The organism is Blautia sp. MSK.18.38 (assembly GCF_024460535.1).
In the GTDB taxonomy this organism is placed as follows: Bacteria; Bacillota; Clostridia; order Lachnospirales; family Lachnospiraceae; genus Blautia_A; species Blautia_A fusiformis.
The window spans coordinates 115,343-168,775 of the sequence record NZ_JANFYP010000005.1; the positions used below are offsets into that span (position 1 = coordinate 115,343).

The 53,433-nt window shown below is 45.4% G+C and carries 41 protein-coding genes, 1 riboswitch and 1 other annotated feature (1 of these 43 running past the window's edge); of the genes, 13 read left to right on the forward strand and 28 right to left on the reverse strand.

Features of this window, described 5'->3' with window-relative positions:
- The 3 genes in view from NE638_RS05040 to NE638_RS05050 are tightly spaced (at most 42 nt apart) and all read left to right on the forward strand, a layout consistent with a single transcriptional unit that may run on beyond the window.
- A protein-coding gene (locus NE638_RS05040) for an N-acetylmuramoyl-L-alanine amidase family protein (RefSeq protein WP_244094800.1) crosses the window boundary here: on the forward strand, nt 1-448 show its 3' portion. The gene continues 575 nt to the left of window position 1, outside the view; 448 of the gene's 1,023 nt are visible here — the last part of the coding sequence; its start codon lies beyond the left edge, outside the window; its stop codon occupies nt 446-448.
- A 21-nt stretch (nt 449-469) separates the two neighbouring features.
- A complete protein-coding gene (locus NE638_RS05045; RefSeq protein ID WP_173745850.1) occupies nt 470-1,624 on the forward strand; it encodes a serine hydrolase in 1,155 nt (384 codons plus the stop codon).
- A gap of 42 nt (nt 1,625-1,666) precedes the next feature.
- Nucleotides 1,667-4,264, forward strand: coding sequence for a CAP domain-containing protein (locus tag NE638_RS05050; protein WP_173745851.1), 2,598 nt, complete (start codon nt 1,667-1,669; stop codon nt 4,262-4,264).
- A gap of 61 nt (nt 4,265-4,325) precedes the next feature.
- Here NE638_RS05050 and NE638_RS05055 read toward each other — a convergent pair whose 3' ends face one another.
- From NE638_RS05055 to NE638_RS05100, 10 genes are all read right to left on the reverse strand, one after another.
- Nucleotides 4,326-5,552, reverse strand: coding sequence for a hypothetical protein (locus tag NE638_RS05055; RefSeq protein WP_173745852.1), 1,227 nt, complete (start codon nt 5,550-5,552; stop codon nt 4,326-4,328).
- Nucleotides 5,553-5,594: 42 nt separating this feature from the next.
- Nucleotides 5,595-6,410, reverse strand: a complete 816-nt coding sequence (locus tag NE638_RS05060) for a PP2C family protein-serine/threonine phosphatase (protein ID WP_118752855.1) — start codon at nt 6,408-6,410, stop codon at nt 5,595-5,597.
- Nucleotides 6,411-6,440: 30 nt separating this feature from the next.
- The gene (locus NE638_RS05065; protein WP_173745853.1) at nt 6,441-8,390 is read right to left on the reverse strand and encodes a serine/threonine protein kinase; all 1,950 of its coding nucleotides are present in this window, start codon (nt 8,388-8,390) and stop codon (nt 6,441-6,443) included.
- Between the two features lie 98 nt (nt 8,391-8,488).
- Nucleotides 8,489-12,187 (reverse strand): DNA-directed RNA polymerase subunit beta', encoded by a 3,699-nt coding sequence (rpoC, locus tag NE638_RS05070; protein ID WP_173734164.1) that lies wholly within the window; start codon nt 12,185-12,187, stop codon nt 8,489-8,491.
- A 17-nt stretch (nt 12,188-12,204) separates the two neighbouring features.
- Nucleotides 12,205-16,062: a DNA-directed RNA polymerase subunit beta gene (gene rpoB, locus NE638_RS05075; protein ID WP_021652198.1), complete on the reverse strand. Its 3,858-nt coding sequence runs from the start codon at nt 16,060-16,062 to the stop codon at nt 12,205-12,207.
- Between the two features lie 226 nt (nt 16,063-16,288).
- Nucleotides 16,289-18,925, reverse strand: coding sequence for a right-handed parallel beta-helix repeat-containing protein (locus tag NE638_RS05080; RefSeq protein ID WP_173745854.1), 2,637 nt, complete (start codon nt 18,923-18,925; stop codon nt 16,289-16,291).
- A 148-nt stretch (nt 18,926-19,073) separates the two neighbouring features.
- Entirely contained in the window at nt 19,074-19,448 is a 375-nt protein-coding gene (gene rplL, locus NE638_RS05085) for a 50S ribosomal protein L7/L12 (protein WP_015526302.1), read from the reverse strand.
- Between the two features lie 75 nt (nt 19,449-19,523).
- Nucleotides 19,524-20,033 (reverse strand): 50S ribosomal protein L10, encoded by a 510-nt coding sequence (gene rplJ / locus NE638_RS05090; RefSeq protein ID WP_021652200.1) that lies wholly within the window; start codon nt 20,031-20,033, stop codon nt 19,524-19,526.
- A gap of 52 nt (nt 20,034-20,085) precedes the next feature.
- Nucleotides 20,086-20,222 (reverse strand) — a sequence feature (ribosomal protein L10 leader region).
- A 50-nt stretch (nt 20,223-20,272) separates the two neighbouring features.
- The gene (upp, locus tag NE638_RS05095; protein WP_044961929.1) at nt 20,273-20,902 is read right to left on the reverse strand and encodes a uracil phosphoribosyltransferase; all 630 of its coding nucleotides are present in this window, start codon (nt 20,900-20,902) and stop codon (nt 20,273-20,275) included.
- A 157-nt stretch (nt 20,903-21,059) separates the two neighbouring features.
- The gene (locus NE638_RS05100) at nt 21,060-21,938 is read right to left on the reverse strand and encodes a Cof-type HAD-IIB family hydrolase (RefSeq protein ID WP_173745855.1); all 879 of its coding nucleotides are present in this window, start codon (nt 21,936-21,938) and stop codon (nt 21,060-21,062) included.
- Nucleotides 21,939-22,260: 322 nt separating this feature from the next.
- Between NE638_RS05100 and NE638_RS05105 the strand changes: the two genes are divergently transcribed.
- The 4 genes from NE638_RS05105 to NE638_RS18200 all read left to right on the forward strand — a co-directional run bounded on the left by NE638_RS05105 (nt 22,261) and on the right by NE638_RS18200 (nt 24,288).
- A complete protein-coding gene (locus tag NE638_RS05105) occupies nt 22,261-23,397 on the forward strand; it encodes an FAD:protein FMN transferase (protein ID WP_173745856.1) in 1,137 nt (378 codons plus the stop codon).
- A 233-nt stretch (nt 23,398-23,630) separates the two neighbouring features.
- The gene (locus NE638_RS18390; protein WP_180211352.1) at nt 23,631-23,738 is read left to right on the forward strand and encodes a response regulator; all 108 of its coding nucleotides are present in this window, start codon (nt 23,631-23,633) and stop codon (nt 23,736-23,738) included.
- A gap of 39 nt (nt 23,739-23,777) precedes the next feature.
- Entirely contained in the window at nt 23,778-24,065 is a 288-nt protein-coding gene (locus NE638_RS05110) for a hypothetical protein (protein ID WP_129975543.1), read from the forward strand.
- A gap of 19 nt (nt 24,066-24,084) precedes the next feature.
- A complete protein-coding gene (locus NE638_RS18200) occupies nt 24,085-24,288 on the forward strand; it encodes a helix-turn-helix domain-containing protein (protein WP_227945655.1) in 204 nt (67 codons plus the stop codon).
- A gap of 87 nt (nt 24,289-24,375) precedes the next feature.
- On the opposite strand, the gene NE638_RS05120 is transcribed toward NE638_RS18200, so the two are convergent.
- The 5 genes from NE638_RS05120 to NE638_RS05140 form a co-directional block, all read right to left on the reverse strand.
- Complete coding sequence (locus tag NE638_RS05120; RefSeq protein ID WP_044961921.1) at nt 24,376-24,627, reverse strand: hypothetical protein; 252 nt, start codon at nt 24,625-24,627, stop codon at nt 24,376-24,378.
- A 108-nt stretch (nt 24,628-24,735) separates the two neighbouring features.
- Nucleotides 24,736-26,904, reverse strand: a complete 2,169-nt coding sequence (locus NE638_RS05125; protein WP_092069699.1) for a glycoside hydrolase family 2 protein — start codon at nt 26,902-26,904, stop codon at nt 24,736-24,738.
- A gap of 9 nt (nt 26,905-26,913) precedes the next feature.
- Nucleotides 26,914-27,756: a carbohydrate ABC transporter permease gene (locus NE638_RS05130; protein ID WP_021976595.1), complete on the reverse strand. Its 843-nt coding sequence runs from the start codon at nt 27,754-27,756 to the stop codon at nt 26,914-26,916.
- Nucleotides 27,753-28,625, reverse strand: coding sequence for a carbohydrate ABC transporter permease (locus tag NE638_RS05135; protein WP_015526310.1), 873 nt, complete (start codon nt 28,623-28,625; stop codon nt 27,753-27,755). The genes NE638_RS05130 and NE638_RS05135 overlap by 4 nt, the downstream gene beginning before the upstream one ends.
- A gap of 59 nt (nt 28,626-28,684) precedes the next feature.
- Entirely contained in the window at nt 28,685-29,992 is a 1,308-nt protein-coding gene (locus NE638_RS05140; protein ID WP_059086656.1) for an ABC transporter substrate-binding protein, read from the reverse strand.
- A 212-nt stretch (nt 29,993-30,204) separates the two neighbouring features.
- Here NE638_RS05140 and NE638_RS05145 point away from each other — a divergent pair, with 212 nt between their 5' ends.
- The 4 genes from NE638_RS05145 to NE638_RS05160 all read left to right on the forward strand — a co-directional run bounded on the left by NE638_RS05145 (nt 30,205) and on the right by NE638_RS05160 (nt 35,177).
- Nucleotides 30,205-30,750, forward strand: a complete 546-nt coding sequence (locus NE638_RS05145) for a hypothetical protein (RefSeq protein ID WP_173745857.1) — start codon at nt 30,205-30,207, stop codon at nt 30,748-30,750.
- 314 nt (nt 30,751-31,064) lie between these two features.
- Nucleotides 31,065-31,994: a sensor histidine kinase gene (locus tag NE638_RS05150; protein ID WP_173745858.1), complete on the forward strand. Its 930-nt coding sequence runs from the start codon at nt 31,065-31,067 to the stop codon at nt 31,992-31,994.
- A gap of 18 nt (nt 31,995-32,012) precedes the next feature.
- On the forward strand, nt 32,013-33,620 hold the full coding sequence (locus tag NE638_RS05155) for a response regulator (protein ID WP_021976598.1): 1,608 nt from the start codon (nt 32,013-32,015) through the stop codon (nt 33,618-33,620).
- Between the two features lie 183 nt (nt 33,621-33,803).
- Nucleotides 33,804-35,177, forward strand: coding sequence for a sodium-dependent transporter (locus NE638_RS05160; protein WP_110103604.1), 1,374 nt, complete (start codon nt 33,804-33,806; stop codon nt 35,175-35,177).
- A gap of 179 nt (nt 35,178-35,356) precedes the next feature.
- Here NE638_RS05160 and NE638_RS05165 read toward each other — a convergent pair whose 3' ends face one another.
- Both NE638_RS05165 and NE638_RS05170 read right to left on the reverse strand, forming a co-directional pair.
- Nucleotides 35,357-38,749, reverse strand: a complete 3,393-nt coding sequence (locus NE638_RS05165) for a DEAD/DEAH box helicase (protein WP_173745859.1) — start codon at nt 38,747-38,749, stop codon at nt 35,357-35,359.
- A gap of 202 nt (nt 38,750-38,951) precedes the next feature.
- On the reverse strand, nt 38,952-40,382 hold the full coding sequence (locus tag NE638_RS05170; protein WP_173745860.1) for an aspartate ammonia-lyase: 1,431 nt from the start codon (nt 40,380-40,382) through the stop codon (nt 38,952-38,954).
- A gap of 399 nt (nt 40,383-40,781) precedes the next feature.
- Between NE638_RS05170 and NE638_RS05175 the strand changes: the two genes are divergently transcribed.
- The gene (locus tag NE638_RS05175; protein ID WP_021652217.1) at nt 40,782-41,228 is read left to right on the forward strand and encodes an Lrp/AsnC family transcriptional regulator; all 447 of its coding nucleotides are present in this window, start codon (nt 40,782-40,784) and stop codon (nt 41,226-41,228) included.
- A 314-nt stretch (nt 41,229-41,542) separates the two neighbouring features.
- On the opposite strand, the gene thiE is transcribed toward NE638_RS05175, so the two are convergent.
- The 5 genes from thiE to arfA form a co-directional block, all read right to left on the reverse strand.
- Nucleotides 41,543-42,184: a thiamine phosphate synthase gene (thiE, locus tag NE638_RS05180; RefSeq protein ID WP_015526321.1), complete on the reverse strand. Its 642-nt coding sequence runs from the start codon at nt 42,182-42,184 to the stop codon at nt 41,543-41,545.
- 16 nt (nt 42,185-42,200) lie between these two features.
- Complete coding sequence (locus tag NE638_RS05185; protein ID WP_173745861.1) at nt 42,201-43,103, reverse strand: hydroxyethylthiazole kinase; 903 nt, start codon at nt 43,101-43,103, stop codon at nt 42,201-42,203.
- Complete coding sequence (gene thiW / locus NE638_RS05190) at nt 43,066-43,620, reverse strand: energy coupling factor transporter S component ThiW (protein ID WP_015526323.1); 555 nt, start codon at nt 43,618-43,620, stop codon at nt 43,066-43,068. The genes NE638_RS05185 and thiW overlap by 38 nt, the downstream gene beginning before the upstream one ends.
- A gap of 337 nt (nt 43,621-43,957) precedes the next feature.
- Nucleotides 43,958-44,060, reverse strand: a riboswitch (TPP riboswitch).
- 322 nt (nt 44,061-44,382) lie between these two features.
- Nucleotides 44,383-45,372 carry an aldo/keto reductase gene (locus tag NE638_RS05195; protein WP_059086650.1) on the reverse strand — a complete coding sequence of 330 codons (990 nt, stop codon included), beginning with the start codon at nt 45,370-45,372 and terminating at the stop codon, nt 44,383-44,385.
- Between the two features lie 70 nt (nt 45,373-45,442).
- Complete coding sequence (gene arfA, locus NE638_RS05200) at nt 45,443-46,948, reverse strand: arabinosylfuranosidase ArfA (RefSeq protein WP_118609115.1); 1,506 nt, start codon at nt 46,946-46,948, stop codon at nt 45,443-45,445.
- A 342-nt stretch (nt 46,949-47,290) separates the two neighbouring features.
- Here arfA and NE638_RS05205 point away from each other — a divergent pair, with 342 nt between their 5' ends.
- Entirely contained in the window at nt 47,291-48,067 is a 777-nt protein-coding gene (locus NE638_RS05205; RefSeq protein WP_110103609.1) for a helix-turn-helix domain-containing protein, read from the forward strand.
- 54 nt (nt 48,068-48,121) lie between these two features.
- Here the strand turns inward: NE638_RS05205 and NE638_RS05210 are convergent, their stop codons facing one another.
- The 6 genes from NE638_RS05210 to NE638_RS05235 all read right to left on the reverse strand — a co-directional run.
- Nucleotides 48,122-49,819: an acyl-CoA dehydratase activase gene (locus tag NE638_RS05210; protein ID WP_118609116.1), complete on the reverse strand. Its 1,698-nt coding sequence runs from the start codon at nt 49,817-49,819 to the stop codon at nt 48,122-48,124.
- Complete coding sequence (locus NE638_RS05215; RefSeq protein WP_118609117.1) at nt 49,816-51,096, reverse strand: 2-hydroxyacyl-CoA dehydratase subunit D; 1,281 nt, start codon at nt 51,094-51,096, stop codon at nt 49,816-49,818. Before NE638_RS05215 ends, NE638_RS05210 begins: the two co-directional genes overlap by 4 nt.
- 316 nt (nt 51,097-51,412) lie before the next feature.
- On the reverse strand, nt 51,413-51,592 hold the full coding sequence (locus NE638_RS05220) for a DUF6472 family protein (protein ID WP_015526328.1): 180 nt from the start codon (nt 51,590-51,592) through the stop codon (nt 51,413-51,415).
- Between the two features lie 108 nt (nt 51,593-51,700).
- Nucleotides 51,701-52,159 (reverse strand): ferritin-like domain-containing protein, encoded by a 459-nt coding sequence (locus NE638_RS05225; RefSeq protein ID WP_044961927.1) that lies wholly within the window; start codon nt 52,157-52,159, stop codon nt 51,701-51,703.
- 64 nt (nt 52,160-52,223) lie between these two features.
- Complete coding sequence (locus NE638_RS05230) at nt 52,224-52,886, reverse strand: DUF5110 domain-containing protein (RefSeq protein WP_118609266.1); 663 nt, start codon at nt 52,884-52,886, stop codon at nt 52,224-52,226.
- A gap of 174 nt (nt 52,887-53,060) precedes the next feature.
- Nucleotides 53,061-53,433, reverse strand: a 373-nt coding sequence (locus NE638_RS05235; protein ID WP_173737736.1) for an RNA-guided endonuclease TnpB family protein, incomplete at its 5' end; no start/stop codon positions are given.

Below are 53,433 nucleotides of genomic sequence, written 5' to 3' on the forward strand. Positions count from 1 at the left end.
CCTGGAACAACGTGGATACCAGGTAGTAATGACAAGAACAGACAATGATACCGCTATCAGCAACAAGGAGCGTGCAGAGCTGGTCGCTTCCCAGGGTGCGGAGATCTGTGTCCGTATCCATGCAAACGGAGATGATTCTGCAGATGTCTCCGGTGCTCTGACCATGTGTCCATCCCAGCAAAATCCTTATGTTTCCAGTCTCTATGACAGTTCCAACAAACTATCCAAATGCATTGTGGATTCCTACTGCGCAGCTACCGGCTTCCAGAACCGCGGGATCATCTACACAGATTCCATGACAGGTATTAACTGGAGCACGATCCCGGTGACGATTGTGGAAATGGGATTTATGACCAACCAGAGCGATGATCTGAAAATGGCGGATTCCTCCTTCCAGCAGACTATGGCAGAAGGGATCGCCAATGGAATCGATGCTTATTTCCAATAATAAAAAGGAGTTTGTTTATATATGAAAAAAAATACATTTCTATATATTGTGATCGCAGTGCTTGTCATCGCACTGGCAGGACTTGGGGCACTGAATGTCCGCTCCCTGGACAAGCTTGCATCTCTCCAGACAAAAGTTAACAAGCTGCAGAAAAGTGTGCAGGAGGTTTCTGATTCTGCCGCTGAGCTCAGCAGCAAAGCCGATCAGCTGGATGCTCTTTATCCTGATGATCCTACCGTTTCCAGCGCTGCTGCCGCAGCATCTTCAGCTGAGGTCCAGGGTCCTTCCGCACAGGAAGAATCCACAGATACATCTGCAGCCTCCGATTCTTCCGAAGCTTCTGGCAGCAAGGACAGTTCTTCTTCCACTCAGGAAGAAGGAACACTTTCCCCATCCAGCGGAAGCACTTTCACAGACAATTCGGATTCCAGCATGGACAACCTTCTGAATCAGGTACAGTCTCTTCTTCCTACCGATAACGGAACCTGGTCCGTATATGTATGCAATCTTGCAAAAAATACCGAAGGTACCATCAATGATCAGCAGATGCAGGCTGCCAGCCTGATCAAGCTCTATATCATGGGTGCTGTATATGAGGATTATGACAGTCTTTCCTCCAAATACAGCAAGGATCAGCTGGACAATGCACTGAACTCCATGATCACAGTCAGCGACAATGATGCTGCCAATACACTTGTCAATTATCTTGGCGGCGGGGATGACGCAGCCGGAATGGCCCGTGTGAATAAATTCTGTCAGGATCACGGATACACCAGCACTTCCATGGGACGTCTTCTTCTTGCAGATAATTCCAAAGGGGATAACTACACTTCCGCAAAGGATTGTGGAAAATTTCTGAAGACCATCTATCAGATCGACAAGGGTACTGCTACCGATAACAACGATACTCTGGCAGGAGCCGAATATATGTATCGTCTTCTGAAAATGCAGACCAGGAAAAACAAGATCCCGGCTCAGATGCCTTCCGAGGTAAAGGTTGCCAACAAAACCGGTGAACTGGATCACGTAGAAAACGATGCCGGCATCATCTATGACACAGCAAAGGGGATCGACCTGGTAGTCTGTTTTATGTCACAGGATCTTAACGATACCTCTGCTGCACAGAACACCATCGCACAGGACAGCCGTGCGATCTATGGATACTACAACGAATAACAAAAGAAAATATCTTTATATTATATTGGTAAGGAAAACATCATGAACCAGACAAAAGAGAAAAAAACAAGATACTTATTATGGCCTGCGCTGCTGCTTCTGCTTCTTCTGCTGGCGCCGGGCAACATTGTCCGTGTGCAGGCTGCCTCTGACCAGACTGCTGTCCAGCTGAAACTCAGTCAGGGTATCCGCCGCTATGATTATGCTTACCAGGTCCTTGATCTGGTAAATCAGGAACGTGCCAAAAAGAACCGGAATCCTGTCACTATGGATAAGAACCTTCTGGAATGCGCCATGACCAGAGCAGAAGAACTGACCGTTTGCGCCAGTCATACCCGTCCCAATGGTTCCATCTGTTTTTCAGCCTTTCCTTATTTTGAGGATCCAAGTGAAAATCTTGCGATCAACCAGGGAACTCCTGAAGAAGTTATGGAATCATGGATCGAATCTTCCGGACATTACACGAACATCATGAATTCCAAAAATGTTTCTGCCGGAATCGGCTGCTACTCACAGAACGGTCATCTCTACTGGATCCAGTGCTTTTCTTCTCACGCAACAGAAGCCTGCACACAGCCTGCCAATCAGACTGTGTCACCTGTTATTTCCGTGCTTCCAAAGCTGATAAATATCCATTTCAACGAAGCTTCTCCGATCACATTCACAGAAGAACAGAAAACACTGGCTATCTATATAACCTGTAATGGATTCAGCTATATGAGTTCCAGCCTTGACCCAGCTTCTTTCACATGGTCAACCGGAGATCCTTCCATTGCCACTGTGGATCAGAGCGGTGTTATCCGACTGAAAAGCAGAGGAACCACTACGGTTTCTGCCACACTGAAATCCTGCCCGGACAAAACACTGTCTGCAGATCTCAATGCATACTATGATCTGGAAAATTCCAGAGAGACTTCTCTGCGCTATACAAGTTCCTGGAACTATACCGGAAGTCCCATTACTTTTTCTCCTGAACTAAAATTCCATGGTCGTACGCTGACTGAGGGAAAAGATTATACGATTTCTTTCTCCAATAACCGTAACAGCGGTCTGGGAAGCTTCACGATCACAGGTCTTGGCCTTTATTCCGGAACTCTGACTGATGATTTCCTTATCCGGCAGATCAATCTCTCTCAGTCAGAAGTAACTTTTTCCCAGTCTTCCTATCTGTATACCGGAACCGCACTGACTCCGAAACCAACGGTTACCTGGAATGGTACGACGCTGACTGAAAATGTAGATTATACACTTTCCTGGCATAACAATGACTGTCAGGGCAATGCATACGTTACGCTTTCCGGTATGGGTAATTTCACCGGCGAAAAAAACAAATCTTTCTATATTGACCTTACACCGATAACAGATGCTGAGATCAGCGACATTCCGGATTATGAATATGCCCCGGGCAAAGAATTCAAGCCGGAGCCAACCGTCACACTGAATGGTGTTACCTTAAAGAAAGATGTTGATTATACCCTTTCTTATTATGATAACACCATGGCAAGTTCCAGAACCAACAGACCTCGTGTCCATATAACCGGTATCGGCATTTACAGAAGCGGTTTTTCCAAATACTTCACCATCAATCCACTGAAGCTCTCCGGTGAGACCATCCAACTGGCAGATCCAAACTGCAAAAGTGAAAGTGTAACCTCTTATCTGCGAAATAACCTGGTCATCACCTATAATGGCACACAACTGACCTCTGATGATTTTCGCATTACTTCTGTATACTATTCCTCCAGCAATGAGATCCTGGATTTTTCACTTTCCTATAAGCAGAATTATTCCGGTTCAAGGCATATGACATCTGTAAAGCTTTGCGATCTTTCGGATATTCCGGAACAGATCTTCAACGGCAATGCAGTAACTCCGAAGCCTACTGTAAAATACGGCTCGGACACGCTTCAGGAAGGCACGGATTATATCCTTACCTGGAAAGATAACGCCAAAACCGGCACTGGCTCCGTAACGGTTACAGGAATCAACAATTATTTTTCAAGTCAGTCCCTGACCTTTAAAATATCCGCTCCGGCACCAACGAGCACTCCAACTCCGAAGCCATCCACTACTCCGGCTCCTGTGATCACGAAATTAACTGCACCGTTAATTAAGGCCTCTGCCTCCTGGAACAACTGTACGCTCCGCTGGAACCGTATAAACAATGCCCGGAACTATATTCTCTACAGAAAAACAAATTCCGGAAAATACACAAAAATCAAAACTTTAAACGCAAATACTACTTCATACAAAGACACAAAGATCACTATCGGAAATAAATATTCTTACGTGATCCGTGCAAGCAAAAAAACATCCTCCGGTTATATCTACAGTCCAGCTTCCAAAGCAGTGACTGTGAAACCGAATCTGCTCCGTCCGTCCATAAAGCTTAAAACCCTCAAAGGAAAACAGACCCTTTCCTGGAAAAAGATTTCCGGAGCAACCGGCTATGTCATCTATCAGAAAAAAGGAAATGGTTCCTTCAAAAAAGTAAAAACTATTTCTTACAAAAATACCAGCTATACATTTAAGACAGCAAAAAATGTTACATATAGCTACAGACTGGTTCCATACCGCTCAGTAAACAAGAAGGTAAAGACCGGACCTGCAAGTGCGGTAAAAACCGGAAAAGCAAAATAACAGACTTACCGGATCGGACAAAAAAAAGGATGATGCGTCACCAAAACGCATCATCCTTTTTTCAGTTCTTTTCTTCTCCCTCTTCATAGGATTTTTCCCAAATCTCGGAGAATACTGCCAGCGGACAGTCTGTCAGCAGGCACATCAGAAGAAAGCACTCATATGGATTCACTATGTAGATCTCACTCATTTCGCAGCGGGCCAGGATCTCCTGGATCTCCTCCAGGAAATGGCGGTATCTCGTATACGGATCATCCTCTGCCATCTCCTGAGAGATTACAAAAAACTCCAGCGTGATCAGATCAAACCGCTCCACCGGAAATTTATGGTTCAGGATATTGTTGATCCTCTGGCGGCTGAAGCGCTTCTGGCTGAAATGCTTTGCCAGAATGGATGCAGACATCTTTTTGAGATTTCCCATTTTATTAATAGGGATCCCGCTGCAGATAACCTTTTCCAGATCCGAAGCACTGATATTCTCAGGCTTCCAGATTTTTTTGCCACCGTTTTCTTCCTCATCTTCCTGATACATGGCTGCAATGATCTTCCTTGCCCGCTCCAGAAGGATCATAAATTCCTGAAAAGCCTGGCTCTTCTCTGATTTCGGATCATCATGTCTTCCTTTCAGAAAAGCCAGATATTCCAGAAGCTTTTCCTCACTGTCCAGACAAAGCCCTGTGCCATACACGATCTCTCCGGTCTTTTTTTCCACCGGAGTCATCTGTTTGTAGGTTTCTTTATATTCCTCCGCTTTATAATAGCCAAGATGATTCCGGTAACAATACCAGTAGATCACTTCTTCCGAATTATGAAAATCAAAATCCTGCTCACGAAGCACCCGGGTCAGAAAATCTGAAACATCCTCTGTACTCATCCGAAGTCCGAAACCCAGAAGAAAAACTGTTTCACGCTTCACAGATGCCTGAGTCAGCCAGTTATTCACCAGAGAACTCAGCTTGGCTGATGTAGGTGACATGGATTTCGGTGTGTAGGTTTCCTTGAAGGATTCCACAACGATCTCTCTGTAGACTTCCTGCGGTACCTGGGAAAAAGGCTCCTCAAGCTCTGCACGCTCATACACATATCGTTTCAGATAGTCACCAAAGGAAACCAGTTCCATCTCCTTGTAAAGATAATGAAAAATAACATCTGCATCCTCATCCTCAAAGGAATCCAGACTGACAACCTGTCGGAACTTCTGTGCCGCCTTTCTTGTAAATTCAAAGTCCTTCACTGAATCGAAGGCAACTGTCTGTTCAAAATCAAGATCCTGCATTCGATTTCTCATCGCAAATTTTCTCCTTATCCCTTTTCTTACTCCCCGGGTTTATTACCGTCCGGTACTGTGGCGCTCTGCCCAGCGTTTGAGAATATTTTTTTCTTCATAGCCGCTGATCTGTGCAAGGACCAGTGTCACATTATCTCTGCCGCCTCTTTCCAATGCCTGTTCCAGGATCTTACCTACTTTTTCTTCTGCGGTTTCTGTCCCGTCAAGGATCTTCTGAAGCTCCTCATCAGAAAGCATGTCTGTCACTCCATCTGAACAGATCAGATATGAGCTTCCCGGCTGATAACCGATCTCCACGATAGAAGGCTCCAGTGCCATGTTTTCTTCCTGGAAGCCCAGATACTGCGTCAGCGGAGCTTTTCCCAGCATTTTTCCGCCGATCACATGGTCCGTGGAAATCTGCTGGAACTTCCCCTGAAAATGACGGTAGATACGGCTATCCCCAAGGTTGCAGGCATAGATTGCCTTTTCGCTGAAAGACAAAAGTGCCATGGTTGTTCCCATGCTTCTGATACGGTTTTCATTGCTGTAGCGACATACTGCCTCATTCATATTTTCGCAGGCTCCTGTCAGAAAAACCACAGGCTCTTTTTTCAGGGTCTTTTTGTTTTCTTCATAGAAGCCTCCCAGCGCTTCCACAGCTGCAGAAGCTGCCATTTCACCGCAGCTTTCTCCGCCCATGCCGTCAAAAACAGCCAGCATTGGAAGCTGCCAGTGCTGTGTATGACCTGCCAAGATTCCGTCAACCCCCTGGTTGTGCACCGGCAGGCGCACTCCGCAGCACCAGAAATTATCCTCATTATTTGTCCTCACCTTTCCGGTGTGACATGTATACGCATAATCAATCTGATAGGCCATTCTTTTTCCTTTCGTAAAAACCCTTCGACATTACTGCTGAAGCTCCACTACAGAATTACTCCAGTATTTGTCTCCCAGTTCTACATATTTGTCGTTATCGCTCTCTTTATCATGAACCTTACCATCTGCATCGATCCATCGGATCAGAAGGCCGTCCTGATAATAAAAATACTGCTTCTCATCTCCGTCCCATACATAAGTATAAAACATCTGCTCGCCCCAGTAAAAATATTCCTCATAAACGCCATCTGCGGAACTGCCGGGATATACAAGTACTTTGGCGATCTCTCCTGATCCGTTATAAAAGCGCAGGCGATCCCCCTCTGTACCTTCACGTCTATAGCTGTCCAGAGCATTTTCTATGGTTGTCGCATGGTCACGTATCGTTTCCATTGCCTGTGCGAAACTTTTATCCGAATTGTCTGCAGTACCGAAATTTCCTTTGTTCAGAGCATCAGAATCATCGGAATCTGTATACGAAGGTTCCCCGTTATCCACAGGTTTCCGTATCGTTCGTACCGCAAGGATCCCGCTGATCAACACAACAAGGATCCCGGCTGTTATAAGCATTCTGAAAATACCTTTCCGTTTCCTTCTGTCATCGTCATTTTCGTCATTCTCTGGCACGGATCCTTCCCACTCCTGGAGATTCTGGTCACGGTCGTCTTCCAGATCTGTGATAGAGGTAACTCTGGGCTTTACAGCTCCGGTTTTTCTTATACCGGGATCTGACTGACGGGAACGTCCTGACGGATAACCGGACAGGCTATCCTTTTCGGATGCTGTTTTTCCGGATGCAGATTTCTGAGGCTTCTGTATTGTGCTCTGAGCCTTTGGCGTATTCCGGGCTGCATTTTTTGCTATTTCTCCGGCTGTCGGTTTCTCCGGCTGTATGGATAACGGCACAGGATTTTTACGTGCCTGACGGATCGCATCCGTATTCAGCTGACTCGTTCTTGCCAGCTGTCTGGCTGCACCCTCCTGGAGAAACTTCGGCATGGACTCCGGAACAGGTCTTTCCTCCACTGGTTTCGGTTTCTCATGAACTCCCTGTTCTCTGTTTGCTGCTCCATACCGGATTTCTTCCAGTGCTTCCCGAAACTTCTCAGGAGTCTGATATCGTTCTTTTGCATCATAAGCACAGGCTTTTAAGATAACGGAGCCGAAAGCCTCTCCTGCATCCACAGGTGGTGGCGGTGTTTCGCCTGACATCCTCCTCGTGAGTGCGTTTTCCTTATCTCTGTATGTGATCAGCTGTTTTTCAAGATTCAGAAACGGAAGCCTGTTATGATTCATCAGTTTATATAACACCAGGCCAAGTGCATAAATGTCCACTCTGCTGTCGTACTGTTCTCCCCTGTACATCTCCGGCGCCATATAGGAATAAGTTCCCTTTTTGGAAAGGGTACTCATGGTTTTTTCCAGTTCTCTGGCGATTCCAAAGTCCCCCAGCTTGAAATCCCCGAACCTGGATACAAAAATATTCTCAGGTTTGATATCCCTGTGGATGATGTGAAGCTGCCCACAGTATTCCAGTGATCTGCAAAGATCGATACCCAGCTTCATCACTTCTTTTTCTGTGAGATTTTTTCCCGCATAATATTCCATGAAGCTTGTGAGATATTCCATGCGGATAAAAATATCCCATCCGATCTCGTCCAGATATTCCATCACCTTGTAATCTTCTACAGATACAATATGGGAATTTCCCCGGAAATACTCCATGGTGCTTACTTCCTGAATGCACTCCTCCACCAGATTTTCAAAATAACCGCGGACAGATTTTTCATCACCGGATTCTGAGCGCACACTGTCCAGCTCCCCTTTACTGGCGGGGATTGTGATTATCTTAATTGCCGAGTAAAAAGAACGTCCCTTCTCAGTTCTCTGAGCTTTATACACTCTTCCAAAAGAGCCTTCCCCGATCTTGCTTACGATCTTCCATTCCGGCCACGGGGAAATTGGCAGTTCCTTGTCCATCGCAATCCCTCCTCTCTCAGAAAATCCCTGCTTATAAACAGAAATCTCCCTCCGGATTTCCGGGGGGAGATTTATTTATATTAGCAAGGTATATCGACTTATTCTTCTACCGGTGCAGTTTCCTCTGCTGTCTCTTCAACAGCAATGGTCTCTTCCTCCGGAGCAGTCTCAGTCTTCTCTTCCTCTACGGAAATTTCCTCTGTATCCTCAGGCTCCTCGGAAGCTGTTTTTACCTCCGGCATTCCTGTGTCAAGACTGATCTCACTGTAACGCTTCATACCTGTACCTGCAGGAATCAGCTTACCGATGATAACGTTCTCTTTCAGACCGATCAGCGGATCGATCTTACCTTTGATAGCAGCCTCTGTCAGGACTTTTGTTGTTTCCTGGAAGGATGCTGCTGACAGGAAGGAGTTTGTAGCAAGGGATGCTTTGGTAATACCAAGCATAACCTGTTTTCCCTCTGCCGGCTGTTTGCCCTCTGCCTCAAGTTTCTCGTTAACTTCCTCAACATCAAGGACATCAACAAGTGTTCCTGGCAGGAACTCTGTATCTCCGTTATCCTCGATACGGATCTTCTTCAGCATCTGATGAACGATAACCTCGATATGCTTATCGTTGATCTCAACACCCTGCAGACGATATACACGCTGAACCTCACGGATCATGTAATCCTGAACTGCACGCACACCCTTGATTCTCAGGATATCATGCGGATTTACACTACCTTCTGTCAGCTCATCGCCGGCCTCAAGAACCTGTCCATCAAGGACTTTGATACGAGAACCGTATGGGATCAGGTAAGTCTTGGAATCGCCTGTCTCCGGATCGTTTACGATGATCTCACGTTTCTTCTTAGTGTCGTTGATCGTGGCAACACCTGGGATCTCTGTGATGATCGCAAGACCCTTCGGCTTTCTTGCCTCGAAAAGCTCCTCGACACGAGGAAGACCCTGTGTGATATCTCCACCGGCAACACCACCGGTATGGAAAGTACGCATGGTCAGCTGTGTACCTGGCTCACCGATAGACTGTGCTGCGATGATACCAACAGACTCACCAACCTGTACCGGCTCACCGGTAGCCATGTTCGCACCATAACATTTTGCGCAGACACCAACCTTGCACTTACAGGAAAGGATGGTACGGATCTTCAGTTTGTCGATCGGTCCGCCTGTCTGGTTGCTTACGCCCTCTTTCATGATACGGGCTGCACGCTTCGGTGTGATCATGTGGTTTGCTTTAACAAGGATTTCTCCGTCTTTATTCTTAACTGTCTCACAGGAGAAACGTCCTGTGATACGCTCCTGAAGGCTCTCGATCTCTTCTTTTCCGTCCATGAATCCACTAACTTCCATACCGGAGATCTCTGCTCTGTTCTCACAGCAGTCTGCCTCATGAACGATCAGCTCCTGGGATACGTCAACAAGTCGTCTTGTCAGGTATCCGGAATCGGCTGTACGAAGAGCGGTGTCGGAAAGACCTTTACGGGCTCCATGAGCGGACATGAAGTACTCCAGTACATCAAGACCTTCACGGAAGTTTGACTTGATCGGGAGCTCGATTGTATGACCGGTTGTATCAGCCATCAGTCCTCGCATTCCGGCAAGCTGTTTGATCTGCTTATCGGAACCACGGGCTCCGGAGTCAGCCATCATGAAGATGTTGTTGTACTTATCAAGACCGGTAAGAAGTGCTTTTGTAAGCTCATCATCCGTCTTCTTCCAGGTATCAACAACCTCTTTGTAACGCTCTTCCTCTGTGATAAGACCACGTTTGTAGTTCTTTGTAATACGGTCAACAGTATCCTGAGCCTGCTTGATCATCTCCGGCTTCTGCGGCGGCACGGTCATATCGGAAATAGATACGGTCATGGCTGCACGTGTGGAGTATTTGTAACCCATAGACTTAACGGAGTCAAGTACCTCGGCTGTCTTTGTTGCACCGTGAGTATTAATAACCTTTTCAAGGATCTGCTTCAGCTGTTTCTTACCTACAAGGAAATCAACCTCAAGAAGCAGTTCGTTTCCAGGTACGCTTCTGTCCACAAATCCAAGGTCCTGCGGAAGGATCTCGTTGAACAGGAAACGTCCCAGTGTGGACTGAACATTGCCGCTTAAAACAGTTCCGTCCGGCATTGTCTTATGACAATGGACAATGATCTTTGTCTGGAGTGTGATGACCTTGTTCTCGTATGCAAGAATTGCCTCGTTGACACTCTTGAAGAACTTGCCTTCACCCTTATTTCCAGGTCTCTCCTGAGTCAGGTAGTAGATACCAAGGACCATATCCTGTGAAGGAACGGCTACAGGACCACCATCTGACGGTTTCAGAAGGTTGTTCGGTGATAACAGAAGGAAACGGCACTCTGCCTGTGCTTCCTGGGAAAGCGGAAGATGTACAGCCATCTGGTCACCATCGAAGTCAGCGTTGAACGCGGTACAAACAAGCGGATGAAGCTTGATCGCCTTACCTTCTACAAGGATCGGCTCGAATGCCTGGATACCCAGACGATGCAGTGTAGGTGCACGGTTCAGCATAACCGGATGCTCCTTAATGACGTCCTCAAGGACATCCCATACTGCCGGCTCAAGCTTCTCTACCATTTTCTTGGCATTTTTGATGTTGTGGGAAGTTCCGTTGGCAACAAGCTCTTTCATAACGAAAGGTTTGAACAGCTCGATAGCCATCTCCTTCGGAAGACCACACTGATAGATCTTCAGCTCCGGTCCTACGACGATTACAGAACGTCCGGAATAGTCAACTCGTTTACCGAGAAGGTTCTGACGGAAACGTCCGGATTTACCCTTCAGCATATCGGAAAGGGATTTCAGAGCTCTGTTTCCAGGGCCTGTTACAGGACGTCCACGGCGTCCGTTATCGATCAGGGCATCTACAGCCTCCTGCAGCATACGCTTCTCGTTGCGGACAATGATATCCGGAGCACCAAGCTCCAGAAGTCTTTTCAGACGGTTGTTTCTGTTGATGATCCTTCTGTAAAGATCATTCAGGTCAGATGTTGCAAAACGTCCTCCGTCCAGCTGTACCATAGGACGAAGATCCGGCGGGATAACCGGGATAACGGTCATGATCATCCACTCAGGACGGTTGCCGGACTCACGGAAGGACTCCACAACCTCAAGACGTTTGATGATCCTTGCACGTTTCTGGCCTGTTGCGTCCACAAGCTCTGCCTTCAGTTCTTCAGAATCTTTTTCAAGATCGATAGCCTGAAGGAGCTCCATGATGGACTCGGCACCCATACCTACACGGAATCCTTCTCCGTAAGACTCACGTGCTTCCTGGTACTCACGCTCGGTGAGTACCTGTTTGTACATAAGTCCGGAATCTGCAGGATCCAGAACGATATAGTTAGCAAAGTAAAGCACTTTCTCCAGTGTTCTCGGAGAAATATCAAGGATCAGACCCATACGGGACGGAATTCCTTTAAAGTACCAGATATGAGACACCGGAGCTGCAAGCTCGATGTGTCCCATACGCTCTCTACGAACGGCAGATTTGGTTACTTCAACACCGCATCTGTCGCAGACAACGCCTTTATAGCGAATTTTTTTGTACTTTCCACAGTGGCACTCCCAGTCCTTGCTCGGTCCGAAAATCCTTTCACAGAAAAGACCATCCTTCTCAGGCTTCAAGGTTCTGTAGTTGATCGTTTCAGGTTTTAAAACCTCACCGTGTGACCACTCTCTGATCTTCTCAGGGGACGCCAGTCCGATCTTGATGGCATCGAAAGTCATTGGCTGATATGTTTCATTGGCGTTGGTTGTTTCTGCCATGTATTCTTTCCCCTTTCTTATTCCTCATCATCAAAGGACTCTTCAAACTCGATCATATCATCTTCGTCTTCCATGTCCTCATCTTCTTCTACATTGACAAGCTCTTCTCCGCTGAACTCCTGCTTGGTGTAGCCGTGTTTACCGAAGGACTCCTCATCTCTGCGTCCTCTGGAATCGCCCTCGATGACATGACGAAGATCAGTATCTCCGTAATCAGAGGTTTCCATAATGTGTACCTCTGATCCGTCCTCGCTGAGCACACGTACATCCAGACCAAGAGACTGAAGCTCTTTAAGAAGTACCTTAAAGGACTCAGGAATACCTGGCTCAGGAATGTTGTCACCTTTGATGATCGCCTCATAGGTCTTAACACGTCCAATCACATCATCAGACTTCACTGTCAGGATCTCCTGCAGTGTGTAGGAAGCACCATATGCCTCCAGTGCCCAAACCTCCATCTCTCCGAAACGCTGTCCACCGAACTGAGCTTTACCACCCAGAGGCTGCTGTGTTACCAGGGAGTATGGACCTGTGGAACGTGCATGGATCTTATCATCTACCAGATGATGCAGCTTCAGGTAGTGCATGTGACCGATCGTTACAGGGCTGTCGAAGTACTCGCCTGTTCGTCCGTCACGAAGTCTTACCTTACCGTCTCTGGAGATCGGAACGCCCTTCCAGAGTGCTCTGTGAGCTTTATTCTCATCGAGATACTGCATAACATCCGGTGCAAGGATGTCTTTATATTTCTCACGGAATTCCTCAAAGTCTTCCGTATTAACGTAATCGTTGGCAAGCTCCAGAGTATCCTGGATATCAACCTCGTTTGCGCCATCGAATACAGGTGTTGCAATATTGAAGCCAAGTGCTTTGGCAGCAAGGCTCAAGTGGATCTCCAGGACCTGTCCGATGTTCATTCGGGAAGGTACACCCAGAGGATTCAGTACGATATCAAGAGGACGTCCGTTTGGAAGGAATGGCATATCCTCAACCGGAAGTACACGGGAAACGACACCCTTGTTACCATGACGACCAGCCATCTTATCACCAACGGAGATCTTTCTCTTCTGTGCAATATAAATACGTACTGCCTGATTTACTCCAGGGCTCAGCTCATCGCCGTTCTCTCTTGTAAATACCTTGGCATCTACGATAATACCATACTCACCGTGCGGTACCTTAAGGGAAGTATCACGTACCTCTCTTGCCTTCTCACCGAAGATAGCACGAAGGAGACGCTCCTCAGCAGTAAGCTCAGTCTCTCCCTTAGGAGTAACCTTACCGACAAGGATATCACCGGCACGTACCTCAGCACCGATACGGATGATACCGCGCTCATCCAGATCCTTCAGAGCGTCATCGCCGACACCCGGAACGTCACGTGTGATCTCTTCCGGTCCCAGCTTGGTATCACGGGATTCTGCCTCATATTCCTCAATATGGACAGATGTATAAACATCATTCTGTACCAGTTTCTCACTAAGAAGAACAGCATCCTCGTAGTTATAACCCTCCCAAGTCATAAATCCGATCAGCGGGTTCTTACCAAGTGCAAGCTCACCATTGGATGTAGACGGGCCATCCGCGATAACCTGTCCTGCCTCAACATGCTCACCCTGGAACACGATTGGTCTCTGGTTGTAGCAGTTGCTCTGGTTGCTTCGCATGAATTTAGTCAGATGATAATCATCTTTTGTTCCGTCATCATTCTTGATAGAGATATCTGTAGATGTGGAACGAAGTACTGTACCTGCTTTTCTTGCAACAACGCATACACCGGAGTCAACAGCTGTCTTGGTCTCCATACCTGTACCAACAACCGGAGCCTCTGTTGTAAGAAGCGGAACGGCCTGACGCTGCATGTTGGATCCCATCAGCGCACGGTTCGCATCATCGTTCTGCAGGAACGGGATCAGGGCTGTAGCAACGGAGAATACCATTCGCGGAGATACATCCATGTAATCGAACATGTGCTGCTCGTACTCCTGTGTCTCCTCGCGGTAACGACCGGAAACGTTCTTATGAATGAAGTGTCCCTCTTCATCCAGCGGCTCATTCGCCTGTGCTACATGGTAATTATCTTCCTCATCCGCTGTCATGTATACAACCTCATCGGTTACACGCGGGTTGGAAGGATCTGTTTTGTCGATCTTTCTGTACGGAGCCTCTACGAAGCCGTACTGATTGATCCTTGCATAGGATGCAAGGGAGTTGATAAGACCGATGTTCGGTCCCTCAGGAGTCTCGATCGGGCACATTCTTCCATAGTGGGAATAATGTACGTCTCGAACCTCGAATCCGGCTCTGTCTCGTGACAGACCGCCAGGTCCCAGTGCGGAAAGTCTTCTCTTGTGAGTCAGCTCTCCAAGCGGGTTGTTCTGATCCATGAACTGTGACAGCTGGGATGATCCGAAGAACTCTTTTACTGCTGCAGTTACAGGTTTGATATTGATCAGGGACTGCGGAGAAATACTCTCTGTGTCCTGTGTTGTCATTCTCTCACGTACCACACGCTCAAGTCTGGAAAGACCGATGCGGTACTGATTCTGAAGCAGCTCACCGACAGCACGGATACGACGGTTGCCCAGGTGGTCGATATCATCATCGTTACCAAGGCCATACTCCAGATGCATATTGTAGTTAATGGACGCAAGGATATCTTCCTTGGTGATGTGTTTCGGGATCAGGTCGTGGATATCACGTTTGATCGCATCACATCTGTCCTCAAATGTGTCATTTTCTTCCAGAATTTTTTCGAGCACCGGGTAGTATACTAATTCTGTAACACCCAGGGACTTCGGATCCTCAAGCTCCGGCAGATAGTGACGGATATCAACCATAAGGCTGGAAAGGACTTTGATCTCTCTCTCCTCACCCTGGATCCATACGTACGGAACTGCGGAATTCTGTAATGTATCAGCAAGCTCTTTTGTAACAAGTGTCTCAGCCTCAGCAAGGATCTCACCTGTTGTTGTATCTACAACATCCTGGGAAAGCTTGTGGCCTACGATACGTTTATTGAAATGAAGCTTCTTATTAAATTTATAACGTCCGACTTTGGCAAGGTCATATCTTCTCGGATCGAAGAACATTGCCATGATCAGGCTCTCTGCGCTCTCTACTGCAAGCGGCTCGCCCGGACGGATCTTCTTATACAGCTCAAGGAGACCTTCCTGATAGTTTGTGGAGGTATCCTTTGTAAAGCTGGCAAGGATCTTTGGCTCTTCACCAAACAGATCGATGATCTCAGCATTGGTTCCAATGCCCAGTGCACGGATCAGAACAGTGATCGGAACCTTTCTTGTTCTGTCTACACGTACATAAAATACATCATTTGAATCTGTCTCGTACTCCAGCCATGCACCTCTGTTCGGAATTACAGTACTGGAAAACAGTCTCTTACCAAGCTTATCATGAGCGATCGCGTAGTAGATTCCAGGGGAACGTACTAACTGGCTGACAATAACACGCTCAGCACCATTGATAACAAAGGTACCCGTAGCTGTCATCAGCGGTAAATCTCCCATGAAAATCTCGTGTTCGTTGATCTCTTCTGTTTCCTTATTGATCAGCCTTACTCGAACCTTCAAAGGTGCGGCATAAGTCACGTCACGTTCTTTACACTGCTCGATGGAATATTTTGCATCTTTTTCATCGTATGTGAAATCGATGAATTCCAGACTGAGCTTTCCGCCGTAATCTGCGATCGGAGAAATATCATCAAATACTTCTTTTAAACCTTCGTCAAGAAACCACTGGTAGGAATCTTTCTGAACTTCGATCAGGTTTGGCATTTCCAGGACTTCTTTTTGTCTCTGGTAGCTCATACGCATGCTTTTTCCAGTTTTTACAGAACGAATTCTGTTTTTTTCCATTGACGTTTCACCCCTGTTTTTTTATTATTTATTACAACATGATCCCGCCTGACCTTTAGGCAGGCATATCTAGCCATAATATAGCATCCTCCACTTTAACATAAGAAAAAAAGTGTGTCAAGCACTTTTTTTGATTTTTTTACATTTTTCAAAAAAAAGATTCTGTTCCTTCTATACATACGATGTATGGATATCCGGAACAGAATCTTTTTTTTATCACACATACTTACTTCACAACAGTATTTACTGTTACTGTATTTCCGTATTTATCTTTTGAGACAAGTTTCAGAGCAGTATTCTTTTTTTGCTTCTTTATTTTAATAACGTACTGTTTCTTTTTATTTACGAATGATACACCCAGCTTTGTCTGTTTTCCGGAACGCTGCACATATGCAATAACTGTCTGGCTGCCTGATGCAGTTCCGCTTATAGCTGTACTTCTTGATGTAACAGTTCTGCATGAAGGACGGTTGATGCAGGTCCATCCTTTGCAGCTTTTTACATATACCGCCTGAACCTTTCCGTTTTCACAAAATGTATTCTTTTTCATGACCGGTATTACAGATGCATATGCATAAACACCATTCCCCCTATTTTTCTCCGCACGGTTTCCTGATACTTCGGATACTTTTGATTTCCAGAGCAAAATACCACTTTTTGCATTTGATGTCACACGATTGCTTTTTACCCTGACTCCGCCGGCCACATACTCAATTTTCACGCCATGATTTTTGTTGGATAAACAGATATTACCAAGAACATTATTGTTCTTTCCTGCATTTACACGTATTCCCGAGCCGGCCGCTGATTTAACAGTATTCTTCTGTGCAGTGGATGAAGTATTTACAGATTGCAGATAAATTCCATCTCCGCCTGCTCCGGAAACAGTATTCTGCTCTACAAGATTTCTCTGTTCTGATCCTGCTGCATAGACAGAACCGGAGAGATAAATTCCCGTATTTGCAGTTCCGGACACTGTATTCCTGCTGATAACGCTTCCTCTGGAATCCTGGGCATAAATCCCAAAATTGGAATATGAAGAAGTTTTTTTCATTGTTACCTGATTATCTGTTACGGTATCTGTGTCAGTAAGAGACATGCTGATTCCGTTTCCATATCCGCTGATCTGATTATCTTCTACAGTCACACCTTTCACCGGATATATCTTTTTAGGGAGCACAGCTCCATCTTTTTTCATATTATAGCCTGAAACTTTTATACCACTGCAGATCCATGCAATTCCACCAATGCTGGTAGTTCTGGCAAGACTGATGTAGTTTCCTGCAACACGAAGATTCCTGTTTTTCAGCATGTCCGGCCCATCATCATAGCCTGGCGTCTGGTGTGTATTGCTGCTCACAGAAGAAATGTCCACTCCATTTCCCACATTTACCATGGTATTATTTTCTGCTGTAGAATCTTCATAATTCATAAACCTTATACAGCGTTTTTTTACATTATGGAAAGTATTATTCGTAACTGTGATCCTTTTATATGTTTTTCCGGACATCATACTGTGCGTTCCCAGCCCTGTAAAGACATCTTCGAACACATTTCCATCGATCACAAAATCTTCACAGGTCGTTCCATCATAAGGTCTGTACTGCGGAAAAACATTGCTCTCATCTGTACAGCAGTCGATCTGAATACATTCCTGTCCGCCTTCCACATAATTCTTATAATAGCCACTGAATGTACAGCCTGTGATCTTGGCATTTTTCACTCCGCCAAATTCCAGAAAATGAGATTTCAGATTATTAAGAAATGTAGCATTTTTAATCGTAACATTCGTAGCATGTCCAATGCAAAATCCCACAAATCCGCCTGGTGCATCCTTATTTTCCACACACTGATAATTGTAGTCCCAGGTTCCTCCATCGATCACAATGTTGCGATATCCATCATATCCGCCTTCTGAATCTTTGGTATTTCCAAGACGGAGGATCAGATGTTTGGTGGTAGACGTTTTTGTAATATTAGCGTCTCTTGCATATAAGTACATATTACTGTACATGCAAAGTGTACCTGTCAGTTCATAATTTCCCGGTGGAATTATGATCTTGCAGGGATTTTCATCTGTGGCCTGATCTTTCAGTTCAAGAAACAGTGTGTTCAAGGGTGCTGTGATATCCTGTCCTTCCTCAACTTCCAGAGTCACAGTCTGATAAGTTCCAAGTTCTCCATCTGAAGCATCTCCTGCGGAAAAATCCCCAGCAGCATTGGCATCATCTGTAAAATCAGCCTGTGCCTGACCTGCGCCTTCATCAGCTTTATTATTATCCGGCTCTGCGACGTTTTCTACATTACCGTTTTCCTTCTGAAGCTGAAGTTCTTCGGAACCGTTATCGCCGTTCTCCGTTCCTTCGGAAAAATCTGCCGGCAATTCTCCGCTGATACTGCCATCTGCTGTCTGAATATCCTCACTGCCAGCTTCCGTTGCTGCATTGTCAGAAATATTCTTATTTGTGTCAAAGTCTCCATCTGTGCTTCCATCTGAAAATGTGTCTTCAGTTGAATTTTCCGATATTTCCTCATCCCCCGGTGCCTCTGATACATCCACTGCTTCTACAGCACCTGACTCTATTTTTGTCCAGGATGCCTGTGATGCAGGAACCACACTGCCATCGTTATCCAGCACAAGCGGATCCAGATCCTGTTCCGGCATATTTTCCTCTTCTTCAAGCTCCTCCTGCTGCTGCATTGCAGCTTCCTGAGCCCGAAGTTCATCCAGAGGATTTTTCACGTTTACAGTTATATTTTTTACATTTTTTCCGACAGACACTGTCTTGGCTGCCGTCGGAAAAGAAACTCCTGTGATTCCCAACGCAGCAGCAAGGATACAGGCCATTATTTTTCGTTTCATATTCCATCCACCCTTTCCTATCTCCTTTATTATCCTTTCTTTTTCTTCAAAAAGCAAGATTTACCCTGGATTTTTCACTAAAAAAGGCTGCTGTGCCGCCGGTAAACCGGCAGGCACAACAGCCTTTAAAACTTCTGATCTGATCGGATTATTTAAGTGTAACCTTAGCTCCCTCAGCCTCAAGTTTAGTTTTGATATCCTCAGCCTCAGCTTTGGATGCGCCCTCTTTAACAACCTTCGGAGCACCATCAACGATAGCTTTAGCCTCTTTAAGTCCAAGACCTGTAACCTCACGAACAACTTTGATAACTTTAACTTTGTTAGCGCCAACCTCTGTAAGCTCTACGTCAAACTCATCTTTCTCCTCAGCTGCCTCGCCTGCTGCACCTGCTGCTGCTACAACAACACCTGCTGCTGCGGAAACGCCGAACTCTTCCTCACAAGCTTTTACAAGGTCATTTAACTCTAATACAGATAATTCTTTGATTGCTGCAATAAATTCTTCTGTTGTTAATTTTGCCATTTTAATTTCCCTCCATTTATAAATTTTAATTAATAATCATGCGGTCGTTATGCCGCCAATTGCACGTTGCTGGGATTACTCAGCAGCTGCTGCGTCAGCTCCGCCGTTCTGCTCTGCGATCTGATTAAGCACACGAGCGAAGTTTGCGATCGGAGACTGCATGCTTCCAAGCAGTTTTCCAAGAAGTTCCTCTCTTGAAGGAATTGTGGACAGTGCCTGAATTCCGGCCTGATCATTGTAGTTACCTTCAACTACACCTGCGATCAGCTCCAGTGCCGGGAACTGTTTTGCATATTTAGCAAGGATTCTTGCCGGAGCAGTTGCGTCTGTCTCGGAGATAGCGATCGCATTTGTGCCATGTAAATGATCACTAAGGCTCTCAAATGCTGTACCCTCGAATGCACGACGCATCATGGTATTTTTGTATACCTTGTACTGAACACCAGCTTCTCTTAACTCTTTACGAAGAATTGTATCCTGCTCAACTGTAAGACCGCTGTAGTTTACAAGTACAACAGACTGTGCGTCTTTAATGCTGTTAGAGATCTCTTCTACGATTGGTTGTTTCAGTTCTACTTTTGCCATGAAATGGTACACCTCCTTATAGATTTTGTATACCGCCGTCGCAATAAGTCAATCTGTTTTAAAAAAAGACCTTACTGCTTCGCAATAAGGCCTTGTGTAATCTTAACTCAGAATACTTGGACCTCGGTAGGCGTTTTGATCCTTATGCCTTACGGCACCTACTGTCTTCGGCAGCGTTCTTAGGTACAATACCATAACAGTGCCGGGTGTGTCAAGTATTTTTTAAGATTTTTTCAAAATTATTTAGTACCAAAAATTCTGTCACCGGCATCACCAAGTCCCGGGCAGATATAAGCGTTCTCATTGAGCTCTCTATCAAGGGAACCGCAGTAGATCTGTACATCCGGATGTGCCTCATGGAGACGTTTCAGTCCCTCAGGAGCTGCGATGATGCACATAAACTTGATATTCTTTCCGCCCTGTTTCTTAACAAAATCAATGGCAGCTTCGGCAGAACCGCCGGTTGCAAGCATCGGATCAACGATCACTGAAATACGCTCGTCAATAGATTCAGGAAGCTTACAGTAATACTCATGGGGCTCATGTGTTACCGGATCACGGTAAAGTCCCACATGTCCGACCTTTGCAGACGGTACCAGTGTGAGAATGCTGTTTACCATTCCAAGTCCTGCACGGAGGACCGGGATCACTGCCAGCTTCTTACCTGAGATCATCGGTGTCTTACAGGTTTCTATCGGTGTCTCGATTTCCACTTCCTCTGTAGGAAGATCACGAAGCGCCTCATATCCCATCAGGATTCCGATTTCCTCCACCAGTTTACGGAACTCGTTTGTTCCTGTATTTTTATCACGGAGCATTGAAATTTTGTGTTTGATCAGCGGGTGATCCATAATATAAACATTTTTCATTTTTTCCATCGTGATTTCCTCTCTTTGTCTGTGTTTTTTGTAAAGCGAAACTTCTCATTCCACTCTGCTTCATACACCGGAATGCAAGCCTTTCGCTTTTCTGTATTCATCTTTCTACATTATAATATATATGACACTTTTTCAAAAGGGGGAAAAACTATTTTCCCTGGCGTTCCAGAACCTGATCAATAGCATAGGCCACACCAAATTCATTGTTGTTCTTTGTGATGTATTTTGCTGCTCTTTTAATCTCCGGAACTGCGTTTTCCATTGCAACAGTTGCGCCGAAATCCATGGAAATCATGGAATAATCATTAAGGCTGTCACCAAGGACCATCACCTCATCCATGGTATAACCCAGAGACTCGATATATTCTTTCAGCACCGGGCCTTTCTGCGCCTCTACTGCTGTAATCTCCTGATTATATATAAAGGAAGAAGCCACTGCAACGGCTAGATTTTCTTTCAGCTCATCGCTGAGTTTCTCCAGCTGCTCCACATCTGCCGCAAAAATGAAGATCTTATATATCGGCGCACCGCTGCTCTCCAGGGAACGGATATCGGAAATCCCTTTCGTGTTTCCGGCGATTCTGCGGTACTGCGGGGATTTCCGTACAATCTCCTCGCTGGTATCTATGTCCATATTGAAAAGACGGATCTGCTGAATGATCCCGTCTTCAATTTCCTTCTTTGTTCCAATACGGTAATCATAGCGATCCGTAAAAAATGCTACAGATACCGGGTATTTTTTTGCCGTATTGTAGACCTCCTCACACAGCTCAATAGAGATCGGTGTACTCTTTACAACCTCCTGCTGCGGATTCCGTACTTCAGCACCGCTGCTCACCACATAATCACAGGTCAGCTCTGTTCCCTTCAGTTCCTCCATGGCACCGGGGAAATTCCGGCCGGTGGCAACCATAAAGCGGATTCCCGCATCGCAGGCACGCCTGACCGCCGCAAGGGTTTCCGGTGCGATTCTATGGTCATCACCAAGAAGTGTGCCATCCATATCACTTGCAATTACTTTTATCATGAAAAATTTCTCCTTTTATCTGTAAAAATTCCGGTCAATCATTCGGATCCATAGCAAATATGTCCTTTTTTCGGAGAAATTATATCTTATATTATTGCAAAATACAATGATTTTTGCGACAGGCATATGCCTTTCTGATTTCAGAAATACATGGTATAATGAGATTTCATAAATCTGTCCGATGTCGGTCAAGCGTATATCCGCAATCCGCGTCGCTGCTTGATCCGGTTAAGTGAATAACCCCATCCACATGTACTACATAGATTTGCATCAAATAAATGCTCTTCAGTTAAGTCAGTCAATCAGAAAACAGGAGAATATTATGTCAACTTATTTTTTTCATTCCAAAAGAAGCCGCTCGCATTCCCGTTTCTTCTATTTAATATTGTGCACAGTTCTTGTCTGTCCAATGCTCCTTTTCACAGGCTGCCAGAATACCACTGGCACCAGCACTGCCACCGAGAAGGAGCCTATCAGCATCAGCAGCATCAAATTGAACACAGCCATACAGATCACCATTTACGATTCCCAGGATAAGTCCCTCCTGGATGACTGTCTGGCACTGTGCGATAGGTATGAGCTGATCTTCAGCCGGACAAATGAGAACAGCGAGCTTTATAAATTAAATCACCGGATATCAGATTCCGTTGTATCAAATCAAACCATTGAAACTCAGACCACTCCCTACCAGGTCAATGGCACCACAAACACCTGGCATATATCCGAATACCTTGCTGCTCTGCTTTCCGAAGGACTCGATATCACCAGGGAATCCGACGGTGCCTTTGACATCGCCATTGCGCCTTTGACCTCTCTCTGGGATTTCACAGCAGAAGATCCGAAGGTTCCGGATGATGCAGATATTCAGAAAGTTCTCCCCCTGTGCAGCTCCGACGGCGTCACCATTGACGGGCAGGATATCACACTTCCCTCTGATGACATCCAGTTCGATGTAGGCGCCATTGCCAAAGGCTATATTGCAGACCGCCTGAAAGATTTTCTGGTAAAAAAAGGCGTAAACAGTGCTATCATCAACCTTGGCGGCAATGTCCTCTGCATCGGCTCGAAGCCTGACGGCACTCCCTTCAAAGTAGGCATCCAGAAGCCCTTTGCAGATCGCAACGAAACCGAAGCCGTTATGGATATCACCGGAAAATCTGTTGTATCCTCCGGAATTTATGAGAGGTGCTTTAAGCAGGGCGGTAAATTATATCATCATATCCTGAATCCCCAAACCGGCTATCCTTATGATAACGGCCTGATTTCTGTGACGATCATCTCCGACCAGTCTGTGGACGGCGATGCCTTAAGCACCACCTGTTTCGCCCTTGGTCTGGAGGACGGACTGAAATTTGCGGAGAAAAAAGGAGTGCAGGCCGTTTTTATCACAGAAGATTATAAACTGCATTATACGGACGGATTCCAGGATGAGATCAATGTCACTGATGTGGAATCCTGAACCATGAAATCTTTTTCAGTAACAACCAAAAACCTTACGGATAGACCATATTTGTCACATAAGTCTGCGGATAATCTTTCAGAAGATTTGCCATTGCTGTCTGTGTCTGTGTCGTTGAAAATGGCTAAGATGGACCGTTCCACAGACATTCATAATCTGCTCCCAAGCTTCTTCATATTCCTTATCCGGAAGTTCAAAACACCATGGGATAAATCCGAGCAAACAGTGATCTTCTGGAAGCAGATAATGCCGAAGATGGCCTGAAGATCATTCTCAAAGAGCATCCTGACATTATTATCACAGATATGAAAATGCCCGTCATGGACGGAATACAGCTCTAAAAAAAGCCGGAAGAACTTCACATCGACAGCAAAATCAGTGTGATCAGCGGATTCAGCGATTTCAAATATACAAGACTTGCGATCCAGGCTGGTGTTATTGATTACATACTGAAGCCTGTTGATCCCCAGAATTTGAACAATGCGCTTTCAGCCACAATTTCTCAGTTGGAAAGTGAAGCAGGCAAAACTGGGACTTCCGATTCTGCTTCATCACCCGAACCCTGCTCTGCATTCACCAGTAGGGTAATCAGTGATGTTTTTGATTATATCAATGCACATTATCTGGAAAATATCTCCCTGGCCGATATTGCAGAATCTTTTTTCTAAGTAAGGAGCATCTGTCCAGATTGTTTTAAAAAAACGTCAGAATCTTTTTTCCTATGCTATGCAGTTAAAGCTCACCGAGGTGAAACGGCTTCTGCAGTCTACGGATATAACTCTCGACGACATTGCCTGGCATCTTGGTTTCAGCAATGGAAATTACTTCAGCAAGGTTTTTAAAAAGAACTGTCAGATGTTTCCCAGTGAATACCTGAACGTACAGCTATAGTTCTTCAGAAAACTTTTCTCCGATAAAAAGTAGCTGTAACTGAGCGTATTCGTTCAGTTACAGCCACTTTATTCAATATTATTATATTCAGTTATTGATCATATCCGGCCAGGAAAGAATCTCTGCAGAAATCTTCTCTTCATAATCTCCGTCAATGTCCTCACTTCTTCCAGCCGCATAAATATTGGTCTCGGCACCCCAACCGTTGTCCTCGTATTCCCATACATGGAATTTCAGTCCACGGAACATGAAATCCAGACTTCCGCAACCATCTTCCTCTGTGTATTCGAATTTGATATTTTTTTTGTTCAGAGCATCCTGTACTTTCTGTAAACGCATATAATATCGCTCCTTCCACGCCGAAAATCTTCCTTTATACACAAAGTATAACATGTTGTGATTTTTGGTACAAGTCAAGGATGAAAGTGCCTGTGAGCTGCAGATAGCTCAGGCCCAGTAGAGTCTCATTCCAAACTCATGGCTCATACGGTCCGGATGCCCATCAACTCTTGAAAGCAAAGTACAGATATCCTGATAGGTATTCTTTGCCATACATTTACCGCTATTATCAGAAAGAATTAGTGTAAGGTTCCACTTCTTGCCTTTTCCGTATTCTTTCTCAAAGGTTTTTACCATGACACGGCTGTCTGCCGGAACTTCTGCTTTAACACTTCCCTTTTCCACCAGTTCTCCGTTCAATGTTTCTGTAATGATCCATGTAAGTTCACACTCTCCCAGAGCTCCATCTGTATCATTTACAATATACAGACTGTCCAGATGGTCTTTGTGCTTTGCAAAAACACCCACTGGTGCGTTGCTTTCCAGTATAGCCTGAAGACCCTTTTTGGGAATTCCCCACCAGTCATATAAACCGTAGAAGCTCTGAGGACACAGGTCGATAAACATAAACTGTACATATCCTGAGCAAGGTTCATATTTCTGGATCCTGTAATGCTCTGTATAATATTTCAGAAGCTTATACTGATATTCCTGGATCTTCGGGATATCATCCACCAGTTTTTCCAGACGATGATATACCGCCGGAACAGTTTTCAGATTTTCACTGCTGCCCGGTGCATCAAATCCGTACTCTGTATTCAGCTTTTCTGTCTGCTCATAAATATCTGCATATTCTCCACCGCTTAAAGAACCCAGATAATTGTGGCTGTCCCCGCTAAGCGGATCATCTTCGCAGAAAGAACCCTTGATGATCGGTCTGCCCGGATCCATCTTCTGTACCTCCCTATACAGAGCAGGTCCCGGATTTTCCTCCATAAATCTCCTTCTCACATTTCCATCCGGATCAACACATCCCGGTTCATTCATAATGATCCAGCAGATCAGAGACGGATGATGCTTCAGAAGTTTCACATTTTCTCTGTAAACATCTGCAAATCTCTGCGCCCATTCATCTGTTGAAGGATGCGTCCAATTGTACTCCGAATCCTGAAGAACTGCAATTCCCAGCTCGTCACACAGATCATAAAAAACTTCCTGCTCTGTGTGGACATGTACTCGTACCAGGTTAAAACCTGCCGCCTTTACATTAAGAAGATCTCTCAGGTACCGTTCCCTTGTCATTGCGGAAATATAACAATCCGGAAAATAAGAGGTTCCTCTTATATACAGTTTCCTGTTATTAAGCCAGAATCTTGTTATTTTTTCATTACGCTCAATCTGAATGTCCCGGAAAGCAAAATTCGTTGTTCTGCTGCTCAGTATGTCTTTTCCCCTGCTTAACGTAAGTTCTGCCTGATACATCCAGGGATAACCATGATCCCATGTGGACCACAGTCTGACATCTTCCACTTTAAGCTCACATTTAAAGCCTGTCTCTGCTTTCTCTGCCATTATCTGAACAGTTTTTTCTGCCTTTATAAGACCGGACTCTTTTTCCCGGATCTTTACATTAAAATCATATGTCTCCCCGGATTTCAGACCTCGCGCTTCAGTTTCCACATATACGTCTGCTTTCTTTCCATCTGGATCCAGTTCATACTTCAGATCTGTCTGATCTTCCAGAACACCTTCTTCTGTCAGGATCAGCTCCACTTTTCCGTAGATTCCTACAGGATTTACATCTCTCTGGATAAATGTATCAGAATGTTCGTAGGTACCTTTTACCATATTTCTTTTTACCAGGGTGGTTCTGGAATCCTGTGCATCCAGCTCCACCTCATCATCCCATGGAGAACTTACCTTTACAATGAGATAATTTTTCTTTCCAAAAACAAGCTTATCTTTTACATTAAAGGAAAATGGAGCGGAATATCCTTCATGCTCTCCAAGAAATTCTCCGTTAAGCCATACTTTTCCATAATAATCCACATTGGTAAATTTAAGGACAGCATCCGTAACTTTCTGATCCGGAACTTCAAACTCTGTTTTGTACCACCAGGGTGCCTGATTGAAATATCTCAGTTCACGCCCGAAATATGGCTGTCTGGCATAGATAAGCTGCAGATGTTTCAGTTCCTCCAGTTCCTCCCATTCAGACACCTGGGAACCTACGGAAGTATCTGCTTCCCTGGCAGCATAAAGCCCGATCTTTTCCCCTGTATCATGAACATCCTGCAAAATTTTCCATCCTTGTTTCAATTCAATCCTTGTTTCCATTTCAGCCTCCTAACTCTTGACCGCACCTGCAGCCATACCTTCGATTATGTTCCTGTTAAGAATAAAATACACGATCAGTGTAGGCAAGATCGATATTACGATCGCCGCAAATGTACTTCCCCAGTCCACTCTTCCGAACTGCCCCACAAAGTCATTCAGGCCAATTGGCAGAGTTTTCATATCAGAAGATGAGATAAACGTATTGGCATAGGTAAATTCATTCCATACAAAAACAAAATTGTATGTAAGAACTGTCATTGTAGTATTTTTAGCCATAGGTACCACGATCTTGCGGAATGTGGTTCCCATTGTGGCACCGTCAATAACTGCCGCTTCCAGAAGAGAATCCGGCATAAATTTAAAAAATCCGGTGTAAAGATAGATACACATTGGAAGTCCGAACCCGATCTGCGGAAGCACCAGTGCCCAGTATGTATTTCTCAGTCCGATCCTGTTATAAATCTGGAACATGGGTACAAGGCAGGAAAAAATAGGCACCATCATTCCAAACAGGAAAAATGCCATCAGTGCATTGGCATATTTTACCTTTACCTTACTGATCACAAATGCAACCGGGCATCCCAGGACTACGATGCCAAGAAGTGTGAGAACTGCCACAACCGTACTGTTAAGAAAATATCTTGGAATGGATGAGATCGTCAGTGCGCTGATATAGTTTCCAAGATAAAATCCTGATGGCAGGGCATACTGTGCAGTATATGTCATTTCATCCGGTGTTTTCAGACTGGAGCAGATAACCCAGAAAATAGGGTAGACCTGTATCATGACAAAAATAAGGATCACTACATAGAACACAGCACGAATAGGTATATTTTTTCTTGATTTTATCATTCTGACCCATCTCCTTTCGCCGATCCCAGGCATTTCTGTATAATCCCTACTGCTACCAGACATTCAATGACCAGAAAAACGGACAGTGTACTTCCATAGCCAAAGTCAGCCGAATTAAAAGCGGTTTTATACATATAAGTTGCCACCATCTCTGTTGATCTGGATTTATTGTCAAGAATATAGAATACATCAAAGGTTTTCAGACAACCATTTACAAGCATTACAATGACAATGCTGAATATATTTTTCACCAGTGGAAGCTTTATGTAACGATACTGTTGAAAAACATTGCAGCCATCCATTGTAGATGCCTCGATCACATCCTTTGATATGGATACAAATGCGGAATAAAAAATGATCATGTACAGACCACAGTATTTATATCCATCGATCAGGGTTATGGTAATCAGCGCTGTATGGGAATTTGCCAGCAAAGCGATAGGTTCCATTCCCAGTTTTTCCATCACATAGCAAACCAGGCCCTGGGGCTGGACAGAAAGCATTTTGGAAAAAATCTGGCAGATCGCCATAGATGAAATGATACATGGAATAAAATAAATAACCCGCAGAATATTTCCACCTTTGGAAATATGTGTAAGCAAAATTGCCAGGATCAGTCCTGCACATAACTGGAACAAACTTCCCAATACAACAAATTTAAGATTATTTACAACAGCCTCACGAAATGTCTCATCCTGAAACATCCTCACATAATTTTCCAGTCCGATAAACTTCATATCACCGATTCCATTCCAGGAAAAAAGACTGTAACCCATTGACCACAGAATTGGGATGATAACAGTAAGAATATATACGAACAGTGCAGGAAGAACAAACGGTAAAGGCTGGATTTTATTTCTGGGCTTCATATCCTCTCCCCTTTCATACGCAGATGCAGATAAAATTCCGCATCTGCGTATTCTCTCAGTTATTCTTCAGTGTCAAAATAATCAGATGCATACTGTTCTACAGCTTTGTCCATGTTTTCGCAGAACTCTTCAGGAGTTGATTCTCCCATTCCAAGGCTTGCCAACTCTTTTCTGTAAACCTCGTTTGTAGAAGGATCCAGACGAACATCCCAGCACTGGGCAAAAGTGCCGCAGTTCTCAAGATCACTTAAAATCTGCTGTGTAAGCTCCGGAAGCTTCTCCGAATCACTTGGCATCATGGATGGAAGCATATTGAACTCATACATTGCCGTATCAGCAAAATTATCCCATACATAACTGATGAAATCTTTCATCTCATCACTCATGGAATCCTTGAGAATGGCAGTTCCGATTCCACAATTCGCATAGTAATCATTTTCTCCTGTAGCGGTTCCTTCGCTGTCTACAGGAAGTTTGAACATGGAAATGTCATCTTTAAGATTTCCCTCATCATCTGTAAGATCCGGTGTATCCCATGTTCCGGTGTATAACATTGCCGCACCACTGTTCAGAAACAGATCCATCTGTGCGGTAGCATCTGAACTTGTCCATCCTTCACTGAAATACTGGGCTATATCCTGTGTATACTGGGCTGTTGCGATACCTGTCTCAGAATTAAATTTTTCTTTTCCCATTCTTGCATTGTCAATGAAGTCATTTCCTTCCAGTCTGAAAGCCTTAAATGCAGGATAACGCATGATCATGTCGTAATTTCCTGCGGATATCGGGGTCATTCCCGCATCTTTCAGCTTCTTGCACACATCCAGGAGGTCTTCCAGTGTCTGAGGTGTTTCAGTAATTCCGGCTTTTTCAAACATGTCTTTGTGATACCAGAAATACTCTACATTTCCCTGCCAGGTCATAAGGTAATTGCTTCCGTCACTGAGTTTCGGATAATTCAGTGCAATATCAAAGAACTTGTCTTTGATACCCAGTTCATCATAAAGGTCATCCACACTGTAGATCAGATCCTTTTTGCAAAGTCCTTCAAAAAATGCCTCCGGATCTGCGTCAAACCAGTCCGGCAGCTCATTGCTGGATGCAAGGATCTTGATCTTCTGAAGATATGTTTCTCTGTCTGCAATAGACTCTACATTGAATTCAAAATCCGGGTGATCTTTTTTATAATCTTCTGCAAGCTTCTTCAATGTTTTCAGTGCCGCATCTGTTTCGCCCCTGGCACTGATATAATTGATCACAAGTGGTTCGGAATCCTCTTTTTTATCTGCCCACACATTCATCATGCTGAATGAAGAGAGACACATCATTGTGGCAAGTGTAGCAGCCATCACTTTTTTTAATTTCATTTTCGTCCTCCTTTTGGTACATTTCTATTCATCCGGATTGAATATTTTGTTCCGCTTTCCTTATCGATGAGACCATTATATTAAATCCGTCCGGAAAAATACATGGAAAATCTTCGCTGTACCTGGAATATTTTCTCCAATCTTTCCCCCACACTTGTGAGAATTTTTCCCTTATTATATAATGTAGCCAATAAAACCAGAGGGGGGATTCCATGATAGAAAATCTGAAAAAAAAGGTGTTTCACTTATTTTTAGGAATCAGTCTGAAACGCAGGCTTTTTATTACATATCTGCTGCTCAGTTCTCTGATACTCATGCTTACTTCCGTGTTTTTTTATACTGCATCCAAAAAAGTACTGATCAAGCGTGCCGCACTTTCCAGTCAGCAGCAGCTATCCCTGATCACCAGCAACCTTGGAGAAAAGATCGATAATATATCAAACTATGCCATCACCCTTTCCATCAACAGCAATATCGCCGATGTTTTAAAAGAAAATCCCACAGTTCCCGAAAACACACTGGAACATTTTCTGGTAAATTCCGAGCTTACAGACCAGGCCCAGCGTATCATCGGACTTCACAAAAACATCTATGCCTGGGATATCCTGGATACAGAAAACCACTGGTTTCACAGCAGTACCACAGAAACAGATCAGCTTGATTCCATTTTAGGTCCCGAAGTCCTTGACAGCCTTCAGACTAATCTGGCCTTTCAGTTTCTCGGACCCTTCCAGATAGTGGGGAGCCAACCTTTGTAGCCTTAAAAAGTATTACAAACATTGATAACACCAAATATCTGGGCGCCCTGGTCCTTCTGATCAGAGAAACAAATATTTCCTCTGCATTCCGCGACCTTCCGGACAGCTCTTCCAGGGATTTCTATATTACTGATGAAAATGGACAGATACTTTCCTCTTCTTCATCCGGAGGTATTTATAAAGACTTCTCATCCTATACAAAAATCAGTTCAGAGAATTATAAAACCCTGACAGAAACCGACAGGCAGTTTTTTTCCGTAGACGGCACTGACACTCTTTTTATCTGCAAATCCTATCCTGACCTGAACTGGAATGTGATCAACCTGATTCCTCTGGAAAGCCTGACTCTGGATCATATGGTGATCCTGCACAACATTCTTCTGATCAGCATTGTAGTGTTTATTTTATCTGTATTTTTTTCCATATTATGTACAGGTACTGTCACCGCACCTATACAGAAACTTGTAGAAAAAATGAAATCTGCGTCTGCCGGAAAGCTGAATATTTCTGCCAGTTACTCTTCAAATGATGAACTTGCAGTTCTCTATAACCAGTTTAACCTTATGATGCAGAAGATCCAGACATTACTTAACGATATCTATGAGGAACAAAATGCCAAACAGAAAATGGAAGTACGTCTTTTACAGTCCCAGATCAATCCCCATTTTCTTTATAATACTTTAAACACCATCAAGTCTCTCATAGAACTTGACATGAATGATACTGCAGTAAAAGCAGTGTCTTCCATGTCATCTTTCTACAGAAACTCTCTTTCAAAGGGACAGTTTATCATTCCTCTGCGCCAGGAGCTGCTTCTTACAGAACAGTATCTTTATATCCAGAATCTGCGGTATATGGATTTTGTTGATTACGAGATCACCTATGAGCCGTCCTGGGAGGATCATGGGGCAGAGATACCCAAGCTGACCATACAGCCTGTTGTGGAAAATATTTTTGTCCACGGACTTACCAGCCAGATATGCCATATTCACTTAAATGTTTCTATCAGAAATGGTACCATCTGTATTTCTGTTTCTGATAATGGTTCCGGTATCCCGCCGGAAAAACTTGCCGAACTTAACCGTTCTATCAGAGACTTCAAAACTGCCCGACATTCTTTCGGGCTTCCAAGTATCAACCACAGGATTGCTCTTCTCTACGGTGAGAATTACGGACTCACCATCGAAAGTTCACCTGAAAAGGGAACCACTGTAACCATAGTAATACCTGACAAAAAAATCTGATTGAGGGGGAAATATAAATTGAAAACACTCGTAATTATTGACGATGAAATTTTTTTCAGAAAATCTCTGATCAATTTTCTTGAAAAACAAAACATTTATAACATTGCAGGGGAAGCTAATAACGGACAGGCCGGAATCCAGCTTATTGAAAATGTCAAACCCGATATTGCCCTTGTGGATATATCCATGCCGGTTATGAGCGGTCTGGATATGATTGCAGCTCTTGGAACAGACTGTCATACCAGATTCATCCTTTCCACAGGATACGAAGATTTTGACTATGCCAAAAAAGCCATCTCTCTTCAGGTCCGCGGATACCTCCTGAAGCCACTGGATCACCGGGAGCTTATGGAGACACTCCAGAAAGTAAGTGACGAGATCGATCAGGAAAATTCCAGAAACAGTTATGTGAATAATTATTTTCAGTTCCGCGATCTGTATACACGACAAATGCAGCTTAATTTCTTCCAGAAAGTGATCAGTGGAACAACCATTTCCCCGGATGATCTGGAAAAAATTCCGGTTCATAAAACTTCCGATTATCTTACCATTCTTATGGAGATCCACAATGCCAATCCGGAAATATGGGATGAAAAAGGTGATTTTTCTCTGCTCCACACCATCCTGGAAAATATATGCAGGGAAATCTTACAGCCTGTGTGCAAAGAGCTTATTTACATTGACTATTCTCAGATGAGACAGTATATCATCATGGAAAAAAGCTCTGATTTTTCTTTTACCGATCTGGAACAATCCTGTCTCAGACTTGCCGGGATATATGATAATATCGCACAGATTTCCACTTTTTTCTGCTGTGGAACACCTCATGAAGGCGTGGAAGGAATCCGCTATTCCTATGAAGAGGCTCTTTCTGTTTTTCATAACAGAACTGCGTCTTCTTCCGGATTTCTTTATTTCACGCCCCAGTCCCATTCCGGTGATTTTACATTAAAGCCTCTGGTTTATAATGATATCCTGATCTTTCTGCGCCAGCAAAATTCACCGGCTCTCTGTAAATATATTGATGAATATTTCAACGATATCATCACCAAAAAAATCCATATCCGGCAGACCTGGAGTGTAGCTGCTGCTTTTCTTACTGTACTTGACGGTTTTATCACGGAGTGCAGTCAGCGTGAAACGCTTTTTCCTCTTCTGGAAAACGCCCTGAATACTTACCAGAACTGCCAGAGTGCCCTGCAGTTAAAACAACTGCTCCAGTCTACCTGCAAGGCAGTTCTGGATTCTCTTGCTGATGAAAAAAATCCGCGGAAGTCAGCTCTTGTATCCCAGGTTCAGGAATATATCTGTCTGAATTTTAATCAGCCGGATCTTCGTCTTGAAACCATTGCTTCCCATTTTTTTGTCAATCCCCAGCATCTCTCTACTGTATTCAGTCAGGAATCCGGAGTTACACTTACCTCATATATCAATGTCTGCCGCATGAAAAAAGCCAGACAGTTTCTTCTGGAAGACAGCCCTTCCATTCAAAATGTAGCTTCTTTATGCGGATTTTCTGATTCCGGATATTTCAGTAAATGTTTCCGGAAATATTACGGGATCTCTCCGAAAAACTTTGTATCCCTGACTGAAAAGAACAGTTATCCAGGTTCTATCGGCATATGATCTTTATCTCATTAAAGCGTAACGTTTCACCGCTTCATCTTATTAAAATTACATTTTACTCTAACATATGTTTTATGTAAAATGCAAGTTCTTTTTATTGTGCAATATCCCGGAATGTGTTAAGATAAAACCTGCGACTTTATACAAATAGCAGTTTACCATACTGCAATAATGAGGTGAGTTATGAAAGAAAGAGAAAAACTTGGATCCCGTCTGGGATTCATTCTGATTTCTGCTGGCTGTGCCATCGGAATCGGAAACGTCTGGAAATTCCCTTACATGGCCGGACAGGGCGGTGGCGGCACATTCGTACTGTTTTACCTGATCTTCCTGGCCCTTCTTGGACTTCCTGTTATGACTATGGAGTTTTCTGTTGGACGTGCCAGCCAGAAGAGTCCTGTCAAAGCATATTACGCACTGGAAAAACCAGGACAGAAATGGCACATCCATGGATATATCACTCTGATCGGATGTTATCTCCTGATGATGTTTTACACCACTGTTACAGGCTGGATGCTGAATTACTTCTATATGACAGCCACCGGTAAATTCCAGGGACTTGATTCCGACGGTGTTGCAGGACAGTTTACCAACATGCTTGGCCAGCCCGTTACTATGGGATTCTGGATGATCGTTGTTGTTATTGCAGGTGTTTTTGTCTGCTCCCGCGGTCTTCAGAACGGCCTTGAAAAAGTTACCAAGGTTATGATGATCTCTCTTCTGGTGATCATGGTTGTTCTTGCCATCAACAGTTTTACCATGGATGGTGCCAAAGAGGGACTGAAATTCTACCTGATCCCGGATTTCGAGCGTATGAAAGAGATCGGTATTATTTCTACCATTACCGGTGCTATGAACCAGGCATTCTTTACTCTCAGCCTTGGTATCGGTGCTATGGCTATCTTCGGAAGCTACATCGGAAAAGATCATGCACTGCTTGGTGAATCCATGAATATTGCGCTTCTGGATACTTTTGTTGCGATCACCTCCGGACTTATTATTTTCCCGGCATGTTTCACATTCAATGTTGACCAGACTTCCGGACCGAGCCTGATCTTCATCACACTGCCGAATATTTTCAACCACATTCCGCTTGGAAGACTGTGGGGAAGCCTGTTCTTTATCTTTATGTCATTTGCAGCTTTCTCTACCATCCTGGCTGTATTTGAAAATATTATTTCCTGCGGTATGGAGCTTACCGGCTGGAGCCGAAAAAAATCCAGTCTTGTAAATGCCATCGCCATCATCCTTCTGTCTCTGCCATGCGTACTTGGATACAATGTATGGTCCTGGGACTGGCTCAAGGTATTCGGCGGCGCAATTCTCGACCTTGAAGATTTTCTGGTAAGCAACATTCTGCTCCCGCTTGGTTCTCTTGTATACCTGCTTTTCTGTGTTTCCAAACGGGGCTGGGGCTGGGAAAACTTCACAGAAGAAGCCAACACCGGAAAAGGCATGAAGATCCGGAAATGGATGCGCGGATACATCACTTATATCCTGCCGCTGATCATTCTGTTTATCTTCTTCTTTGGTCTGTACGATAAGTTTTTTGCATAAAATAAAACACCCCTGACGGATATCGTATGTGATTTACACACGCGATTTCCATCGGGGGTGTTTTTGTTGAATCAGGCGGATATTCACAGCCTGCACTCTTCCTGATACAAGCAAGTCCCCTCACCGCGTATTGCTTTTCGTAATTGAAGCAAGGAACTTACTTGATTCAGTTAAGAATTTTACCTGCCTAGCAGCTCCAGTACTTCCTCTCTGCTGATCAAAGCCTGGCCGATTCCCTCGCCGCTTAAGATCTCATCAGCCAGTTCCCGTTTTCTTTCCTGAAGAGCCCGGATTCGTTCTTCTATGGTGTCTTTCATAAAGAGGCGGTAGACACTGACAACGTTCTGCTGACCGATGCGGTGGGCACGGTCTGTTGCCTGATTCTGCACAGCAAGATTCCACCAGGGATCGTAGTGGATCACAATATCAGCTGCCGTAAGATTCAGGCCTGTTCCTCCTGCTTTCAGAGAAATGCAGAAAACAGAAGTATCATCCTCATTAAATGCATGTACCATCTGCGCCCGTTTTTCCTTGGAAGTCGATCCGGTCAACATATAAAAAGAAACTTTTGCTTTTTTCAGACGGACAGCCAGCACATCCAACATGGTAGTAAACTGGGAAAACAACAGGAGCTTATGTCCGCCATTCACCGCATTCTGAACCAACTCCATGCACATCTCCAGCTTGGAAGAATTCCCTTTGTATCCTTCATATACCAGTCCCGGATAACAGCAGATCTGCCGCAGCCTCGTGATCTCTGCAAGGATCTGCAGTTTAGAAGTGCGAAACTCCGCATCCGACTGCATCCCAAGCATCAGGCGAAGCCGTTCCGTATGGGCCTCATACAGCTCCTTCTGCTCGCTTTCCAACGGGGAAAACATATCTTTTTCCAGCTTATCCGGAAGATCCTTCAGCACATCCCTCTTCAATCTCCGCAGCACAAAAGGACGGATCATTTTCTGCAGACGCTCCATCGCATCGGAATTGCTGTACTGCACAGCCGGAAGTTCGATTTCCTTACGAAATTTTTCGTAAGAATAAAGGAAACCCGGCATCAGAAAATCAAAAATACTCCACAGCTCACTGAGCCTGTTCTCCACCGGTGTACCGGTCAGCGCAAGCCTGAATTCCGACCGGATCTCCTTCACAGCCTTTGCCACCTGAGTTCCGTGATTCTTGATATACTGCGCCTCATCAATGATCTGCACAGCAAAATCCAGGTTCTGATAAGCCTTCAGATCCCGTTTCAGAAGGTCATAGGAGGTGATCAGAACCTCCCGTTCTCCCGCATTTTTGATCAGTGCTTTCCTCTCCTTCACATCACCAGTCACAACGGTAGCCGGAAGTCCCGGCGCAAAACGTTCGATCTCGTTCATCCAGTTAAACACCAGCGAAGCAGGCGTTATCACAAGGGCACGTCTGTTTTCTCCCGGCGCAGATTCCTGAAATTCTGACCAGAGAAATGTGATCACCTGGAGGGTTTTTCCAAGTCCCATATCATCTGCCAGGATCCCTCCAAACTGATTATGCTTCAGAGTTTTGATCCAGTAAAAGCCCTCTTTCTGATAGCCCCGGAGGATTTTTTCCTGCTCCCTGGGAATCTGAAATTTATGTTCTTCCATTGTCTGCATGTTCCGGATCAACGCACGAAAGGCATTGTCCTTCTCTACCTTGATCAGATCGCCGCCCTTCAGCTGACTGTCCAGATACATAGCACGATAGGCCGGAACCTGAGTCTTTCCTTTTTTCAGTTCACGATCACTGATCTGCAGTCCATTTTTCAGAGCAGAAAGCTCCCTGAGCTGACCATCGGAAACATCCAGAAAGCTGCCATCCTTCAGGCGGAAATATTTTTTCCTGCGATCGTACCTGGAAAGAATATCAAAAAGCTGCGCCTGATCCATCCCCTCCACATCCAGATCCAGGTTCAGAAGTCCGGCTGACAGAGAAACGCCAAGACGGATGTTTGGCAGCTTTGTCACCCTCATCTGTTTGATGGACTGGGAAATATAGACAGCTGCAACTTTCTGCATGGCGGGGATCCCTTCAGTAAGAAGCTGGTAGAGCTTTTCTTCGGAATCTTTCACACTGTCGGGTTTCCCTGAACCTTCCCTGCACAAAGATTCCAGTTCCTCGGCACGACAATCCAATGCCAGCTCCATCCGCTGGTCATCATATCCGTTAAAATATTTTGACAGCAGCGCAAACACACCAAGCTCTCCCGGAATATCCCTGGTGCGGGCAGACACATCTCGGTCAAAAACCGAAAATTTATCCTTCCCGTAAACAGAAAATGCCTTACAGGTGATCCAGTCACGCTCCGGCGCATCCAGATAGATCTCATATGCAGCCTTGTAGCATTCAAGACCTGTTTCTTCCGGGAAATCCCTGAGATCACAGTGAAAAAATTTTTTCAGGGAAGGAAGCAGCTCACGCACAAACGCAGGCACATCCGGTTCATCAATAAAGCCTCGGCCTGCAGGAAGCCGCTCCAGACAAGCAACAAATTCCTCCACTGCTCCAAGCTCCTGCCTGGAAACCAGATATACCTTCGCATTATCAAAATACATATGATACCGTATGCCTGTCACACTGTATACCGGCGCGATCTCAAGAGATAACCCCTGATCCTTCTTCCGGATCATCAGCGTCCTGTCCGGAATTTCTCTGACAGAATGCCATGTTGTTTCCGGATCATTGTTCATTTTGAACTTGAAACTTTTTTCGCCAAGTATAAGAAGCAGATCCTCAAGTTCTTTTCTGTCAACGGTAAGATCCCTCACCTTTTCCACAGCTATATTCTTCAGCTGTTCATATCTGGACATGTAAGTGCCGTGATGATTCTCGACCCATTCCCGGATAAAGGCCAGCACGCTTCTGGATCCTTCTGAAAAGGCTTCATCTGAATGGATAAATTCCAGATTTTTTCCATAAGAAACCTTCTCATTATGATCCAGATTCCACACAAAGGCCAACACATCCTTGAGGATATATTTTTTCTCACAGCCAACGCGGAATTCCACGGTAAAACAATTTCTCACAGAATTAAATTTCAGGCAGGTTTCCAGCTCCACCCTGCCAAAATACGGATCCCCGGAAAACGGAAGCATACGGCTGTATAGCTGGCGATTAAGGAGGCTTTTCAGCTCAACGGTGGTTTTCGTTGCAGGCTGCCCTGGTCCGGATAAAGCAGCCGGAAATGCTGTTCCGCTGAATAACTCTGCCTGCTTCTGTTCCTCATCCTGCTGTCTGCGGATTTCCACACGCTCATAGGCCTTACGGTCTCCATATTCCAGAAGCACTGCCACGCAATGCTTACAGATCCCGGAATAGCTGCGAAAGGCCGGGCAGTCACAGTATGCTTCTTTTATGCGGTCCGCTTCTGTATCATACTGAAAGCCTGTATTGTATACATTACGCCCACTTCCCTTCACTGCTGCAGATATTTTATCCACAGCTCCTTCCGACTTAATATCCAGCGACTGGATCCTCTTTCCGGTACGGTAAATATCAAGGCCTCTCTGATATGCCGTTGTATTACAAAGTGCCCGTATGGCTGTTCGTTTAAGCATGCATCTTTCCCTTCTTTTCTTATCGCGTTTCTTCCATTATAAAAGGAGACCTGCACTGTGGCAAGTCTCCTTATAATACTCATTGATATCTCATTCCTGATCTGCCTATAGCATTTCCATAAAATCCCGCATCAGGTTCAGCTGCTCTGAAATGAATTGCTGCATCAGACGTTCCCGTCATACGTTGGTACAGATAACTTTCTCAGCAGGCTTTCCTTCTTGCTTCATCCTCTTTCCGCTCTTCTCCGACTTCTGTCATCAGATACGGATCAAGAACCTCTTCCAGCTCTTTCTCAGTCATGATCCCTTGTTCCAGAACAAGTTCCCGGACAGACTTGCCAGTTTTTACTGCAGTTTTTGCGATGGTTGCAGACGCCTTGTAGCCAATATGCGGGCAGAGAGCCGTTGCGATTCCTGCACTGCTTTCCATCAGGTCTTTGCAGTGTTTGCGGTTTGCGGTGATTCCTGTGATGCAGTTTACGATCAATGTATCCACTGCTTTTTCCAGAGTCGTAATGGATTCAAAAAGATTACAAAATACAACCGGCTCAAAAGCATTCAACTCCAGCTGTCCGGCTTCTGCTGCCATGGTAATGGTGGTATCATGTCCTACGATGTGGAAAGCAACCTGGCTTACTACCTCCGGAATGACCGGATTTACCTTACCTGGCATGATGGACGACCCATTCTGCTTCGCCGGAAGGTTGATCTCCCCAAATCCGGTTTTCGGGCCGGAGGACATCAGTCGAAGATCGTTGCACATCTTGGAAAGATCCACCGCACAGGTTTTTACTACACCGGATACGGCAACAAAGCCGTCCAGATTTTCTGTTGCGTCAAAAAGGTCCTCGGCCTGTTTCAGCGGATAACCTGTAATCTTTTCCAGATTTGGCACGATCTTATAAAAATAAGAGTCGGAAACGTTGATAGCAGTTCCCACTGCAGTTCCTCCAAGGTTTACGGTGTACATTTCCCTGTGAGCCTTTTTGATACGTTTCCTGTCTCTGGAAACCATAGACGCATAACCGTGGAACACCTGACCAAGACGGATCGGAACTGCATCCTGAAGCTGTGTACGTCCCATGGTGATCACATCATCGAACTCCTCTGCCTTTTTTGCAAGCTCCTTCTCAAGTCTTACCAATGCTTTTTCCAGAGGTGCAAGAAGATCCAGAACGGTAAGCTTACCGGCCGTCGGGATCACATCATTGGTGGACTGCGCCATGTTTACGTGATCATTTGGATGGACCATTTTATAGCTACCCTTCGGACATCCGAGGATCTCACCGGCTCTGTTTGCGATCACCTCATTCATATTCATATTTGCGCTGGTTCCGGCACCACCCTGAATGGCATCTACGATAAATTCCTCAGCCAATTTTCCTGAGATCACTTCATCGCAGGCTCTGACAATGGCGTCTGCCTTATCCTCCGGAAGAAGCCCTGCATTATTATTAGTGATAGCTGCTGCTTTTTTAATCTGTGCCAGGTTCCTAATAAATGCCGGATGAAGCTTTGTACCTGTAATAGGAAAATTCTGTTTTGCCCTTAAAGCCTGAACTCCGTAATAAGCCTCTGCAGGCACTTTCATAGTTCCGATCGAATCTGCTTCCAGTCTTGTTTCTGTTGTCATTTTATCATCCCTCTTCTTTCTTCTGATCCTGTGCACATCTGATTTGCTCCGCCCTCTGATCTCATCTTTTTCAGTCCGACGGATATTCACTGTTTACAAATCATTCTGTTATTTTCATTTTTATCAGCAGCTGTTTTTCTGATGCCTAAGAAACTAACACTTTCTTTGTGGCTTGTAAATACTTTTAATTGAAAACCACGATTATCCGTGTTTTTCAATAGTTTATATTAATCTTTTTAAGAATTTCTTTTATTTTTCTTATTTTTATTAAGTCGTTTCTTGTGTTGTGATAACACACGCAGTATAATCAATACAGAAATACCTATTTTCAATCCACTTCCCTACGCAGCTCTGTACCAGTTACAAATGACGTTTTTTCATCGAAAGGAGACATTCTACATGGAACACAAACTCGACAACATCGACCGAAAGATCATCGAAATGCTTCAGAAAAACGCCCGCACCCCGGTAAAGGAAATCGCAAAGGAAGTCTTCCTCTCATCCCCCGCTGTTTCCGCCAGGATCGAACACCTCGAAAAAAACGGGCTGATCACAGGCTACCACGCCCAGATCAACCCGGTATTTCTCGGTTATCATATAAAAGCATTCATCAACCTGGAAGTAGAACCCAACCAGAAAAAAGACTTCTATCCCTTCATCCAGTCCATCCCAAACGTCATCGAATGCAACTGCGTCACCGGCGATTACTCCATGCTCATCGAAGTAGCCTTCCGCTCCACCATGGAACTGGACCACTTCATCAACGAACTCCAGCAGTTCGGCCGCACCAAAACACAGATCGTATTCTCCACCAGCGTAGAACACAGAGATCTGCCGGTGGAGTAACCACCCTCCCCTGCCGCCTTGAAAAACCAGCCCGTGAGGCGTGTGCTGCCTGTCGCCGGACTCTGCAGGAGGGGAGCTGATTCTTGGCTGGCGGAAATCTGCGTTGTTTTTCAAAAGTCCGCTGTCTGAGCGGCTGCAAGACGCGAGTTCGGACTTTTGGAAAACGATTTTAGCAGAATTCCGGCAGCCTAGAAGCCAGCCCCCGACGAAGCCCCGGCGACAGGCAGCACACGCCTCACGGGCGTCCGTATTTCAACAAAAAAAGAACAGCAATGAACCTCAAATCCACCACTGCTCTCCATTCATTTCCTAAATCACTTTCCCATCAAAGCAACAATCTTCTCCTTCAGCTCCCGCGCATTCTTCTTCGGATCCTCCGCCTTCATGATCGCAGAAACAACCGCCATACCACTCATACCGGCGCCCTCAAGCACATCCATATTCCCGGCATTCAATCCCCCGATCGCAACCGCCGGAATCGGAACCGCCTCACAAATATCCTTCAACGTAGAAACCTTGGTAAGGATCGTCACAACCTTAGTAGTGGTAGGATAAATCGCCCCCACACCAAGATAATCCGCACCATCCTCATAAGCCTTCACAGCAGCCTCCACCGTCTTGGCAGTAGCCCCCACGATCTTATCCGGTCCCATCAGCTTCCTTGCCACAGCAACCGGAATATCAGAAGCTCCAACATGCACACCAGCCGCATCACAGGCCAGCGCCACATCCACACGATCATCAATGATCAGCGGCACATTGTAACGATCTGTGATCTCCTTCACCTTAAAAGCCTTATCCAGATACTCCCGTCCACCCTTATTCTTCTCGCGAAGCTGGACCAGAGTCACACCACCCTTACAAGCCTCCTCAACCGTACGGAGCAAAGACTCCTCCGTATGATAAGAACTATCCGTCACCAGATACAACGTTACATCCAAATCTTTTCTATCCATCCTAATCCCCTCTTTTTCAGTACATTTCAATCTTCAACAGATCCAGCAGCTGTCGATCCGAAAGCCCATAGATCTCATCCAGCAGATTTACCTGAAAGCTTCCCGGACCGCGGGAAATCTTCTCCGCTTCCTCGCCGGCGATACCCATAAGTGCAGTACCAAGCACTGCCGCAGCCAGATAATTCCCGGATCTCCCATTTAATTCCATCTCAACGCCAGACCAGACACCTGCCTCTATACTATCCGTCATCTCTTTCGCAATATTATCTTCGCACCCCGGCAAAAACGCCGCAGTCAGTGCACCGACCATACAGCCGGTTCCTGTGATCCCGGACAGCGCCGCACTGCCATTTTGTACCAGAACAACCCGTTCACCATCCGTAACAAAATCCTGTTTCCCGGTAGCCAGCACGATTGCCTGATTATTTCTGGAAAAAGCCTTAAGCACTTCACTGACTCCATCGATATTTTCCTCAGTCAGAGCATCCTCGACACCCGCATCGATTCCGATCGCATGAGACGGCAGCCCGGAAACAGCCAGAAGCTCTGACATATTTCCCTTCAGCACTGCCGGATGACCGATCCTTAAAAGCTCCCGTGCCAGATCCAGCCTGAGATCACTGCAGGCAACCCCTACCAGGTCCAGAAGAACCGGAATCTTATTTTCCATCGCTGTTCTCATAGAACGCTTCATTGACTCGATCCTGGCATTGGTAATATTCCCGAGATTCAGCATCAACGCACCAGCCGATGCCGTAATACCTGTCACCTCTGCCGGATGCTCCGCCATGATCGGCCTTGCACCTACTGCAAGGACCACGTTGGCACAGTCATGGATCGAGATCGGATTGGTGATGCAATGGATCAGCGGCTTTTCTTCTTTAATTCGCTTTCGCAGTTGTAAAATTCTTTGTCTCATATGTTTTTGAACCCAAAGCTGCCTGGAATTTCACCAGAAGACCTGCTTTACTCAGAGCCTTCAGGAAAATATAGGCAACACATCCTCCCATTGTGGTTGCTGCAAGGAACATCGGCGTATAATAAAATGCTGTCAGTCCGCCTCTTCCCATCAGGAATGCCATCACCGGATAAGAAACCATGGATCCGATGATACCCGTTCCAAAGATCTCACCGATCACCGCGCAGATGATCTTGCCTTTGGAAAGTCTGTAGAACACACCTGAAAGGAATGCGCCAAATACTGCACCGGTCAGTGCAAGTGGCGGGATTCCCATGAACATCATACGGATCACGCCGATCATGGTCGCACAGAGAAGGGAATACCACGGTCCCATCAGAACCGAGCATACGATATTGACAAGATGCGCCGTGGGGCACATTCCCTCAATCCTCAGGATCGGTGAAATAACGACACCGATCGCAACCATCATTGCCAGCATTACCATACGAAGCGTGTGCATCCTTTGTTTTTCCATAGTGTTTTTCCTCCCTGAAATATCAGGCAGAACCCTGTCAGATCCGGGCAAAAGCTTCCCGTCTGCTGCAGTCTGCCCTTAGATTTTGGCGGTCGAAGTTCCCTTACTTCCTCTCACTCCGAAAACACGGATTCCCATCGCTTACATGATCCTTCCGGAAAAATCCTCCGGAATATCACTCTCCTGCCAGACATTAAGGCGCTCCCCTTCCTGCCCGCTCTTTCGCAGAAGCTCCACATGCAGTCTCTGTCACTTTCACATCCCCCCATTGTCAGACCATTCCAGTTCCATTCCTGCATCCGAAAAGAGCGCATCCCATGGCAAACTCCACGGAGACACGCTCTCAGATCACAATCCCTCCGTTGGCATTACCCAAATCAGGTACGGTCGAAGATCTATCTTCCTCTCAGCCTGTCACACAAGCTCCCGCTGGCTCTTTTCTTTTCTGTTTTTCAATATAGCACACACCTATCCCGTTGTCAAACCTCCACTGCTTATTGCTCTTTGCACTCCCGCCGGAGACGTTACTGTTCACTCCGTTCTCAGCAACACGCTTCGCGATGCACAGAATTTATGCTAATCGCATAAATTCGCGCGGTATGTCTCGGGTTTTCTGTGACCTTCGCTCACAAAAAACACCTCGCGGAATATTACCAGTAAACAGTAACCCGGAAACTTTCCTAATTCAGTTAAACAATTATTTTGGCATAAAAAACTCCCTGCTTCACTACTTTTCATAGTAAAACAGGAAGTATATAAATCTTATTTTGAAATCTCGTCGATCAGACGCAGCTCCTCAGCTGTAAACGGTGCACAGTGGATCGCTTTCACATTATCAAGGATCTGCTGCGGCTTGGAAGCTCCGATCAGAACACTGGTAACTTCCTTATGCTGAAGCAGCCAGCCAAGTGCCATATCAGCCAGCTTCTCTCCACGCTGGGCTGCCAGATCGTTCAGTCTCCGGATCTGATCCAGACGCTCCGGCGTCAGCACACTTTCCTTAAGGAATCTTCCATCTTTGCGGATACGGCTGTCCTCCGGGATCCCGTTCAGGTAACGGTCTGTCAGCTGTCCCTGAGCAAGAGGGCTAAAGGTGATCAGACCTTTTTTCAAAATGCCGGTGGTTCTCTTGAGACCGTTTTCTTCCACTGTTCTGTCAAAAATGGAATACCGGTTCTGGTTGATCACAAAGGGACATTTCAGATCCTTCAGGATCGCTGCCGCCTGGCTTAAGGTTTTTCCATCATAATTGGAAAGTCCCACATAAAGGGCCTTGCCCTGCTGAACCGCTGTTGCCAGCGCCCCCATAGTCTCCTCAAGCGGAGTCTCCGGGTCCATTCTGTGATGGTAAAAAATATCCACATATTCCAGACCCATGCGCTTCAGGCTCTGGTCAAGGCTTGCCAGAAGATACTTGCGGCTGCCCCAGTTTCCATAAGGGCCCTCCCACATATCATAGCCTGCCTTTGTTGTGATGATCAGCTCATCACGGTATGGCATCAGTTCTTCTTTCAGGATCTTGCCGAAATTCCGTTCCGCACTTCCATAGGCAGGTCCGTAATTATTGGCAAGGTCAAACTGTGTGATACCATTGTCAAAAGCTGTAAAGCACAGCTGCTTCATGTTTTCATAATCAGAAGTATCTCCGAAATTATGCCATAATCCAAGAGACACCTTCGGAAGCATCAGGCCGCTTTCACCGCAGCGGTTGTACTCCATAGTTTCGTAGCGTTCCTTTGCAGGTGTGTACATAAAAAAGACCTCCCATAATGTAGCATGATTTACATTTTCTGTAACTACTTTTACTATACTTCACCGGCCCTTATTTCGCAAGACGGATCATATTCCAGCTGTGTTTTGCAAAAACTGCTTCCAGTTTTCCGCCGTCCAGCTTTGAGCATTCTGCACTGGCTTTTACAGGAACTACATTCTCCGGCTGAGCCTCTGTATTGGCTGCCTGAAGATCGTCATTATTAAGTACAATATGCTCTACGATCTTATATCCCTCAAACTGTCTTAAGTCACAGGAAACTTCCATATCCTCATCCAGACTCTTATTCACTGCAAAGATCGTCAGCGTATCCTTTTCCTCATCCCAGACACACACAGAATCCAGATATGGCGCTTCGCCATAAGTTTTGCTCTCGTATACCGGTGTGAGAACCTGTGTATTAAGGACGGTTCCTCTTCCAAACACACTTGTCAGCATATACGGATAAAAGATCGTCTGACGCCATGCGCCTGTATCGGATGTCATGATCGGCGCAATAACATTTACCAGCTGTGCCATGCAGGCGATCTTTACACGATCTGCATGACGGAGAAGTGTGATCAGCATACTTCCCACAAGAAGTGCATCCTCAAAGTTATAAACATCCTCCAGCTGATGGGGCACCTGTACCCATTTTTCCAGCTTTTTATCCTGTTCATTGCTGTGGTACCATACGTTCCATTCGTCGAAGGAAAGATTAATCTGTTTTTTTCCATGCTTCTTTGCTTTTACAGCATCGCAGATGGAAACCACTCCTGAGATAAAATCATCCATGCCCTTGGAGCTTGCCAGAAAATCGGCAGTGTCTCCCGATGCATTTCCATAGTACTGATGCAGGGAAAGATAATCCACCTGATCGTAAGCCTCGTCAAGAACCGTATACTCCCAGGAGCCAAAGGTAGGCATTTCCAGATTGGAGCTTCCGCATGCAACAGTCTCAACCTCCGGATCCATAAATTTCATCAGGCGGGCAGTCTCTGCTGCAACTCTTCCGTACTCTGCCGCAGTTTTATGTCCCATCTGCCACGGACCGTCCATCTCGTTTCCGAGACACCATAATTTGATATCATGCGGGTGTTCATAGCCGTGAGCCTTACGGAGATCACTGTAATAGGTACCACCCTTAAAGTTACAGTATTCCAGAAGATTTTTCGCATCCTCCGGTCCTCTTGTTCCCAGGTTTACTGCCATCATCACATCGCTGCCGGCTTTTCTGGACCAGTCCACAAACTCATTGAGTCCAAACTGGTTTGTCTCGATGACACCCCAGGCCAGCTCCGGTCTGGACGGACGCTGAGCTTTCGGTCCGACGCTGTCCTCCCAGCGGAATCCGGATACAAAATTTCCGCCCGGATAACGAACGATCGGTACCTGAAGCTCCCTTACCAGTTCCAGAGTATCCTTCCTGAATCCCTGCTCATCAGAAAGGGGGCTGCCTTCCTGATAAATCCCCTCATAAACCGCACGTCCGAGATGTTCTATAAAGGAACCATAGATCCTTTTGTCTGTTTTTCCGGTGAGGAAATATTTGTCCACGATGATCTGCGCTTTTTTCATTGTAAAAATCCTCCTGCAAATTATTATTTTCTGCCTGCCACTGCATTGGACTCTGTTTCCGATTCCGCCATATACCGGCTCTTACGCCTCTGTTCGCTCACACACTCTCAGACAGATCGGAAATCAACCGTTTCTATGTTTCATTTTACCATCCTGTTCTATCCATACCAGTGATTATCTTCCGAAACAGTTGACTTTTTTTCCGGTAAGATTTATCGTAAAGACAGTCTTACCAGACGGACGTCCCTCTGTCACTTTACTTTATACTTCCAGACAGAAAGTTCTTTACAATGCCACAGTCGGATTGTCTGATCTACGTAATGAAAGGAGCGCAGCATTTTCATGGATTTCACCTTAAATTTCTGCGAATACAACCGTTCCAACTCCGATTACGACAGGATTTTCCGGCCGGAGGGAAGCGGAGATTTTCTTTTTCTTTTATTTAAAACACCAATGAAGGTTTATCTGGGCGATCAGCTTACTGTCACCCGGGATAATGCCTGCATCTTTTATATTCCGGGAAATCCCCAGCATTATCAGGCTGTGCGAAAATTTCGGAACAGTTATGTCCATTTTTCCTGCGGAGAAAATCTGGCAAAACGGTTCGGACTTCCCTGCAACGAAATTTTTTACCCCAGTGACTGCCAGGAGATCGATCACTGTATCCAGAAGCTGCAGCATGAATATCTGAACAGAGAAGTTTTTTCCCGGGACTACGAGTATGCCCTGCTCTGCCAGCTGATGATCACAGCCTCACGGGAACTCCGCAGTACAGATACAGGCAAGTCTGCAGACTCGGAGCTCTGCAGCCTGTTCCAAAAAATCCGTCTGGAAATGCTTACAAATTACGAAAAGCCATGGACAACAGAAAAGCTCTGCGCCATGGCTAATCTCGAAAAAAGTCAGTTTTATTCCTGTTACCGGAATTTTTTTGACAGTACCCCTCATGCTGACCTGAATCTGCTCCGTCTGGAAAAAGCCAAAAATCTGCTCACCAACGAAGCTCTGCCTGTTCAACAGGTGGCTCTGCTGTGCGGATTTTCAAATCTCTCCCACTTCAGCCGGTACTTCCGAAAGAACTGTGGCTGTTCGCCCAGTGAATGGGCACGCCGCCCCTGACCAAAAGGATATTCACACTCTGCATTCACTGCGCAGGCAACTTGTCTGATCTGATCACCGTGCCGCATTACACTTCTCATAAGCAAACAGTGCCGCACCAAGCGCACCACAAAGCTGTGCCTCATCACAGATATAAAGCTTCGCACCCAGCTTCTCCTCCAGTGCCTGGATGATACCTTTATTTCTGGCAACACCACCGGTCATCATGTATTCCCCCGGATTCTTTTTGCCAAGGCGGGCTGCAAGAGCTCCTACCTTGGAAGCAACAGATACATTCAGACCATGGATGATATCTGCCACGTCCTTATTCTGGGCAACCAGGGAAACTACCTCGGACTCTGCAAATACAGTACACATGCTTGAGATCACTACGTTCTCTTTCCACTCCAGACCACGGGTACTCATCTCCTCCAGGGAAAGTCCAAGAGTACGGGCCATCATTTCCAGGAATCGTCCGGTTCCTGCTGCACATTTATCGTTCATCAGGAAATTTTTTACCGCACCGTTCTCGTCAATGCTGATCGCCTTGATATCCTGACCGCCGATGTCGATAACTGTACGCACATTCGGATTCAGATAATGGGCTCCCTTTGCGTGACAGGTAATCTCTGTGATACTGTCATCACCACTGTCAATATAGGCACGTCCATATCCGGTAGTAACGATACGCACGATATCTTCTTTCCTGATCCCTGCTTTTTCCACGGCCATCTCCAGGCTCTTCTCTGCACTCATCATAGCGCCGCCGCCTGTGGGAATGATCATGGTCGATTTAATTTTTCCGTCTTTATCCAGGATCACAACATCCGTACTTGTGGAACCGCTGTCGATCCCTGCCACATAATAAACTCCTGATTCCATTTTTTTCCTTATCTCCTCGCTGATTCCTTTTGATGGGTCCATATCCTCAGAGCCTTCCAGGGTCTCCGCAAAAGCCTGCACTCTGGTAAGGAGCTGTCCTGCACTCTGGCTTGTAAAATCTGTCTCGATCTTCAGAAGCGGAACCTTGATATCACGCTTGATGCTTGCATACTCAAATCCGTAATAGTCGCAGAATTTAATAGTATGATAAATGATCCCCTTCAGGTTCGGATCCAGATACAGCCGGTTTCTTCGGGTGCTGTTGTTCATACGGAAGCAGGGCATCTGTGAAAGAAGTGCATCCGCATAAGCCAGGAACATAGCATCGTCTTCCATTTTTTCCAGCTCCTCACGGATCACTGCAAGACGTCTTCCACCTGTACAGGTCAGGTTTTCCACATCCATGCGGATATTATCCCGGATCATTTTTTCCAGGATGCCGCTGACACGGACACCCAGAACACCGATATACGGCTGGTTATCCACAGGCTCATGGGAAAAAGCATTCAGAAATCCACTTCTGTCGAAGGTTTTCCCCGAAAATTTCTCATAAGCTTTCTTCAGACGGTGGATGCCCTGGGCAAGCTTCACCTTTTCACAGTCGTTATCCTCATGAGGCATGTCCAGCATGTACAGAAATTTACATTTACCGGTACTTTCCACAATGTCGTACACACGACGCATGGAATCACAGCAGTTAACAAGAATAAGCTGCTCTACCTTTCCCTCCAGCACTGCCTGGATCACAGATTTTCCGAAGCCACAGAGATTAGCATGGGCGATCTGGTCCGAAAGCTCAAAATTCTCCGGCATTTCCTCAAGAACCGCACATTCCTCGCCAAAGCCCTTAAACAGCTCCAGCGGTGTATATTTACAGACGTAATGTATCATGACCGTTTTTCCTCCTTACCTTCTGACAGCATTTCCAGATATGCCTGAAGTCGTGTGGATACCTGGCCGTCACTGGAATTGGCCGGGTTACAGCCGTCACCGTCCAGGACCATGGTTGGAAGTCCTGCGTTTTCCAGAGAATTTTTGATCAGGCTGGAAGCTCCGATAGTTCCCTTGCAGCCCCAATGCGCAAAAAGGATCCCGCCGTCTGCCTCTGTAAGACTGGCCAGCTCCTGGGCACGCCGGATCCTCTGTTTCACACTTCCGTTGTAAATGCAGTTGACCATTTTTTCCGCAAGGGCCTCATAAGGATCCGAGGCCTGCATCCGCTGAAAACCGTCTGCAACAAAATCACAGGCACGGATATGCACGTTCTGGCTGTAATTAAATACATCCTTTACCGGCTCCTGCAAAAACGGCATCATATGCATCCACAAAATATGAAGACCTTCCCCCTTTGGTGCCTTCTTCACATCCTCAAGAAGCATTTTTGTATATTTCAGGGATTCCTCTGAGCCCGCCAGAAGATGACACATAAAGATCGCATACAGCTCATTTGTCAGGGAAGTCACCGGATCGTGATCCTTTCTGAGGGCAAGCTGGCTGCTGTAATAGGAGGCCGCTTCATTGCTGTTGGCAACTGCACGCTGTACCGACTGCTCGGAGATTTTTTTCCCGCCTACATCCTCCAGGAATTTCTTCAGCTCGCGGAGCTGATCTGCAACATAGCTGATGGAATCCTGATTTTTTTCATAGGGTACGTCAATATAAAAGCCCGGGATCTGATATTTCTGTTTCAGATAAGGAAACGTCATCATGTTTCCATCGCAGGCAAGGTTTGTGTAGATGGTACATTTGGGCTTCGGTACCAATCCTGTCATGGACGCTCCCAAAAAAACTCTGTGATAGGAGCACATGGTTTCCGGAAAGCCCTCTGATTCCGTCTGTGCCAGAAATGCCTGCTCACATCTGGTTCCGGCGATGAAGCAGGACATTGCCTCCACGGAATACGGAGTGATCCCTGCTGCTGTCAGAAGCTCTCCCGGTACAAAAATGCTCACAAGCGCGGTATCGTCCGGTTTTGCAAGGGCTTTGATAATATTCTGCATGACTACACGGGCTACATACTGTCCCGAAGCCGGAAGCTTCCTGTCAGGAAAAAGCTGCAGACGTTTTTCCTGAAGCCGGTATCCAGTGAGAAGAAGTTTTCGTGCTTTTTCCGGATCCCTGATGGATCTCTCTCCCACCATATCCCCGAATTTCTTTATAATATCCAATCTGTCACATCCTCCGTCAAATCAAAAAATCTATTATAAGTCTGTCAGACGCTTACCCGAAATTTTGTCTCAAACAAAATCCTGTAGCATTATCATCGTCTGGATGGTATAAAGGTTCCACCTGTCAGACCAATATTTTTATTATAAAGATATTTTTTTCAAATGTAAACACGCCAATTTTTACAAATTTGAAGCCTTTTGCACATATCAAAACATCAAAATGCAGATTTTCCACAAAACTCGCATTCCTTTTCGTGGAAAACCCGCATTTGTCTTATCGCATTATCTTCTGCTCTGTTTTTTCCGTTACTCTATATCACATCTGATGACGTACCACCTTATATTCATCTCCGGAACGATAATAGGGACATTCCTTGTAATCACTGCTCACAAAACGATAATATTCGTCCTCATCCAGATTGACATCACAATAATATTCGTCACACTCTTCATCATATGTATAGTTTGCACAGTATTCGCAGCTGGTTCCCTTCATATTTATTTCTCCTCTCTTTGCAGGAAAGTATTTCTCCCTGCTGTTCTCCTGATTATATAACAAAAAAAGGAAGAATTCCATTACTGAAATCCTCCCTTTTTTTATATATCAGAACATTCCGTTCACAGTCTTATATTTGTAAAGCATCTCCGCATGATTCTGCTCTTCCACCTGGATATCTGCCAGAAGCTTCCGCACACCACTGTCTTCAAAAGCAAAAACATCCGAGTTGTATTCTCCGGAAATCAGCTTTTCTGTTCCGATACAGTCTGTTGCAAGAAAAGCATCGTGTTCCTTATCCTCTGAGGACATCACCGATGTGTAAGCAGCCTTTGGCTGGTAATCACGGCCGTCACTGTCATTGCAGTTTACCTGGGGAACTGTACCGGAAAGCACCTGACTCAGGGAATCGTAATGCTCCTGCTCTTTTTTCTGAAGAGTCTGAAATAAGCTTTTAAGCTCCGGATCCCTGGCCTGCTGTGCGTATTTTCCGTATTTTTCAATGCAGCTTTTTTCTTGTGTCTGAAGATCCTGGATCACTGTGCGTTCTTTTTCCTTTAATATCATTATGATCATCCTTTCTTTTGATAATAATGATAGTATGGTTTGGAAACGCGATTTTATTCATATTTTACGCAGTCAGTATCTCCATCAGTGCTCCATAAAGATCCTTGTCCAGCTCCATGGACTGAAGCTCAGATAAAAGAACCGGCAGCTTCTTTCCTGCTGTGATCAGCTGATATAATCTGTCCTTCAGTACAAAACCGATCTCTGCCTGGTTCAGGAAATCAAAGATACGTTTCTCTATACGATTATCCGCTACCTCTCCTGCGAGAATGATCTGCACCTCTGCCGCTGTGTCTGCTTCCACTTCCACACAGATCTTCTGAAGCTTCTCTTCATATTTTACAGCAGCCTCAGTCTCTGCTCCGTTAACCAGAACCTTCACAGTATCTGTTCCTGTTTTCGCAAAATCACAGAACTCCACGGTATAAGCTCTCTTTGCCGGGATCAGCTCTGTTTTTCCCTGTGCGGGATGAATGGTAAACACTCCCTGATCCTTTTCCTTATAATCCATTTCCGTAAATACACAGGCACCATTTTCGTAAGCACAGGTTTCGTTGTCATCCTCATACAATCTGAAGCTTCCGTCAGCACCCGGGAATACCCGGATATTCAGGCTTTCCGGATTCTTTTCCACCTCTGTTCCACGGATCTCATCGGTCATCACCAGAATACCGCCTGCTTTTGCAAGAACCGGGATACTGTCCAGAGTACGGTACATATCCACCATTCGTCCACCCTCATAGCGCAGACCTGTTTGACACTCCCCACAGCTAAAGCAGGGGGATTCTTGCTTCTCCCACTACTGCATTGGCAAACACCTTACGGTACTGCAATGTCTTACACAGTGTCCACAAGCTATATTTATACTGTTCCCGTATGCCCTACGGTACAGTTTTTATCTTTATGCAGACTGCATCTGCAGTCCTTTTTTCAGAATATTGATACTTGCATTCGTATCCCGGTCATGAACCGCATGGCATTTGGGACACTCCCAGATACGAATGCCCAGATTTTTTATCCGTGGATTTCTGTAGCCACAACAGCTGCAGGTCTGACTGCTCGGATACATCGTTGGTACTCTGTGAATTTCATTTCCATACCAGCCAGCTTTATATTCCAGCATTTCAAAAAATTTTGCCCAGGAAACACTCGCTATCGATTTTGACAGTTTATGATTCCGGATCATCCCCTTAACATTCAGATCTTCAATACAGATGGTTTGGTTTTCACGCACCAGCATCGTTGACTGTTTCTGCAGGAAATCATTCCGCTGA

Excerpts from the sequence above, each read along its gene's own strand:
- NE638_RS05045 (WP_173745850.1), top strand. The coding sequence starts at position 470 with ATGAAAAAAAATACATTTCTATATATTGTGATCGCAGTGCTTGTCATC.
- NE638_RS05050 (WP_173745851.1), top strand. The coding sequence starts at position 1,667 with ATGAACCAGACAAAAGAGAAAAAAACAAGATACTTATTATGGCCTGCG.
- NE638_RS05055 (WP_173745852.1), bottom strand. The coding sequence starts at position 5,552 with ATGAGAAATCGAATGCAGGATCTTGATTTTGAACAGACAGTTGCCTTC.
- NE638_RS05060 (WP_118752855.1), bottom strand. The coding sequence starts at position 6,410 with ATGGCCTATCAGATTGATTATGCGTATACATGTCACACCGGAAAGGTG.
- NE638_RS05065 (WP_173745853.1), bottom strand. The coding sequence starts at position 8,390 with ATGGACAAGGAACTGCCAATTTCCCCGTGGCCGGAATGGAAGATCGTA.
- rpoC (WP_173734164.1), bottom strand. The coding sequence starts at position 12,187 with ATGGCAGAAACAACCAACGCCAATGAAACATATCAGCCAATGACTTTC.
- rpoB (WP_021652198.1), bottom strand. The coding sequence starts at position 16,062 with ATGGAAAAAAACAGAATTCGTTCTGTAAAAACTGGAAAAAGCATGCGT.
- NE638_RS05080 (WP_173745854.1), bottom strand. The coding sequence starts at position 18,925 with ATGAAACGAAAAATAATGGCCTGTATCCTTGCTGCTGCGTTGGGAATC.
- rplL (WP_015526302.1), bottom strand. The coding sequence starts at position 19,448 with ATGGCAAAATTAACAACAGAAGAATTTATTGCAGCAATCAAAGAATTA.
- rplJ (WP_021652200.1), bottom strand. The coding sequence starts at position 20,033 with ATGGCAAAAGTAGAACTGAAACAACCAATCGTAGAAGAGATCTCTAAC.
- upp (WP_044961929.1), bottom strand. The coding sequence starts at position 20,902 with ATGAAAAATGTTTATATTATGGATCACCCGCTGATCAAACACAAAATT.
- NE638_RS05100 (WP_173745855.1), bottom strand. The coding sequence starts at position 21,938 with ATGATAAAAGTAATTGCAAGTGATATGGATGGCACACTTCTTGGTGAT.
- NE638_RS05105 (WP_173745856.1), top strand. The coding sequence starts at position 22,261 with ATGTCAACTTATTTTTTTCATTCCAAAAGAAGCCGCTCGCATTCCCGT.
- NE638_RS05120 (WP_044961921.1), bottom strand. The coding sequence starts at position 24,627 with ATGCGTTTACAGAAAGTACAGGATGCTCTGAACAAAAAAAATATCAAA.
- NE638_RS05125 (WP_092069699.1), bottom strand. The coding sequence starts at position 26,904 with ATGGAAACAAGGATTGAATTGAAACAAGGATGGAAAATTTTGCAGGAT.
- NE638_RS05130 (WP_021976595.1), bottom strand. The coding sequence starts at position 27,756 with ATGATAAAATCAAGAAAAAATATACCTATTCGTGCTGTGTTCTATGTA.
- NE638_RS05135 (WP_015526310.1), bottom strand. The coding sequence starts at position 28,625 with ATGAAGCCCAGAAATAAAATCCAGCCTTTACCGTTTGTTCTTCCTGCA.
- NE638_RS05140 (WP_059086656.1), bottom strand. The coding sequence starts at position 29,992 with ATGAAATTAAAAAAAGTGATGGCTGCTACACTTGCCACAATGATGTGT.
- NE638_RS05145 (WP_173745857.1), top strand. The coding sequence starts at position 30,205 with ATGATAGAAAATCTGAAAAAAAAGGTGTTTCACTTATTTTTAGGAATC.
- NE638_RS05160 (WP_110103604.1), top strand. The coding sequence starts at position 33,804 with ATGAAAGAAAGAGAAAAACTTGGATCCCGTCTGGGATTCATTCTGATT.
- NE638_RS05165 (WP_173745859.1), bottom strand. The coding sequence starts at position 38,749 with ATGCTTAAACGAACAGCCATACGGGCACTTTGTAATACAACGGCATAT.
- NE638_RS05170 (WP_173745860.1), bottom strand. The coding sequence starts at position 40,382 with ATGACAACAGAAACAAGACTGGAAGCAGATTCGATCGGAACTATGAAA.
- NE638_RS05175 (WP_021652217.1), top strand. The coding sequence starts at position 40,782 with ATGGAACACAAACTCGACAACATCGACCGAAAGATCATCGAAATGCTT.
- thiE (WP_015526321.1), bottom strand. The coding sequence starts at position 42,184 with ATGGATAGAAAAGATTTGGATGTAACGTTGTATCTGGTGACGGATAGT.
- NE638_RS05185 (WP_173745861.1), bottom strand. The coding sequence starts at position 43,103 with ATGAGACAAAGAATTTTACAACTGCGAAAGCGAATTAAAGAAGAAAAG.
- thiW (WP_015526323.1), bottom strand. The coding sequence starts at position 43,620 with ATGGAAAAACAAAGGATGCACACGCTTCGTATGGTAATGCTGGCAATG.
- NE638_RS05195 (WP_059086650.1), bottom strand. The coding sequence starts at position 45,372 with ATGTACACACCTGCAAAGGAACGCTACGAAACTATGGAGTACAACCGC.
- arfA (WP_118609115.1), bottom strand. The coding sequence starts at position 46,948 with ATGAAAAAAGCGCAGATCATCGTGGACAAATATTTCCTCACCGGAAAA.
- NE638_RS05205 (WP_110103609.1), top strand. The coding sequence starts at position 47,291 with ATGGATTTCACCTTAAATTTCTGCGAATACAACCGTTCCAACTCCGAT.
- NE638_RS05210 (WP_118609116.1), bottom strand. The coding sequence starts at position 49,819 with ATGATACATTACGTCTGTAAATATACACCGCTGGAGCTGTTTAAGGGC.
- NE638_RS05220 (WP_015526328.1), bottom strand. The coding sequence starts at position 51,592 with ATGAAGGGAACCAGCTGCGAATACTGTGCAAACTATACATATGATGAA.
- NE638_RS05225 (WP_044961927.1), bottom strand. The coding sequence starts at position 52,159 with ATGATATTAAAGGAAAAAGAACGCACAGTGATCCAGGATCTTCAGACA.
- NE638_RS05230 (WP_118609266.1), bottom strand. The coding sequence starts at position 52,886 with ATGGTGGATATGTACCGTACTCTGGACAGTATCCCGGTTCTTGCAAAA.